Source organism: Bradyrhizobium sp. Kon56, assembly GCF_055807635.1.
The window spans coordinates 54173-110027 of sequence record NZ_JBVVOU010000003.1 but is presented as its reverse complement, the minus strand read 5'-3'; the positions used below and the strand labels follow the sequence as shown (position 1 = coordinate 110027).

At 64.0% G+C, this 55855-nt stretch carries 52 protein-coding genes (1 of these 52 only partly in view); 25 read left to right on the top strand and 27 right to left on the bottom strand.

All coding sequences use genetic code 11. The features are described 5' to 3' along the window. Positions 1–7: 7 nt before the first annotated feature. The 4 genes from AC0L3B_RS06155 to AC0L3B_RS06140 all read left to right on the top strand — a co-directional run bounded on the left by AC0L3B_RS06155 (position 8) and on the right by AC0L3B_RS06140 (position 3159). A complete protein-coding gene (locus tag AC0L3B_RS06155; RefSeq protein WP_473380164.1) occupies positions 8–739 on the top strand; it encodes an amino acid ABC transporter permease in 732 nt (243 codons plus the stop codon). A gap of 4 nt (positions 740–743) precedes the next feature. After that, on the top strand, positions 744–1436 hold the full coding sequence (locus tag AC0L3B_RS06150; protein WP_018453382.1) for an amino acid ABC transporter permease: 693 nt from the start codon (positions 744–746) through the stop codon (positions 1434–1436). Positions 1437–1444: 8 nt separating this feature from the next. After that, on the top strand, positions 1445–2176 hold the full coding sequence (locus AC0L3B_RS06145; RefSeq protein WP_018453383.1) for an amino acid ABC transporter ATP-binding protein: 732 nt from the start codon (positions 1445–1447) through the stop codon (positions 2174–2176). A gap of 122 nt (positions 2177–2298) precedes the next feature. After that, entirely contained in the window at positions 2299–3159 is an 861-nt protein-coding gene (locus AC0L3B_RS06140) for a D-amino-acid transaminase (RefSeq protein ID WP_018453384.1), read from the top strand. Between the two features lie 157 nt (positions 3160–3316). On the opposite strand, the gene AC0L3B_RS06135 is transcribed toward AC0L3B_RS06140, so the two are convergent. The 3 genes from AC0L3B_RS06135 to AC0L3B_RS06125 all read right to left on the bottom strand — a co-directional run bounded on the left by AC0L3B_RS06135 (position 3317) and on the right by AC0L3B_RS06125 (position 6720). Next, the gene (locus AC0L3B_RS06135; protein ID WP_473380163.1) at positions 3317–3778 is read right to left on the bottom strand and encodes a carboxymuconolactone decarboxylase family protein; all 462 of its coding nucleotides are present in this window, start codon (positions 3776–3778) and stop codon (positions 3317–3319) included. A 29-nt stretch (positions 3779–3807) separates the two neighbouring features. Further along, positions 3808–5421, bottom strand: coding sequence for an MDR family MFS transporter (locus AC0L3B_RS06130; RefSeq protein WP_204512426.1), 1614 nt, complete (start codon positions 5419–5421; stop codon positions 3808–3810). Between the two features lie 117 nt (positions 5422–5538). Further along, positions 5539–6720, bottom strand: coding sequence for an HlyD family secretion protein (locus AC0L3B_RS06125; protein ID WP_247299327.1), 1182 nt, complete (start codon positions 6718–6720; stop codon positions 5539–5541). Positions 6721–6994: 274 nt separating this feature from the next. On the opposite strand from AC0L3B_RS06125, the gene AC0L3B_RS06120 reads away from it, so the two are divergent. Then, positions 6995–7906, top strand: a complete 912-nt coding sequence (locus tag AC0L3B_RS06120) for a LysR family transcriptional regulator (protein ID WP_473380162.1) — start codon at positions 6995–6997, stop codon at positions 7904–7906. Here the strand turns inward: AC0L3B_RS06120 and iaaH are convergent. Then, entirely contained in the window at positions 7901–9325 is a 1425-nt protein-coding gene (gene iaaH, locus AC0L3B_RS06115; protein ID WP_204512423.1) for an indoleacetamide hydrolase, read from the bottom strand. The two genes, AC0L3B_RS06120 and iaaH, sit on opposite strands and share 6 nt — an antisense overlap. Positions 9326–9400: 75 nt before the next feature. Further along, positions 9401–12850, bottom strand: coding sequence for an indolepyruvate ferredoxin oxidoreductase family protein (locus AC0L3B_RS06110; RefSeq protein ID WP_473380161.1), 3450 nt, complete (start codon positions 12848–12850; stop codon positions 9401–9403). 153 nt (positions 12851–13003) lie between these two features. On the opposite strand from AC0L3B_RS06110, the gene AC0L3B_RS06105 reads away from it, so the two are divergent. Further along, positions 13004–13459 carry an Lrp/AsnC family transcriptional regulator gene (locus tag AC0L3B_RS06105; RefSeq protein ID WP_018453391.1) on the top strand — a complete coding sequence of 152 codons (456 nt, stop codon included), beginning with the start codon at positions 13004–13006 and terminating at the stop codon, positions 13457–13459. A 105-nt stretch (positions 13460–13564) separates the two neighbouring features. Here the strand turns inward: AC0L3B_RS06105 and AC0L3B_RS06100 are convergent, their stop codons facing one another. The 4 genes from AC0L3B_RS06100 to AC0L3B_RS06085 form a co-directional block, all read right to left on the bottom strand. Continuing rightward, positions 13565–14350 (bottom strand): fumarylacetoacetate hydrolase family protein, encoded by a 786-nt coding sequence (locus AC0L3B_RS06100; protein WP_473380160.1) that lies wholly within the window; start codon positions 14348–14350, stop codon positions 13565–13567. 15 nt (positions 14351–14365) lie between these two features. Continuing rightward, the gene (locus AC0L3B_RS06095; protein WP_473380159.1) at positions 14366–15733 is read right to left on the bottom strand and encodes an LLM class flavin-dependent oxidoreductase; all 1368 of its coding nucleotides are present in this window, start codon (positions 15731–15733) and stop codon (positions 14366–14368) included. 36 nt (positions 15734–15769) lie between these two features. Further along, positions 15770–16822 carry an Ldh family oxidoreductase gene (locus tag AC0L3B_RS06090; protein ID WP_473380158.1) on the bottom strand — a complete coding sequence of 351 codons (1053 nt, stop codon included), beginning with the start codon at positions 16820–16822 and terminating at the stop codon, positions 15770–15772. Between the two features lie 72 nt (positions 16823–16894). Then, entirely contained in the window at positions 16895–17071 is a 177-nt protein-coding gene (locus tag AC0L3B_RS06085; RefSeq protein WP_158091731.1) for a hypothetical protein, read from the bottom strand. A 46-nt stretch (positions 17072–17117) separates the two neighbouring features. Here AC0L3B_RS06085 and AC0L3B_RS06080 point away from each other — a divergent pair, with 46 nt between their 5' ends. Further along, positions 17118–21233: a bifunctional diguanylate cyclase/phosphodiesterase gene (locus tag AC0L3B_RS06080; protein WP_473380157.1), complete on the top strand. Its 4116-nt coding sequence runs from the start codon at positions 17118–17120 to the stop codon at positions 21231–21233. On the opposite strand, the gene AC0L3B_RS06075 is transcribed toward AC0L3B_RS06080, so the two are convergent. The 4 genes from AC0L3B_RS06075 to AC0L3B_RS06060 form a co-directional block, all read right to left on the bottom strand. Then, on the bottom strand, positions 21207–21548 hold the full coding sequence (locus AC0L3B_RS06075; RefSeq protein ID WP_085350135.1) for a hypothetical protein: 342 nt from the start codon (positions 21546–21548) through the stop codon (positions 21207–21209). The two genes, AC0L3B_RS06080 and AC0L3B_RS06075, sit on opposite strands and share 27 nt — an antisense overlap. Before the next feature lie 283 nt (positions 21549–21831). Further along, positions 21832–22641 (bottom strand): WecB/TagA/CpsF family glycosyltransferase, encoded by an 810-nt coding sequence (locus tag AC0L3B_RS06070; RefSeq protein ID WP_085361247.1) that lies wholly within the window; start codon positions 22639–22641, stop codon positions 21832–21834. Next, entirely contained in the window at positions 22634–25009 is a 2376-nt protein-coding gene (locus tag AC0L3B_RS06065; protein ID WP_473380156.1) for an exopolysaccharide transport family protein, read from the bottom strand. The genes AC0L3B_RS06070 and AC0L3B_RS06065 overlap by 8 nt, the downstream gene beginning before the upstream one ends. A gap of 291 nt (positions 25010–25300) precedes the next feature. Continuing rightward, positions 25301–26101, bottom strand: coding sequence for a class I SAM-dependent methyltransferase (locus AC0L3B_RS06060; RefSeq protein ID WP_473380155.1), 801 nt, complete (start codon positions 26099–26101; stop codon positions 25301–25303). A 396-nt stretch (positions 26102–26497) separates the two neighbouring features. Between AC0L3B_RS06060 and AC0L3B_RS06055 the strand changes: the two genes are divergently transcribed. Further along, entirely contained in the window at positions 26498–27526 is a 1029-nt protein-coding gene (locus tag AC0L3B_RS06055) for a glycosyltransferase family 2 protein (protein ID WP_473380154.1), read from the top strand. A 15-nt stretch (positions 27527–27541) separates the two neighbouring features. Here AC0L3B_RS06055 and AC0L3B_RS06050 read toward each other — a convergent pair whose 3' ends face one another. Then, the gene (locus AC0L3B_RS06050; protein ID WP_085361251.1) at positions 27542–28528 is read right to left on the bottom strand and encodes a glycosyltransferase; all 987 of its coding nucleotides are present in this window, start codon (positions 28526–28528) and stop codon (positions 27542–27544) included. A 246-nt stretch (positions 28529–28774) separates the two neighbouring features. Between AC0L3B_RS06050 and AC0L3B_RS06045 the strand changes: the two genes are divergently transcribed. From AC0L3B_RS06045 to AC0L3B_RS06030, 4 genes are all read left to right on the top strand, one after another. After that, complete coding sequence (locus AC0L3B_RS06045; RefSeq protein ID WP_018453402.1) at positions 28775–29842, top strand: glycosyltransferase; 1068 nt, start codon at positions 28775–28777, stop codon at positions 29840–29842. Between the two features lie 41 nt (positions 29843–29883). Continuing rightward, positions 29884–31284, top strand: a complete 1401-nt coding sequence (locus AC0L3B_RS06040) for an O-antigen ligase family protein (protein WP_018453403.1) — start codon at positions 29884–29886, stop codon at positions 31282–31284. A gap of 65 nt (positions 31285–31349) precedes the next feature. Beyond that, entirely contained in the window at positions 31350–32495 is a 1146-nt protein-coding gene (locus tag AC0L3B_RS06035) for a GNAT family N-acetyltransferase (RefSeq protein ID WP_247299339.1), read from the top strand. A 75-nt stretch (positions 32496–32570) separates the two neighbouring features. Continuing rightward, the gene (locus AC0L3B_RS06030; RefSeq protein WP_085350128.1) at positions 32571–33455 is read left to right on the top strand and encodes a protein-L-isoaspartate O-methyltransferase family protein; all 885 of its coding nucleotides are present in this window, start codon (positions 32571–32573) and stop codon (positions 33453–33455) included. Positions 33456–33716: 261 nt separating this feature from the next. Here the strand turns inward: AC0L3B_RS06030 and wrbA are convergent, their stop codons facing one another. The 3 genes from wrbA to AC0L3B_RS06015 all read right to left on the bottom strand — a co-directional run bounded on the left by wrbA (position 33717) and on the right by AC0L3B_RS06015 (position 35939). Further along, positions 33717–34316: an NAD(P)H:quinone oxidoreductase gene (gene wrbA / locus AC0L3B_RS06025; protein WP_027520460.1), complete on the bottom strand. Its 600-nt coding sequence runs from the start codon at positions 34314–34316 to the stop codon at positions 33717–33719. Positions 34317–34451: 135 nt separating this feature from the next. Continuing rightward, positions 34452–35150 (bottom strand): pirin family protein, encoded by a 699-nt coding sequence (locus tag AC0L3B_RS06020; protein ID WP_018453407.1) that lies wholly within the window; start codon positions 35148–35150, stop codon positions 34452–34454. A gap of 36 nt (positions 35151–35186) precedes the next feature. Then, the gene (locus AC0L3B_RS06015) at positions 35187–35939 is read right to left on the bottom strand and encodes an SDR family NAD(P)-dependent oxidoreductase (RefSeq protein ID WP_018453408.1); all 753 of its coding nucleotides are present in this window, start codon (positions 35937–35939) and stop codon (positions 35187–35189) included. Positions 35940–36056: 117 nt separating this feature from the next. Between AC0L3B_RS06015 and AC0L3B_RS06010 the strand changes: the two genes are divergently transcribed. Next, the gene (locus AC0L3B_RS06010) at positions 36057–36992 is read left to right on the top strand and encodes a LysR family transcriptional regulator (RefSeq protein ID WP_446480843.1); all 936 of its coding nucleotides are present in this window, start codon (positions 36057–36059) and stop codon (positions 36990–36992) included. A gap of 115 nt (positions 36993–37107) precedes the next feature. Here the strand turns inward: AC0L3B_RS06010 and AC0L3B_RS06005 are convergent, their stop codons facing one another. Beyond that, the gene (locus AC0L3B_RS06005) at positions 37108–37365 is read right to left on the bottom strand and encodes a hypothetical protein (protein WP_377829058.1); all 258 of its coding nucleotides are present in this window, start codon (positions 37363–37365) and stop codon (positions 37108–37110) included. Between the two features lie 154 nt (positions 37366–37519). On the opposite strand from AC0L3B_RS06005, the gene AC0L3B_RS06000 reads away from it, so the two are divergent. After that, positions 37520–38503 carry a tripartite tricarboxylate transporter substrate binding protein gene (locus AC0L3B_RS06000; protein WP_085350125.1) on the top strand — a complete coding sequence of 328 codons (984 nt, stop codon included), beginning with the start codon at positions 37520–37522 and terminating at the stop codon, positions 38501–38503. 95 nt (positions 38504–38598) lie between these two features. Continuing rightward, entirely contained in the window at positions 38599–38955 is a 357-nt protein-coding gene (locus tag AC0L3B_RS05995) for a hypothetical protein (RefSeq protein ID WP_473380153.1), read from the top strand. A gap of 68 nt (positions 38956–39023) precedes the next feature. Here AC0L3B_RS05995 and AC0L3B_RS05990 read toward each other — a convergent pair whose 3' ends face one another. From AC0L3B_RS05990 to AC0L3B_RS05975, 4 genes are all read right to left on the bottom strand, one after another. Continuing rightward, entirely contained in the window at positions 39024–39863 is an 840-nt protein-coding gene (locus AC0L3B_RS05990; RefSeq protein ID WP_204512412.1) for an adenylate/guanylate cyclase domain-containing protein, read from the bottom strand. A gap of 55 nt (positions 39864–39918) precedes the next feature. Then, positions 39919–40386, bottom strand: coding sequence for a YbaK/EbsC family protein (locus AC0L3B_RS05985; protein WP_473380152.1), 468 nt, complete (start codon positions 40384–40386; stop codon positions 39919–39921). Between the two features lie 21 nt (positions 40387–40407). Then, positions 40408–41157, bottom strand: a complete 750-nt coding sequence (locus AC0L3B_RS05980) for a haloacid dehalogenase type II (RefSeq protein ID WP_473380151.1) — start codon at positions 41155–41157, stop codon at positions 40408–40410. A 94-nt stretch (positions 41158–41251) separates the two neighbouring features. Continuing rightward, positions 41252–42262 carry a zinc-dependent alcohol dehydrogenase family protein gene (locus AC0L3B_RS05975; protein ID WP_085361261.1) on the bottom strand — a complete coding sequence of 337 codons (1011 nt, stop codon included), beginning with the start codon at positions 42260–42262 and terminating at the stop codon, positions 41252–41254. An 84-nt stretch (positions 42263–42346) separates the two neighbouring features. Here AC0L3B_RS05975 and AC0L3B_RS05970 point away from each other — a divergent pair, with 84 nt between their 5' ends. Next, entirely contained in the window at positions 42347–42694 is a 348-nt protein-coding gene (locus AC0L3B_RS05970; protein WP_204512408.1) for a MerR family transcriptional regulator, read from the top strand. A gap of 112 nt (positions 42695–42806) precedes the next feature. Here AC0L3B_RS05970 and AC0L3B_RS05965 read toward each other — a convergent pair whose 3' ends face one another. Further along, a complete protein-coding gene (locus tag AC0L3B_RS05965; RefSeq protein WP_204512407.1) occupies positions 42807–43691 on the bottom strand; it encodes an amidohydrolase family protein in 885 nt (294 codons plus the stop codon). Between the two features lie 322 nt (positions 43692–44013). Here AC0L3B_RS05965 and ykgO point away from each other — a divergent pair, with 322 nt between their 5' ends. The 3 genes from ykgO to AC0L3B_RS05950 all read left to right on the top strand — a co-directional run bounded on the left by ykgO (position 44014) and on the right by AC0L3B_RS05950 (position 45280). Then, a complete protein-coding gene (gene ykgO, locus AC0L3B_RS05960; RefSeq protein WP_006611362.1) occupies positions 44014–44139 on the top strand; it encodes a type B 50S ribosomal protein L36 in 126 nt (41 codons plus the stop codon). A gap of 117 nt (positions 44140–44256) precedes the next feature. Continuing rightward, positions 44257–44895 carry a tetratricopeptide repeat protein gene (locus AC0L3B_RS05955; protein ID WP_026232527.1) on the top strand — a complete coding sequence of 213 codons (639 nt, stop codon included), beginning with the start codon at positions 44257–44259 and terminating at the stop codon, positions 44893–44895. 124 nt (positions 44896–45019) lie between these two features. Next, a complete protein-coding gene (locus tag AC0L3B_RS05950; RefSeq protein ID WP_007596971.1) occupies positions 45020–45280 on the top strand; it encodes a hypothetical protein in 261 nt (86 codons plus the stop codon). A 12-nt stretch (positions 45281–45292) separates the two neighbouring features. On the opposite strand, the gene AC0L3B_RS05945 is transcribed toward AC0L3B_RS05950, so the two are convergent. After that, on the bottom strand, positions 45293–45475 hold the full coding sequence (locus AC0L3B_RS05945; protein ID WP_007596968.1) for a hypothetical protein: 183 nt from the start codon (positions 45473–45475) through the stop codon (positions 45293–45295). Positions 45476–45800: 325 nt separating this feature from the next. Between AC0L3B_RS05945 and AC0L3B_RS05940 the strand changes: the two genes are divergently transcribed. Beyond that, positions 45801–46757 (top strand): alpha/beta fold hydrolase, encoded by a 957-nt coding sequence (locus AC0L3B_RS05940; protein ID WP_018453421.1) that lies wholly within the window; start codon positions 45801–45803, stop codon positions 46755–46757. Positions 46758–46865: 108 nt separating this feature from the next. On the opposite strand, the gene cycA is transcribed toward AC0L3B_RS05940, so the two are convergent. Then, positions 46866–47261 (bottom strand): cytochrome c-550 CycA, encoded by a 396-nt coding sequence (cycA, locus tag AC0L3B_RS05935; RefSeq protein ID WP_018453422.1) that lies wholly within the window; start codon positions 47259–47261, stop codon positions 46866–46868. A 273-nt stretch (positions 47262–47534) separates the two neighbouring features. Between cycA and AC0L3B_RS05930 the strand changes: the two genes are divergently transcribed. Next, a complete protein-coding gene (locus AC0L3B_RS05930) occupies positions 47535–49028 on the top strand; it encodes an FAD-linked oxidase C-terminal domain-containing protein (RefSeq protein ID WP_018453423.1) in 1494 nt (497 codons plus the stop codon). 53 nt (positions 49029–49081) lie between these two features. Here the strand turns inward: AC0L3B_RS05930 and AC0L3B_RS05925 are convergent, their stop codons facing one another. Beyond that, positions 49082–49417, bottom strand: coding sequence for a putative quinol monooxygenase (locus tag AC0L3B_RS05925; RefSeq protein ID WP_026232528.1), 336 nt, complete (start codon positions 49415–49417; stop codon positions 49082–49084). Positions 49418–49631: 214 nt separating this feature from the next. Between AC0L3B_RS05925 and AC0L3B_RS05920 the strand changes: the two genes are divergently transcribed. The 4 genes from AC0L3B_RS05920 (at position 49632) to AC0L3B_RS05905 (ending at position 54050) form a co-directional block, all read left to right on the top strand. Then, positions 49632–50870: an FAD-binding protein gene (locus AC0L3B_RS05920; protein ID WP_018453425.1), complete on the top strand. Its 1239-nt coding sequence runs from the start codon at positions 49632–49634 to the stop codon at positions 50868–50870. After that, positions 50867–52189: a glycolate oxidase subunit GlcF gene (gene glcF / locus AC0L3B_RS05915; protein ID WP_018453426.1), complete on the top strand. Its 1323-nt coding sequence runs from the start codon at positions 50867–50869 to the stop codon at positions 52187–52189. The genes AC0L3B_RS05920 and glcF overlap by 4 nt, the downstream gene beginning before the upstream one ends. 99 nt (positions 52190–52288) lie before the next feature. Continuing rightward, positions 52289–52630 (top strand): histone, encoded by a 342-nt coding sequence (locus AC0L3B_RS05910; protein WP_473380247.1) that lies wholly within the window; start codon positions 52289–52291, stop codon positions 52628–52630. A 415-nt stretch (positions 52631–53045) separates the two neighbouring features. Beyond that, positions 53046–54050, top strand: a complete 1005-nt coding sequence (locus AC0L3B_RS05905) for a TorF family putative porin (RefSeq protein WP_026232529.1) — start codon at positions 53046–53048, stop codon at positions 54048–54050. A gap of 243 nt (positions 54051–54293) precedes the next feature. Here the strand turns inward: AC0L3B_RS05905 and AC0L3B_RS05900 are convergent, their stop codons facing one another. Continuing rightward, a protein-coding gene (locus AC0L3B_RS05900; protein ID WP_018453429.1) for an ABC transporter ATP-binding protein/permease crosses the window boundary here: on the bottom strand, positions 54294–55855 show its 3' portion. It continues 202 nt past the right edge of the window; 1562 of the gene's 1764 nt are visible here — the last part of the coding sequence; the start codon falls outside the window, past its right edge; it ends in the stop codon at positions 54294–54296.

Sequence of the window (55855 nt, the reverse complement as noted above, 5' to 3'; positions counted from 1 at the left end):
GGGACACGTGAACTACAACTGGAACTGGGGAATCTTTTTCCAGCCGAACCCGATGGGGACCGGCACCTATCTCGACATGCTGTTGTCGGGCCTGGTGCTGACCCTCAAGACGGGTGCGCTCGCCTGGATCATCGCGCTGATCACCGGATCGATCGTCGGCGTGATGCGCACAATGCCGTCGAAGGGAGCGTACTGGTTCGGCTTTGCCTATGTTGAATTCTTCCGCAACATGCCGCTGCTGGTGCAGCTCTTCCTGTGGTTTTTCGTGCTGCCGGAAGTGTTGCCAAGGTCCGCGGGATTGTGGCTGAAACAACTGCCGAACGCGCCGTTCTGGACGGCCGCGATTGGCATCGGGTTCTTCATGTCGGCGCGCGTCGCCGTGCAGTTGCAGGCCGGCATCGGATCGCTGCCGCGCGGGCAGAAGATGGCGGCGACCGCACTCGGCCTGACGACCCTGCAGGCTTATCGCTACATCCTGCTGCCGATGGCTTTTCGCATCATCCTGCCGCCGCTGACGTCCGAGTTCCTCAACACCATCAAGAACACGGCTGTGGCCATCACCATTGGTTTGCTCGAACTGACCGGCCAGGCGCGCTCGATGCAGGAATTCTCGTTCCAGGTGTTCGAGGCCTTCACCGCTGCGACCATCCTCTATCTCCTCGTCAACGCCGTCGTCGTGACCGCGATGCGCTTCCTCGAGCGCTGGGTCGCGATCCCCGGCTACATCACGGGGAAGTAGCGCCATGTTCAGCAATTTTGATTTCGGGGTCATCATCCGCACGCTGCCCTATCTATTCTATGAGGGCATGACGTTCACGCTGATGCTGACCGGGCTTGCTGCACTCGGCGGCCTCGTCTTCGGCACGGCGATCGCGCTGATGCGGCTGTCCGGCTACAAGGTGCTGGGCCGCATCGCGGGCGTCTATGTCGACTTCATGCGCTCGCTGCCGCTGGTGCTGGTGATCTTCTGGTTCTACTTCCTGGTGCCCTATATCGGGCAATGGGTAACTGGCGCGTCGCGTCCGATCAGTGTCGGCGCGTTCGCGTCCTCACTCATCACCTTCATCATGTTCGAGGCCGCGTACTTCTCCGAGATCATGCGTGCCGGCATCCAGTCGATCTCGCGCGGCCAGCCGGCCGCAGCCAACGCGCTCGGCCTGACCTACGCCCAGACCATGCGCTACGTCGTTCTGCCGCAGGCCTTCCGCAACATGCTGCCGGTCCTGATCACGCAGACCATCGTGCTGTTCCAGGACACCTCACTGGTCTATGTGCTGTCGATCACCGATTTCCTCGGTGCGGCTAGCAAGGTCGCGCAGCGCGACGGCCGTCTGGTCGAAATGTATCTATTCGCAGCGATCGTCTACTTCACCATCTCCTGTATTGCGTCCTTCGGCGTTCGCCGCCTGCAGGCGCGCATCGCCATCATTCGATAGAGTTTGCCATGATCGAGATCAGCCACGTCGACAAATGGTACAGCCCGGCCTTCCAGGTGCTGACCGACTGCACCACCAGCGTCGCCAAGGGCGAGGTGGTCGTGGTCTGCGGTCCCTCGGGATCAGGCAAGTCGACGCTGATCAAATGCGTCAACGCGCTGGAGCCATTCCAGAAAGGCGACATCAGCGTCGATGGCACTAAGGTCAACGACCCCAGGACCAATCTGCCCAAGCTGCGCGCGCGTGTCGGCATGGTTTTTCAGCACTTCGAGCTGTTTCCGCATCTGAAGATCATTGATAATCTCTGCCTCGCGCAGCAGAAGGTGCTCGACCGGTCGCGCGACAAGGCGGTGGCGAAAGGCATGCAGCTGCTGGAGCGGGTCGGCCTGAAGGAACAGGCGCAAAAATTTCCCGCGAACCTGTCCGGCGGCCAGCAGCAGCGCGTGGCGATCGCCCGCGCGCTCGCGATGGATCCCATCGTCATGCTGTTCGACGAGCCGACCTCGGCGCTCGACCCCGAAATGGTGAGCGAGGTGCTCGACGTCATGGTAGACCTCGCCCATGAGGGCATGACCATGATGGTCGTGACGCACGAGATGGGCTTTGCCCGCAAGGTCGCCAACCGCGTGATCTTCATGGACCGCGGCGAGATCGTCGAGGACGCCCCGAAGGACGATTTCTTCGGCAAGCCCCGCAGCGACCGCGCGCAGAAGTTCTTGTCGAAGATTCTGTCGCATTGATCCCACTGTCATTCCGCGACGTGCCTCCTGGCGCCGGTCGGGAATGACGGGTTGAGGGTTTCGTGGCACCGACAAATCCCTTATACCAGCGGGTAATCCCTATTCCCGCCAGGAGACCTGCCTTGGATCCGATCGCCTATGTCAACGGCTCATTCGTCCCGCTTTCGGACGCCAAAATTTCGGTCCTCGATCGCGGCTTCCTGTTCGCCGACGGCATCTATGAGGTCTCGGCCGTGCTCGACGGCAAGTTGGTCGACAATGCCTCGCATCTGGCGCGGCTGGAGCGCTCGGTCGGCGAGATCAAGCTGAGGCTCCCGGAGACGGTCGAGCGCATCACCGAGATCCAGCAGGAGCTGATTGCACGCAACAAGGTCGAGAACGGCCTCGTCTATCTCCAGGTCACCCGCGGCGCCGACAAGGGCCGCGACTTCGCCTTCCCCAAGGGCGACGTCAAGTCGAGCCTGGTGATGTTCACGTCGGAGAAGGACATCATCAACGCCGCCTCGGCCAAGACCGGCATCAATGTGATCACCGTGCCCGACATCCGCTGGGAGCGGCGTGACATCAAGAGCGTAGCATTGCTGGCGCAAGTGCTGGCAAAGCAGGCCGCGGCCGAGGCCGGTGCGGGCGAAGCCTGGATGCTGGAAGACGGTTACGTCACCGAAGGCGGTTCGTCTTCAGCGTTCATCCTGACCCAGGACGACGTCATCGTGACCCGCAAGAACTCCAACGCGATCCTGCCGGGCTGCACCCGCAAGGCGGTGGTGGCGCTGGCGGAAGAGCGTCAGCTCCGCGTCGAAGAGCGTTCCTTCACGGTCGCCGAGGCGCTCGCCGCCAAGGAAGCCTTCGCCACCTCGGCGTCGCTGTTCGTCCAGCCGGTGGTTGCGATCGACGGCAAGAAGGTCGGCGACGGCAAGCCCGGCCCGATCGCCATGCGGCTGCGCGAGATCTACGTGGAGTTCGCGAAGGCGACGGCGGTTTAAGCTACCCACCGCCGTCATCGCCCGGCTTGACTGGGCGATCCAGTACTCCGTGACGGGAGTGCTGGACTCGAGAAGCCGCGGCGTACTGGATGCCCCGGTTAAGCCGGGGCATGACAGGCGAATGTATTGAGGCAGTTTGGCCTCATGCGTCAGCACCTCACGCCACCGACGCCTTCACCTTTACCGGGTGAACCGCACGGAACGCGATCGCTAGCCTGTTCCAGGCACTGATGGCGCCGATCAGCATGGTCAGGTTCACCGTCTCCGCATCGGAGAATTGCGCGCGGACCTGCTCGTAGACGTCATCAGGCGCGTGCGTCTCGGCGATCAGCGTCACTGATTCCGTCCAGGCCAGCGCGGCGCGCTCGCGGTCGGTGTAGAGCGGCGATTCGCGCCAAGCGTTGAGCAGATAGATGCGCTGCTCGGTCTCGCCGCGCTTGCGGGCGTCCTCGGTGTGCATGTTGATGCAGAAGGCGCAGCCGTTGATCTGCGACGCGCGGATCTTGACGAGCTCGATCAGCGATTTCTCGAGGCCCGTCGACTGGATCTGCTCTTCCAGTGCCATCAGCGCCTTCATCGTGTCGGGTGCGGCCTGGTAGAAATTCATGCGGGGTTTCATGGTCGTTCTCCTTGCTTGCTGGGGTGATGTCAGTGGGCGCCGCCGGCCGAGGCGGGGCCGGCCTTCTTCAGGAAGAGGGTGGCGATCAGCGCGACGATCAGTGCCACGCCGAGCAGATAGAAGGTGTCGCTGAAGGCGAGGATATAGGCCTGCTTCTGCACGATATGGCCGATCGCAACATAGGCGCGATGCAACGCGTCCGCCCGATCGAGAATGCCGTGATTGACGAAGTATTGGGTGAGCTGTTCCAGCCGCGTCCGCGTCGCCTGCTCGAACAGCGAGACTGACTGCATCAGCACGTTGGAGTGATACTGCTCGCGCTTGGTCAGCAGGGTCTGCAACAGCGCGATGCCGACGGCGCCGCCGAGGTTGCGCATCATGTTGAACAGGCCGGAGGCCGAGCCCGCGTTCTCCGGTTCGATGCCTGAGGTCGCCACCGCAGACAGCGGCGCCATTACCAGCGCCTGGCCGATCGCACGAACCACATTGGGCCAGAGCAATTGATCGGCGGCATAGTTGCCGGTCATGTAGATGTTCATGAAGTTGGAGGCCGCGAACAGGACGAAGCCGACGCCGATGATGAGCCGCGCATCGAGCTTCTGCATCAACCGCGGGACCAGCGGGATCAGCACCAGCTGCGGCAGGCCGGTCCAAGCCAGCACCATGCCGATCTGCTCGGCATTGTAGCCCTGGATGCGGGCCAGATATTGCGGCAGGATGAACACCGAGCCGTAGAGCGCGATTCCCAGCAGGAAATTCGCGAGCATGCCGAAGCCGAAATTGCGGCGGACCAGCAGACGCAGGTTCAGGAGCGGCTTCTTCACGGTGAGCTCGATGATCAGGAAGGCGCTCAGCGCCACGGCCGCGATGACGGACAGCTTGACGATGAAGGGCGAGCCGAACCAGTCGTCTTTGTTGCCTTCCTCGAGCACGGTCTGCAGCGCCGACAATCCGATCGCCATGGTGATGATGCCGGCCCAGTCGCCGTCGCGCAGCAACGACAGCTTCATGGGCTTTGCATCGAGCGCGTACCAGAGCATGCCGACCATGATCGTGCCGGGGACAACGTTGACATAGAAGATGTACTGCCAGCCAAAATTCTCGGTGAGATAGCCGCCGATGGTCGGGCCGATCGCGGGCGCGAACGTCGCCGACAGCGCGAACAGCGCAAGGCCCACGGGTTGCTTGGCGCGCGGCAGCAATGTGATGATGAGTGTGAACGCCATCGGAATCAGCACGCCGCCGGTAAACCCTTGCACCGCCCGCAGCACGATCATCTGCGGCAGGTCTTGCGCCAACGCACAGGCGGCTGACAGGACCAGGAACAGGACCGCATTGGTGAGGAGATAGATGCGGATCGAGAACACCTGCGCCAGCCAGCCGGACAGCGGGATCACCACGATCTCCGCGATCAGATAGGAGGTCGAGATCCAGCCGCCGTCATCAATGCCGGCGCCGATCGCGCCCTGGATATCGGCGAGTGAGGCATTGACGATCTGGATGTTCAGCACCGCCATGAAGGCGCCGAGCGTCGCGCCGATCACGGCGATCCAGGTCTTGGTCGAGACGGCGGGCGTTGCGGGGGCCGCGACGGGAGCGGGGATATCGGCCGTGGTATTAACGGTCGGTTGGAGCGTGCTCATGGAAGCCTCGTCTCGGTTACGGAGACAGGATGGATCAGGCAGTTCGTTTCGATAATCGACCAAGTTTGGGAAGGATCATCCGGTAGGACTTGATAGTCCCGCCGGACCTTTCCGGCTTCAACCGCCGTTCGGACGGGCCGCGTTGTCGGCGAGATGCTTCGCCGTCTCACGCTCGGCCAGCACGGTCTGCTTGGTGTCGACGGTCGGCACCGCGGACATGCCGGGGCGCAGCAGGCCGGTCAGGCTGTGGTCGTCGAGCACGATCTTCACCGGCACCCGTTGCACGATCTTGGTGAAATTGCCGGTGGCGTTGTCGGGCGGCAGCAATGCGAATTCAAGGCCGCTCGCCGGCGACAGGCTGTCGACATGGCCGCGCAGGGTCTGGTTGCGGAAACTGTCGACGTGCAGCTCGACCGGCTGGCCGGCGCGGACATGTGTGAGCTGCGTCTCCTTGAAATTCGCCACGACATAGACCGCATCGAGCGGCACCACCGCCATCAATTGCGTGCCGGCCTGCACGAACTGTCCCACGCGCAGTGAGCGGGCGCCGACCGTTCCGTCGACCGGCGCGGTAATCTCGGTGTAGGAGAGATTGAGCGTCGCCTGCTCCGCGACCGCACGCGCATGTTCGAGCTGGGCAGTAGCCTGCGCGCGCTGGGTCGTGAGCACGTCGACCTTGCGTTGCGCGGCCACGAGGCCCGACCTGGCATGTTGCAGTTGCGCGTTGCTGGCGCGCAACGCGGCGTCAGTCTGTTGCGCGCGCTGAATCGTGCCGGAGCCCGACTTCATCAGGTCGTCGTAGCGGGCGCGCTCCTCCTGCGCAAATTTCAGATTCGCGTCCGCAGCAGCGACATCGGCTGTGCTCTGCTCGATGATCGGCTGCTGGAGTTCGAGCTGGGCGTCGAGGTTCCGCACTGCCGCTTCCGCCGCAGCGACATCGGCGCGGGCCTGATTGAGCGCCGCCTTGAAGTCGCGGTCGTCGATCTTCGCCAGCAGCTGGCCCGCTTTGACCTTTTCGTTGTCGCTGACCAGCACCTTGGCGATGTAGCCCGAGACCTTTGGCGCGATGATCGTGGAGTCGGCCTTCACATAGGCGTCGTCGGTTGTCTCGAGATAACGGCCGTTGACCCAGTAGTCGTGTCCGTAATGGACAACCGCAGCCGTGCCCGCAAGGAACGCGAGCGCCAGCGCCGCCCGCCGGACCGTATTCCGGGCGGGACCACGCACCGGCGCCGTCGGGGTAGCTTGCGGTATTTCAGTCGCTTGCTGAAAGTTTTTGGTGCGGGGCATCTCGGACATGGCAGTCTCCTTCGGCTGACCCAGACTATCGGTCTTCCTCGTCCGATCGATAATCAGCGAAATGCCGAAAGGATTATCCGCTGACAGTGGATAGTCCCGGGATCTCGCCTTGGCCCGTATGATCTATCGAGCCGGAGGTACGACTGCCCCAGAGCGATTGCCGCGCCTGTCGAGGGATTGCGGCTAACGCATCCGCGCTGCCGCAGGAGCGGTTTGATGGATAATCGGACGGAATTCCTTGCGATTATCTCTCAAGAGCGGATAATCAGTCGGCATGGACCGATTGACCAGTCTCGAAGTCTTCAGCCGGGTGGTCGAGACCGGCGGCTTCTCTGCAGCAGCTCGCAAGCTCAACATGTCGACCACCGTGGTGAGCAATCACGTCCAGGCGCTGGAAGACCGGCTCGGCGTGAGGCTGCTTCAGCGCACCACGCGCAAGGTCAGCCTCACCGACATCGGCAAGGCCTATTACGACCGCTGCATCCAGATACTCGCCGAAATCAAACAGGCCGACGATATCGCGAGCGAATTGCAGTCGGTGCCCCGCGGCACGCTACGGATCCACGTCGCCACGCACATGGTGCCGTTCGTTGCGCCCGTGGTGGCGAAGCTCCTGTCGACCTATCCGGAGCTCAAGATCGATCTGCGGATGGGCGAGGCCGAAATCGACCTCATCGAAGAAGGCTATGACGTTGCTCTGCGCATGACCGCGCCGCCGGATTCGAGCCTGATCGTTCGCAGCCTCGCAACCTGGCGGCACGTGCTGTGCTGCTCGCACGACTACCTCGAAAGGCACGGTCGCGTGCAGAAGCTCGATGAGCTCACCGCGCACAATTGCGCCCGTCACTTGAATTATCCGTTCGGCGAAGATTGGCGCTTCTTCGATCGCAAGGGCACGCCGGCATCGGTGCGCATCTCCGGCAGCTTTATCACCAACAGCGGTGAGGCCTTGCGAAAGGTGGCGCTGGAAGGCGCTGCCGTCTGCCTGATGGCCGGTTTTCTCGTCCAGGGCGATCTCGAAGCCGGTCATCTCGTTCGCCTTCTGCCCGAATATCGTCCCGTCGAGATGTCGATGAACGCGGTCTATCCGCACCGGCATCATCTGTCGGCGAAGGTCAGGACCTTTATCGACATGCTCGTGCATCACAGCGCAGAGCAGCAGAAGCTGATCAATCCCTATTCATGAGCGGGGTGGCGCCGGCAGCCGTCCGAACACTTTTTCAAGCGCCATGCCGAGCGCAAGCAGGCGGCGGTCGCTGCCTGCAGGGCCATCCAGCTCGAGTCCGATCGGAAGTTTGCTGACCGCGCCGAGCGCAATCGGGATCTGGATGCCGGGAATGCCGGCATTGCTGCCGGGATCGGTGTTCTGGATGAACAACCCGAAATTCTCGAGGCTGCTGGAATCCGGATTGGAGGCAATGGCGACGCGCGGGGTGGTCGGGAAGGCGATGGCATCGAGCCGGTTGTCGGCGAAAGTCCTGCTGTAAAGCACCTGGAGCGCGGGGCGTGCACTATTGATCGCGGCGTCATAGATCGGCTTGGCGTCAACCAGCGCGCCATCGGGGGCAGGCAGTTTGCGCGGGATCACCAGGCCATCATAGGTGCCCTTGACGTCGGCGCTGGAGATGTCCCTTGCCAGCGCCTCGATGCTGAGGCCCGTGCCGGTGTGGTCGAGATAGGCGACCAGATCGTCATAGGCTTCGTACAGCGCGACCGGAAAGCTGACCTGGCCATTGAACTCGGCCAGTTGCGGCATTTCGATCTCGACCATCGTGACACCCTGCGCTTTCATCTTCGCCACTGCTGCCTGGAAAGCGGCGTCGGTGTCAGCGTCGAGATTTGTCAGCATCGACCTCACGATGCCGATTCGCATCTGCTTCAGATCGGCCGCCTGAACGGCTTTGCCACCTGCTATGACGCGGTCGAGGAGTTCGACATCCGCCGCGGTCGCCGCCATCGGGCCCGCGGTGTCGCGGGTGTGCGAGATCGGCGCGATGCCAGCTTGCGGATAGCGTCCGACCGTCGGACGCAGCGAGGCACATCCATTCAGTGCGGCGGGGACCCTGACCGATCCGCCAGTGTCGGTGCCGAGCCCGCCCGCGACGATCCGCGCGCCGATCGCGACGCCCGTTCCTGAGGAGGAGCCGCCCGCGATCAGGGTGCGGTCATAGGCGTTGCGCACGCCGAACTCCGCGCCGGTCTTGAATGCGGTGTTGTAGCCGGAGATGCCGAAGGCGAGCTCGTGCATGCTGGTCTTGCCGATGATGACCGCGCCCGCCGCGCGCAATTTTGCGACCACCGGCGCGTCGGCCCTCGGAACGTAATGCTTCAGCGCCGGCGTTCCTGCGCTGCAGGGGAGCCCCGTGACCTCGATATTGTCCTTGATCACGATGGGAACACCGCCGAGCGGCTTGTCCTTGTTGTCGTTCGCGTCGAATGCGGCCGCAGCCTTCAGAGCGCCGGCCTCGTCCAGGGTGACGAAGGCATTCAGATCGGCATTGGCCTTGGCGCGGGCGAGAGCTTCCGTCGTGAGCGCGGTGCTCGTGACTTTTCCGGCGCGGAGGTCGGCCACAGCCTGGGTCAGGGTCAACTGGTCGAAATCCATGAGGCGTCACCCGGTTGCAGGTGCGCCATCAGGGCGCCCCTCGGCTCCAGAGGCTGAAGCCTCGTCGGCGCTCCGTCAACCGTAGGCGCGCATCCTTGCAGGTGATGGCGCATCGAGCTCGGCGAACAGCCGTTCAACCTCGGCCTTCACCTTCCCGATCGCGGCGTCCTTAACCGGCCCGTAGCCCCGGATATCCATCGGCGCTTTTGCAATGGCGACCAGGCTTGGCAGATGCGCCGCGTCGAGTCCGCCGAGCAGCCGTTTGATGACGCCATCGTACCAGGTGATGAGTTCCCGCTCGGCGCGCCGCTCCGCCGTGTAGCCGAACGGATCGAACGGCGTCCCGCGCAATCCCTTCACCCGCGCCAGCATGGCGAGCGGCATTTGGATCCACTGTCCGAAGGCGTGCTTGCGCGGACGTCCGCGGGCATCGCGCTTCGACGGCAGGAACGGCGGGGCAAGGTGATATTGGATGCTGAATTCGCCTTCGAATTCGCCTTTCAACTCGTCGAGGAAGCCGGTCTGCATGTGCAGGCGCGCCACCTCGTACTCATCCTTGTAGGCCATCAGCTTGAACAGGGCGTGCGCGACCGCCTCGGTCAATGCCTCGCTAATCAGGCTGGCTTCGGCATGGCGAACACTTGCAACGCGCTCTCGATAGCGCGCTGCGTAGGCATCGTTCTGATAAGCCGTGAGGAAGTCGGCGCGGCGGTCGATCAGCTGGTCGAGCGTCTCGGCCTTCGGCGCTTCGTCCACCTTCGGCAAGAAGTCGGGATCGGCGGCTGCAATCCGGCCCCAGGCGAAAGCCTGCTTGTTGCTTTCGACCCCGACGCCGTTGAGCTCGATCGCGCGCAACAGCGCCGACAGCGAGACCGGCAGCAGCCCGCGCTGCCAGGCAAAGCCCAGCATGACGATATTGGCATAGACGGCATCGCCGAGCAGGCGCTCGGCCAGCGCATTGGCGTTGATGGTGTCGAGATTGCCGTCGCCGATCACCTGGCCGATCGCACGCAGGCGGGCGGGTGAGGCGAGATCGGCGTCACGGAAGCGGACGACGTCGCCGGTCGGCATCTCCGCGGTGTTGACCGCGGCGCGCATACCTTTTCGATAGGTGCCGGACGCCTTCGGCGAGGAGCTGACGACGAGGTCGCAGCCGATCAGCGCATCGGCCGCGCCCTGGTCGATACGGACCTGGTGCAATGCGTCGGGAGATGCGGCCAACCGGATGTAGCTCAGCACCGGCCCGAATTTCTGCGCAAAGCCGGTAAAATCCAGCACCGAGACACCGTTTCCTTCGAGGTGGGCCGCCATGCCGATCAGCGCGCCGACCGTGATCACGCCGGTGCCGCCGACGCCGGTGACGAGCAGATCATAGGGACGGTCGAGCGTTGCGGGCGCGGGCAGGGGAAGCGTGGCCGCGTGGCCGACCGCGTCGATCCGGCTCGCGCCCTTCTTCCGGCGCCCCGCGCCCTCGACGGTGACGAAGCTCGGGCAGAACCCGTTGAGGCAGGAAAAGTCCTTGTTGCAGGATGAGAGGTTGATCCGGCGCTTCCGGCCGAACGGCGTCTCCTTGGGCTCGACGCTGAGGCAGTTGGATTCGACCGAGCAGTCGCCGCAGCCTTCGCAGACGAGATCGTTGATATAGGCGAAGCGTTTGGGATCGATCATCTGTCCACGCTTGCGGCGACGCCGTTTCTCTGTCGCGCAGGTCTGCTGATAGATCAGCACCGAGACGCCGGGAATATCGCGCAGCTCGCGCTGCACGCTGTCCATCTTCTCGCGCGGATGGAGGGACACGCCGACCGGAAGATCGCCTGGCGGAAATTGCGCCGGATCGTCCGACACCAGCGCGATGCGCGCAACGCCCTCGGCGCGGACGCTGTGCGCGATAGCGTGGACGCTGATTGGGCCGTCGACGGGTTGGCCGCCGGTCATCGCCACGGCATCGTTGAACAGGATCTTGTAGGTGATGTTGGCCTTGGCGGCGATCGCCTGCCGGATCGCCATCGAACCCGAATGATAATAGGTGCCTTCGCCCAGATTCTGGAACACGTGCTTGTTGCCGGTGAAGCGTGACGAGGCGGCCCAATTCACGCCTTCGCCTCCCATCTGGATCAGGGACGATGTCTCGCGGTCCATCCAGCTGGCCATGAAATGACAGCCGATGCCGGCCAGCGCCTTCGAACCCTCGGGCACTTTCGTCGATGTATTGTGCGGGCAGCCCGAGCAGAAATAGGGCGTACGCGTCGCACCGCTGACGTTGATCGTGCGCGAGGCCTCAGGCATCAAGCCGGCTGCGCGTGCGGCGAGATTGAGGCCTGGGAACATCGGATCGAGACGGCGTGCGAGCACCCCAGCGAGCGCACGCGGTGACAATTCGCCGATCCAGGAGATCAGCCGCGCCCCTTGCTCGTCATGCTTACCGACCATGCGCTCGGGTTTTTCGCCCGGATAATCGTAAAAATATTCCTTGAACTGGCTTTCGATGATGCCGCGCTTCTCCTCGACGACAAGGATCTCGCGCTTGCCCCTCACGAACGCCATCGCGTCATGCAGCGCCAGCGGCCAGACCATGCCGACCTTGTAGATGTCGATGCCGATGCTGCGGCAGTCCGCTTCGTCGAGACCCATCAGCCGCAGCGCTTCCATCAGATCGAGATGGGCCTTGCCCGTGGTGACGATGCCGTAGGTGGCGTCCGGGATGTCGTAGATGTGACGATCGATCGGATTAGCCTTTGCGAAGGCGTAGACCGCGTGCTTCTTCGCCTCCAGCCGCTCCTCGATCTGCGGGCCGGGCAGATCGGGCCAGCGATAGTGCAGGCCGCCGGGTGGCGGCGTGAAGTCTGGCGGGTGGAAGGCCCGCGGTGGGCGCAGCGCGACGGACGCGCCGGATTCCACGATCTCAGAGATCGCCTTGAAGCCGACCCACATGCCGGTGAAGCGGCTCAGCGCGTAGCCATATTCACCGAATTCGAGATATTCGCTGACGCTTGCGGGGTGGAGCGTCGGCATGAACCAGCTCATGAAGGCGACGTCGGACTGGTGCGGCATCGAGGACGAGACGCAGCCATGGTCGTCGCCGGCGACCACCAGAACGCCGCCATGCGGTGAGGAGCCGTAGGCGTTGCCGTGTTTCAGCGCATCGCCGGAGCGATCGACGCCGGGGCCCTTGCCGTACCAGAGACCGAACACGCCATCGACCTCGCGGTCGGCTTGCGTCTCGACCTGTTGTGAGCCGAGCACGGCGGTCGCGGCAAGATCTTCGTTCACTGCGGGGAGGAATTCGATGCGGTCCCGCTTCAGTCGCTCGTGGATGCGCCACAGCTCGAGGTCGATCCCGCCGAGTGGCGAGCCGCGATAGCCTGAGATGAAGCCCGCCGTGTTCAGCCCCGCGGCACGGTCGCGCCGCACCTGGTCGAGCGCGATGCGGACGATGGCCTGCGTGCCGGTGAGGAAGACGCGGCCCCGTTCGCGATCGTAGCGGTCGGAAAGCTCGTAAGGATCGAGAGACGAAATGGCGTCCATGCGGACCTCCCCACGGCATCCTTGCCGGATGGGAGAAGAGTAAGCCTGGGCAACTGGTAGGTCTTACCTTTCTTTCCGAATAGCGTACCTATTATGGTAGAGTTATCCAAAACAATCTACGGGAAGGTAGATTAATCCATTTTGGTGGTTTCCATGATCGAAGACCAGGACGCGCGGATTCTCGCCTATCTTCAGAAGGACGGCCGCGCCACCAACCAGCAGCTCGCCGACGCAGTCGGCATGTCGACTTCGGCATGCTGGCGCCGGGTGCGCGCGCTGGAGGAGAGCGGTGCCATCCGGGGCTATGCGGCCCTGGTCGCGCGCGAGCAGGCCGGCTTTGCGATGTCCGCGATCCTCCACGTCTCGCTGGAACGGCACGACGCAAAATTCGTCGACGAGTTCGTCGCGCGGGTGACCACGCGGCGTGAGGTGCTGGAGTGCTTTGCGACCACGGGCGATGCCGATTACCATTTGCGTGTCGTCGTGCAGGATATGGCGGCGTACAACAGATTCCTCGACGACTTCATGTTCCGCATTCCCGGCATCCGCTATGTCAGAAGCAACGTGGTGCTGAAGGAGATCAAGACGGGCGTCGCGCTGCCGTTTTGAGCTTGTGCTGAGGAGGCCGCGTAGCGGCCGTCTCGAAGCGCGACGCCACAACCGGGCGCCTTCATCCTTCGAGACGCTTGCTTCGCAAGCTCCTCAGGATGAGGATCACCGCTCCTCCCGCACGAACCTGTTCCGCAGCGTGCCGATGCCGGTGATGTCGATCTCCACGACGTCGCCGTGCTTGATATCAGGCGAGGCACCATCCGTGCCCATCCAGATCACATCGCCCGGCCATAGCGTAAAATACTTGGTCAGCTCGACTAGGAACGGCACCACGCCAAAGATCATGTCGTTGGTGTGGAAGCGGTTGGTCTCCTTGCCGTTGACCCGGACGATCGTTTCCATCTTGTCGAGGTCGGCCTCGGTCTCGATCCACGGGCCCATCGGCTTGAACGTGTCGGCGTTCTTCGAGCGCCACAAGCTGCGGTCGGCCTTCTGCCAGCTTCGTTCGCTGACGTCGTTGCCGATGGTGTAGCCGAACACGCAATCCATCGCATTCTGCTTGGTGAGATGCTTGACCTTCTTGCCGATGACCACGACGATCTCGCCTTCGTAGTGGATCTTGTCCGTCGCAAAGGACGGGATCACCACATCCTCGTCGTGTGCGATCAGCGCATTCTGGGCGCGATAGCCGATCTCGGGTCTGTCCGGCACCGCTGGCACTTCGCCGCGCTTGTCGGCGGCCTCCTTCAGGTGCTTCAGATAGTTCAAGCCGACGCAGTAGAAAGTGCGCGGAATCAACGGCAGCTCGATTTTAACGTCGCCAAGCGGATGGGTCTGCGAGGTGCGTTGCCATTCGCCGAAGGGATCGCCATCGATGGCGGTGACCTGGTCACCCTCGACGATTCCCCAAGACGTCTTGTCCCCGGCGGTGAATTTCAGCCAGCGCATGCCGTGTCTCCGTTGTTATTCCGCGGCATCGCGCGGCTGCACTTTCCAGTCGCCGGCTGCCGGGCGCTTGAGCCCGAGATTTTCCCGCAGCGTCTTGCCGCGATACTCCTTCTGGAACAATCCGCGCCGCTGCAATTCCGGGACGATATGTTGCACGAAATCGGCATAGGAGCCGGGCACATAGGTCGCGGCGATGACAAAACCGTCGCAGCCGCGCTCGACGAACATTTCTTCGAGCTTGTCCGCGATCTCCTTGGGACCGCCGACCATCGCATCCTGGACCTGACCGCGGCCAGAGAAGGTGACGAAGTCGCGCGCGCTCGGATTGCTTTTGCCGGAGTTCTTGAGCACGCCGTCGCGGATGCCCAGAATGCCCTGCATGCTCTTCAACTCCTCAGTCGTCAGCGGCTCGTCGAGATCCTTGGAGGCGAAGTCGTAGTTGAGCGCTTCGGCCAGCAGCGACAGCGCATCGATCTGCAGCGGCAGCTTGTTGATCAACGCCATCTTGTCTTCGGCCTCGGCTTTGGTCGCGGCGCAGACTGGTGTCGTCAGGTTGCAGAGGAACATCGCCTCCGGATCCCGACCGGCTTTCGCGGCCTCGTTACGCACCGCCGCATAGCCTTCCTTGGCGGCGGCGAGGTTGCGCGCGGCGGTGAAGATCACCTCACCCCATCGTCCTGCAAAGCGCTGGCCGCGGCCGGACGCGCCGGCCTGGATGATCACGGGATGGCCCTGGTCGGAGCGGGGCACCGTGAAGGGACCGCGGGACTTGTAGAATGGGCCCTTGTGATCGAGCCGCTTCACCTTGGCCGGATCGGCAAAGCGGCCGCTCTTTTTGTCCATGATGAGTGCGCTGTCTTCCCAGGTATCCCAATGGCCGAGCACGACCTCCATGAATTCGTCGGCGCGGTCGTAGCGGGAATCATGTTCGGGATGGGAGTCGCGCCCCATGTTGTGTGCTTCGCCGTCGTTGAGCGAGGTGACGACGTTCCACCCGGCGCGTCCGCCGGACATCAGGTCGAGCGTTGCGAAGCGACGGGCGATATCGAAAGGTTCGAAATAAGTCGTCGAGCCGGTCGCCCCCAACCCGAGCTTCTCCGTAGCCATGCCCATCGTGGTCAGCACGATCAGCGGATCCATCTTCACGCAGCGGATGCCATATTCGACGGTGTGGGCGTGATCGTTGCCGTAGCGGTCCGGCATCGCCAGCCGGTCGTCGAAGAAGGCCATGTGGAACTTGCCGGCTTCGAGGATTTTGGCGATCTCCTGATAGTAGTCTGCCGACATCGAATCGTCGCGCGAGTCCGGATGGCGCCACGAACTCGGCAAATTCGTGCAGTTCTGGGCCTGAAGGAAGCCGACCAGTACCATCTGCCGCGTCATGCTGCTGTTCTCCGAATTGCGTCAGGCCGAAATCCGTCAGGCCAGGTCGAGGACCGTGTCGAGCCTGTACTCGCGCGCCAGCGCGCGCAGTTTTTCCCAGGTCGCATCCTCGATCTCGATGCCGTCGCGCAGGCGCTGCTGCTCACGCAAGCCCTCGATCTCACCGGGATAGAACACGCCCTTGCTGCCCTCGGAGGGCGGGGTCGATTTGAGATAGTGTGCGAACTCGGCGACCTCGCGCTTGAAATCCTGCAGCGGGCGAAACGCGGCGACGTTGAACACGGCCATGAAGCAGCCGTCATTGTGCCGGCCCGTGGGCTCGACGCCGAAACCGAGGCCGGTGAGCAGGCCGCACAGGACCTCGACCATTGCGGCGAGGCCGCTGCCCTTGTAGCTCTCGGTGCCGCCGAGCGGCAGCAGCGCGCCGCCCTTGCGATACTGGGTTGGATCGGTAGTGTGCCGTCCCTCGGCATCGATGATCCACCCCGGCGGGATTTCCTCGCCGCGGGCGACCGCGAGCTGGATCTTGCCGGCCGCGACCGCAGAGGTCGCCATGTCCAGGTAGAACGGCGCATCGAGGTCGGACGGCACCGCGATCGAGATCGGATTGGTGCCGAGCCGTGCCTCCTTGCCGCCGAATGGCGCCACATGCTTCGGCGAACGGCCGGAATCCGCCGTTGCGATCCCGATCATGCCTTCGCGCATTGCCATCAGCGGATAGGCGGCGAGGCGGCCGACATGGCTTTGCCGGAACACGGTGCAGGCGGCGACATTCGCCGTCTTCGCTTTCTCGATCGTCAGCGCCATCGCCTTGGCGTTGACGTGGAAGCCAAAACCCCACTGGCCGTCGATCACGGTCGTCGTCGGCGATTCCTGCACGATGGTCCATCTGGCGCCGGGCACGATGTGGCCGGCCTTGATCCGGTCAACATAGGTGGGAATGGCGATCACGCCGTGGGAATCGTGGCCGGCGAGATTGGCGTTGACGCAGCCGTTTGCGACCGCGTCGGCCTCTTCCTCGGAAGCCCCGGCAACCCGAAGCAGCGCTGCGCTGATGCGCGTGAGGCGGTCGGCATGGACGATCGGCATGGCGCTCCCCCGGCATGGTGCCCTTAACAGGCTGCTTGTTGGGAGCCATGGTCTCAAAGCGCGGCTACGATATCAATCTCCTGTAAACCAATACAGGGCTGCAAATTCGCAGCGAGCAGGGCCGTCGGGCGAAGATTCGTCCCGCGCGGTGGCATTTTCGACAGATTGGCGCAGGTCGTTCGCAGCTCGTTCACTTTGATCGACGGTTTGCAGCGCGCAATAACGACCACTTAGGCGATCGCCGGTCATAACGTCATCCGGGAAAAAAAGGCAGAAATGCCCGGGAGCTGAGATCGTGCCGACGACACTCGCGCGCACCTTTGCGGCGTTGAGCGCCATCAACGAAGCGATCCTCTACGCGAAATCGCCGGATGAGCTGTACCAGAAGGTCTGCGACGCCGGGTTTGCGAGTGGAGACTTCATGGCCGTGGCCGTGTTCCTTGTGGAGCCGGATGGCCATAAGCTTCGCTTTGCCGCTGGTCGCGGCGATGACGTGGCGCGGCTGAGCGCGATCGAGATCACCACGCAGGCTGGCACGCCGGAAGGCTTGGGCGTGGGCGGCGAGGCGTTCCGCAGCCAGAAGCTCTGCATCAGCAACGATTTCCTGAACGATCCGCGTTCGCTGGCATGGCGCAACGGCGCGGTGGCGGCGGGTGTCGGCGCGGCCGCGGCGCTACCCCTGGTCTGCATGGGACGCAGTATTGGGGTGTTGTATGTTACGCGGTCCGGCGCCGGCTCGCTCGACGAGGCGATGGTCTCGTTGTTCGAGCGGATGTCGGCCAATATCTCTCACGCGCTGGAGAGCTTCGCGACCGAGGGAGCCCGCCTGGATGGCGAGCGGGCAGTGCGGCGGCTCAACCGCATGTTCGGCGCGCTCAGTGCGACGAACGAAGCAATTCTGCAAGCCAGCACTGAGCTGGACTTGTACCAGCGGGTCTGCGACGCCGCTGTTTATAGCGGCAAATCGCATGCCACTTTCGTTCTGCTGCACGAGCCGGATTCCGAATGGCTGACGCCGGTGGCAGCGACCGGACAGAATCTGGATCTGATCAGACAGTCGCGCTACTCGATTGATCCGGAGAGTCCCTACGGCAAGGGCATCTCCGGCGAGGTGTTCCGGACCCAGCAAGCGATCGTCGAGGACGACCTCGTCAATCGCACCAAGGGGACCACCTGGGAGCAGGCCAACGTCAATGCCGGCGCCGTCGCCTGCGTGGCTGCTCCCTTGATCAAGCGTGGCACCAGCATCGGCGTGCTGTTTTTCTTCGTGAGCAAAGCCTGGGCGAAAGACGAAGGCATCGTCGCATTGTTGCTGCGCATGACCGAAAACGTGTGCTTTGCGCTCGAGAACTTCGACCGCGACAAGGAGAAGGCCCAGATCGCCTTGGAGGAGGATCGGCTGGCGCGTATGTACGCAGCGCTAAGCGCGACGAACGAAGCCATTCTGCGGGCAAGGTCGCGCAGCGAACTGTTGGATCTGGTTTGCGAAGCCACGGTGCACGGCGCCAAGTTCGCCTCGACCTCCATTGCATTGCTTGACCGCGATGCGGGACTGCTTCGTGTTGTTGCGTCCTTCGGACCGAACGCCGAGGAAGTGCGTTCCTTCAGGCTGTCGGTCAGCGACAAGGAGCCGGAAGGACGAGGGCTGACCGGCACCGCGTTCCGGACGCGGCGGCCCTGTATCAGCAACGACGTCCTGGCAGACGCCCGCCTCAAGCCTTGGCACGCCAGCGCGCGTCGCAATGGCATTAGGTCCTCAACCGCGATGCCGCTATTCAACGGCGACAGCGTCGAAGGCGTATTCCTGTTCAATTCGCCCGAGTGCGGCACTTTCACGGACGAATTCGTCGAGCTATTGCGCAAGCTCCAGGCCAATGTCGCCTTCGCGTTGGAGAACTTCGACCGTGCCGACGAGAAGGCGAAGGCCGACAGGCAGCGTGACAGGTTGAGCGGCATGTTCGAGGCGCTGAGCGCGACGAACGAGGCCATCATGCGCGCCAAGACGCGCGAGGAGCTGTTCGAAGGGGCGTGCCAGGCAGCCGTGCTCGGCGGCGTATTCGCCTCGGCGACAATCGGCATTATGGACGACCAGCGTGAACTCGTTCGCGTGGTTGCCGTGAAGGGGCGCCTCCAGGAGCGGATGGTGGGACGCACCTGCTTTGTTTCCGCCGACCATCCTGAGGGTCGCGGAATCATAGGGATGTCGCTGCGGACCCGCGGGCCCAGCGTCATCAACGACTATCTCCACGACCTCCGAGCGGCGCATTGGCACTCTAAGGCGATCGAAGATGGAACGCGAGCGGCTGCCAGCTTCCCGCTGCTGCGCGCCGGCCAGGAGCCGATCGGCATTCTGCTTTTCCTCGCGCCGGAAGAGAATACGTTCACACCCGATATGGTCGAGTTGCTCGGGCGCCTCGCCGAGAACGTGTCATTTGCACTCGATAATTTCGATCGCGCCGAGGAAAAGGCCCGCAACGAGGCGCGGACGGAACGTTTGGCTCGCATGTTCGCGGCGCTGAGCGCGACCAACGAGGCGATCATGCGGGCGAAGTCGCGCGCCGAACTGTTCGACCTCGTCTGTCTCGCCGCATCGAACGGCGCCAAGTTCACCTCGACCACCATTGCGCTGGCGAGGGTCGATAGCGATCAGCTGGAGATCGTGTCGAGCGCCGGACCGTCGTCTGACACCACGCGCAATGTCCGCCTATCAATCGACCCCGAGCGCCCCGAGGGGCGCGGAATGAGCGGCACGGCGTTCCGCACTCGCCAGCCCTGCATCAGCAACGACTATCTCAATGACGATCGCGTTCGCGCCTTTCATTCCATTGTCCGCAACGACGGCGCGCGGTCGGGCGCGGCTTTTCCCCTCGTCGCACACGATCGGGCCGTCGGCGTCATGATCTACATGTCGACCGAGCCCGGCACCTTCACGGCCGAGTTCGTCGAGCTGTTGCAGCGCCTCGCCGACAACGTCTCCTTCGCGATGGAGAATTTCGACCGGGCCGACGAGAAAAACCAGGCCGACGAGCGAATCGAATACCTCGCTTCGCACGACAGCCTGACCGACCTGCCGAACCGCGAGACCTTCAACGGGTTGCTGCATGAGGCGATCGACGAGGCGCAGCGCCACGATCAGCGCTTTGCGGTGCTGTTCATCGACCTCGATCGTTTCAAGGTCATCAATGATTCGCTGGGCCACGAGGCCGGCGATCTGCTCCTGCTCGAAGTGGCCAACCGGCTGCGTGGTGCGCTGCGCGCAACCGACGTCGTGGCGCGGCTCGGCGGCGACGAGTTCGTGGTGATCCTCGATCAATGCGGCGAGATCGATGACGTCCAGCGCATCGCGACCGGGCTGTTGACGGCGCTTGCGGAGCCCATGGAGCTAGCGGGGCACGAGTGCCACACCACGGCCTCGATCGGTATCGCGATGTATCCGACCAACGGCTCCGACGTGCAGACGCTGACCAAGAACGCCGACATGGCGATGTATCTCGCCAAGGAAGACGGCAAGAACGGCTATCGCTTCTTCTCCAAGGAAGTGAAGACGCAGTCGATCGAGCGGCTGTCGTTGGAGAGTGCGCTGCGCCGGGCGCTGGAGCGGAATCAGTTCACTTTGAACTACCAGCCCAAGGTGGACATGGAGACCGGCCAGATCACGGGCGTGGAAGCCCTGCTGCGCTGGACGCACCCCGATCTGGGCAGCATCTCGCCGGCGCAGTTCATTCCGCTCGCGGAGGAGACCGGATTGATCGTGCCGATCGGCCGCTGGGTGGTAAAGGAGGCCTGCGCGCAGGCCATGGCCTGGCAGCGCCGCGGCCTGTTGCCGGTGTCGATGGCGGTCAACCTGTCACCGCGGCAGTTTGTCGACGAGCATCTGTTGCAGGACGTCGACGAGGCGCTGGCCGCCAGCGGCATGTCGCCCGTGCTGCTCCAGTTGGAGGTCACTGAGAGCATGATGATGCGCAACGTCGGGCGTGCGCTCAAGGTGCTCGACGCGATCCAGAGCCGCGGCATCCGCCTTGCCATCGACGACTTCGGCACCGGCTATTCGTCGATGTCGCTGATGAAGCATTTTCCGATCGACACCATCAAGATCGACCGCTCCTTCGTGCGCGATTTGCCACAGGATCTGGAAGACCAGGCGATCGCGCAGGCGATCATCAGCATGGGCAAGGCGCTCGGCATGACCGTGGTGGCGGAAGGCGTCGAGAATGCCGAACAGGAGGCATTCCTGCGCGCCCATGGCTGCGACGAGATGCAGGGCTTCCTGATCTCCAAGCCGCTGCCGGCGCGGCAGATGGCCGAGCTGCTGCAGCCCATGGAGCTGCCCTACGCGCCGCCGCTCCAGCCGGAGCCGGACCATGCCGCCACCGCGGCCGCGGCGCTACGGTTGAAAAGCGCTGTCGTCTGACGGCTGCGGGTGCAGCTCGCGGGCGTCGTCTTCCTTGATTTCCGCCTTGCGCGGAAAATCATCCGGCCAGGTCGGCGAGGTTTGCTTGGCGAACAGGGCGAGCAGGGCGTGCGCGCCTTCGGCAAAGCTCGAGTCGTGGCTCAGACCGAGTTCAGAACACCACGCGTGTGGCATCGGCTCGTGCGCGTCGAGCACCGCCATTGCCGGACCCCACCACCAGGCCGGCGCTGGCGATCGTTCGCCCTCCGGTATGGCCTGCCAGAGGACGAGCTCGTCCATCATGCGCTCGAATTGCAGGTTTGCGGCCTGATGCATTCGTTCCGTGCTCCCTTGGGTCGCGCCTGAAAGCAGGCCGATGCGCGGACTCGATCGTGGCCTTCGCTGTGAAAAGCTGGCTCGCGCTATTGGCTGAGCCGATTGTGCCGCTTGTGTCGGCGGCCATACAAAACACGCGGCGGCCGGGAAAGTTGCCGACACCGACTGTGACAGTCTCTTTAGCCGCTTATGAGCCCGGCCCGCAAGGCGCAATACCGGCGCCGCTGGCGTTGAAATAGCGCAGGCGGGGCTGGCAACCGGCGGCGATCATGTCGTCGTCTACTCAGCGATTATTAAAGGGCCGATTGCGGCTGAACAGCAGATAGATTGCGCGTGGGTTGGTGGTTAAATAGCGCCAGAACAGGCGGCGGGGCTCGAGCAAGGTGCGCCAGGCCCATTCCAGCCCGATCTTCTGCATCCATCGCGGCGCGCGGGCGCGGCTTCCCGACAAGAAGTTGAACAGGCCGCCGGATGTCTTGATGACGCCGACATTGGTGAGATGCGGGGTGAATTCCTCGACGAACGCCTGCTCGTTTGGCACGCCCAGCGCAACCCAGAGATAATCCGGCGCAAGCGCGTTGATCTCGTCGACCTTCGCGCGCAGCGCGTCGCCACGGAGATAACCGTGGCTGTAGCCAACGATCTTGAGGTTTGGATACATCTTTCGGACGTTCTCGACCGCAAGGGCGTTCTCGTCCTCGCTGGCGCCGAACATGTAGAAGGTGCGGCCGACCGCTTCAGCCTTGCGCGCGACGACGTGAAACAGGTCCGTCGTGGCGACCCGCTCGGGCAACGGAAACCAGGATTGTAGCCTGGACGCCGCCACCAGCGGCTGGCCATCGGCGTTGATCAGGTCAGCGCTGCGGAACAGGCGCTCGGTCTCGGGTTCGGTCGAGCACCGCGCCAGCACCTCGCCATTGGCCGAGGTCAGGTGCAGCGGACGGCCGATGCGATGGCGCGGATCGGTCGCCTCGATCATGAAATTTGCGGTCGCTTCCAGATCGAGTGCGGCCATGCGAAGGCCGCCGATGGTGATCCGCGGCACGTCGGCGGTTGCGGCCCGGCCATCGAGATTGATGCGGCGCTCAAGCATATTGTCTGCCTCGTTGGCGAGCTTGGGCCATAGGGGTGAGTTCGTCGAGCACGACGCCGACGAGCTTGCGCTCCGCGCGGCCGAGTGTGCTCAAGATCTCCTCCAGGCCGTCGTTGATGTCGAGGCTGGTCGGCAGCACCGCCACCAGCGCGTCGGCATCATCGAGCAGCTTACGGCTGCCGGCCGTGAGTGGCGCCGCGGGGCCGTCAAGGATCACAAGGTCATAGCCGCCGGCGGAGCGCGCCTGCTCGATGGCCTTGCGGATGGCGTCAGTGGCCTTGCCGGCGTCGCGTTCGGCGGCCGGCAATATCGAGATGCCGTTGAGTGTCTTGATCTCGCGCGCGGCCTTGCTGCCGATCGAAAGCCATCCGACCTTGCTGGGCTCGCTCTTGACGGGACGGCTGACCTTGTTCGAGAGCGGGTGCGCCTGATGGTCGGCATCGATCATCAGGACCCGGGCGCCGTCGCGCGCGGCCGCGAGCGCGAAATTCAGCGCGGTCACGCTGCGCCCGGTGGTCTCACCGGCACCGACGAGCGCGATGACCGGCATTGTCTTTCCGCCGGCGCGCCGGGCCGCCGTAGCGCGCATGTCGCGCCAGGCGTTGAGCAGCGTCGTCAGTGGAAAGCAGGGGCGCAGCGTTGGCCAGCCGAGCCGGGTGAGGTCGATGCCGCCGCCGGTGGCGAGAATGGCACCGAGCGTGTGGATGACGTCGGCCTCCTGGAGGCGCGCGATCAGCGGCTTTTCGATCAGGGGCTTCTCGACCATCGAAGGTTGCAGCGGCGGGGCGGCGAGTTCCGGCAGTGCCTCCGCGACTTCCGGGGCTCGCGAGACCGGCTGGGACCGGGCAGTCTCCGGCGCCCGCGAAGGCTCTGGAGCTCGCGGAGCTTGCGGCAACGGAGTGCGATTGGGACGGGCCGGCGCCGGTGCCGGCGCGAACGCACCGGCCAACAGCAGCTCTGCCGCGACGAACCAGCTCGATGCAGCGATTGCGCCGAAGATGAAGCCGATCATGGCGAACAGGCTCATCGCCGGCGGGAACGAGCGCCGCTGCGGCACCGTCGCTTCGCCGATGATTCGCGCCGCCGAGGTGTTCAGCGTCTCCTGCTCCTCGGTCTCGCGCGAGCGCTTGAGGAAGGATTGATAGACGTCACGGCTGGCATCGGCTTCGCGCTCGAGTTCGCGCAGGCGCACGGCGGCCTGGCTGAGCTGGACGCTCTGCCGCTTCTGTGCCTCCAGCGCCCGGCTGAGCGAGGCTTCAAAGTCGCGGGCGCGCGTCAAATCGTTCTTGGCGGACTGGGCGAAGCGGTCGATCTCTTCGTTGATGGTGCGCTTGAGATCCTCGACCTGCTTTTCGGTCTGGCGCAGCGCTGGATGACGCGGGCCGAGTTCGCCGGCCTGCTCCGCATATTTCTTGCGCGCGTCGGCATATTGCGCGCGCAGGTTGGCGATGGTTGGCGATTGCAGCGCCTCGGAGTTCGCGCCTGCATCTGCCGTCGTGCGCCGGCTCGCCTCGATCTGGTCGAGGCGCGCCTGCGCGTCCATCGTCGCGGCGCGGGCGGCGGAAAGCCGCTGGTTGCTGGCGGAAAGCTGCTGGTCGCTGATCAGCGCGTCCTGGGTGCCGACGAAATTGTTCTGGGCCTTGTAGGTCGCGAGCACGGTCTCGGCGTTGCGCAGCCGCTCGCGCAGTTCCTTCAGGCGGCCGGAGAGATCGTTGGTGGCGCGCCGCGCGGCTGACGCCTGCGAGTTGCGGGACTCCGCGAGGTAGGCGCTGGTCAGCGTGTTGGCGAGCATTGCCGCTTTCGCCGGATCGGTCGACCAGACTTCGATATCGACGATGAAGCTCTTCTCGGTCTTGCGGATCGTGATGTGCCGGTTCAGCGCCTCGAGGGCGGCGAGCTGCACTTCCTTTTTCTCCGCGGCGGAGGGCGCGTGGGGCTGAAGGCCGATCAGGCCGAGCAGCGACGACATCACGCCTTTGCCGTCGGCGCCGCCGCCGAATTCGGGATCCTTGTCCAGATCAGCCTGCTGGATCACCTGGAGCAGCACGCTGTTGGAGGTGATCAGGCGCGCCTGGCTCTCGACCACCATCGACATGCCGGAGACGTCCTGCGCGCGGGGCGTTAGCTCGCGGTCGACGAGCTGAAGCTCGCGCGGGTCGACATAGAGCTGGGCGGTGGCGGTGTAGCGGGGCGTCAGGCTCTTGCCCACGGTGACGGCAAGCGTCGCACCGAGCAGCGCGGCAACGGCAATCGCGATCTTCCGCCGCCAGAGCAGATTGACCAGCTCCAGCACGTTGAAGCCGGCCTGAGGCCGGTGCTGCGGGGCCTCCGGTCTGGCCCGATCTATCGGCTGGTTATAGTCAAGCATGATCCCCAGCTTTCATTCCAAGTGCCGCGAGCTGAGGGGGTACTCTTCGCTCTACGCCACGCACCTCAGATATAGGTGCCCACTCAACGCAACAGGGAAAATTAACCATACTCATTGAGGGACTATTCACCGAAATGGCAAACAAAGCGTTTAAGCGCGTGCCTCTCTTCGACGCGTCGTCGTGACGCGTGCGATGGCGCGGTCCTTCAGAGATTAACGGTTCGTTACCCCGTGCGGCGTGGCCGCGAGGCTTCGCTGGTCTTGCGATCGGCCGCGCGCGCACCATGGCCGTCAGCTTTTCCGCAGGATGACGTGATAATCGCCGCGGCGGACGTCGGTCCCGCGCGGGAGCACGGCGTTGAGAACGGCGGCGCCGGCGTCGACCAGGGCTGCGAACAGCGGCTTGCGCCGGCGCATCTCGGGATAGCGCGGGCTCTCGACCTCACGGCGGTAGATCATCTCGAGGCCACTGGCGGCGGCGAACGCTTCGAGCCTCGGCAGCGACACCAGGGGATGGAAGAAGGTCGGGAACGGCGGCTCGCCCGGCAGGCCGGCATCCTTGATGCCTCGAATGTGCCGGTAGAACCAGACGTGGAACCAGTGCGGCGAGTATTTGGTGACGACCCCGGACAATGAGCGCGGATTGGGCGCGCCGATCAGAATCATCCCGCCGCGCTTGAGCGCATCGCGGAAATTCAAGAGTGCGGCGTCGACCTTGGGAAGATGTTCGATCACGTTGTAGCAGATCACCAGATCGAAGGTCTCGCGCCCGAAGCGGTAGGTCTGGACGTCGCCGAGGATCGCTTCGTCCGCGTAGCTGTTGTTGCGAACCTGGTCCTCGTCGATGTCGACGACGGTGACCTTGCTGCGGTTCAGCAATTCCGGTGGCAGGACGCTGCACGAGCCGCCTCCGGCTTCGTAGGTGGCGAGCTGGCCCCGTGGCAGTTCGCGGCGCAGTACGTCGTGAACGGCGAGCAGGCTGTCGCGGGCTTCACCGGGGACGAGATCGTGCAGCGCCTGAGTGTGTGCAATGGCCGCGGGAATTTGGACCGCCGTGGCTGTCGCGAAATCGATCGTGGCTGGCTTGTTCATTTTTTTCGGACCGCGCTTGTTCGACTTAAATTTACAGGAAAAATCTCGTGTGCCCGTAGAGCAAATCCGATGCCGCGACGCTTCACCCGCCGCGGTGCTTACGATCGGGTTAATGAGCATGTGCGTTAACTACGGCATCCTCCGCGCCAGCCGCCGTCGGTACGGTGGACCGCGAATTGCAGTATCACGCGTGCAAGGTTTCGCGGCAGAAACACCCGAAAGCGGTTAAGTGCATCGGTGGCGGAAAATCGGCGGCGTGGCGCACGGTCCCGAGGCTCAAACCGGCCGTTCATTTTGGGACGGATCCGTCCCGCGGCGATGTACCGTCGCGGGACGACGCCGATCCCCGGGATCGAAGCAGGGCTTTTTCAATCTATCTCGGACATCTAGAACGTCATGACATTGATCCCGACAGACCTGTCCGCCACGCGTATCTCGGATGCCGTGCGCGATCCCAACCGGGAGATCGCGGCCAGCTCCCGGATCATCGACCTGTCGGTTGGTATCGTCGTCTGCATCCCCTGCTTCCGCCGCCCGCAGCATCTGCGGTTGACACTGGACTCGCTCGCCAGCCAGCGCACCCCGCGCTCTTTCGCCGTCGTCATGGTCGAGAACGATGCGGTCCGGCGCGAAAGCGCGCCGGTGGCCGCGGAGTATCTCGCCGATGGCAGACTTCAGGGTGTCTGCCTGGTCGAGAAACGGCAAGGCAACGTCCAGGCGATCAACGCCGCCTTCGAGACGGCGCTGGCGCTGTTTCCCGCCGCGACCCGGTTCCTGATGATCGACGACGACGAGATTGCCTCGCCCGATTGGCTCGAGCTGATGGTCCGCACCGCGGAGGCGACCGGCGCCGATGTGGTCGGCGGGCCGGTGCTGCCGGTCTTCGAGGACCACCGCATGCCCTGGCTTTCGCGCCACCCCGTTTTCTGTCCCGCCTATGATTACAGCGGCGCTGTGCCCTTGATCTACGGCTGCGGCAATTGCCTGATCACGCGTGCGGCGTTCGAGAGCTTTGCCCGTCCCGCCTTCGACCCGCGCTTCAACTTCCTCGGGGGCGGCGACTGCGATTTCTTCGTGCGCTGCCGCGACGCCGGCATGACCTTCCACTGGACGGCGGAAGCAGTCATCACCGAGACCGTGCCGCAAAGCCGCACCAGTTTCGGCTGGATCGTGAAGCGAGGCCTGCGCATCGGCGCGATCAATTATCGTGTGCAGTCCAAGGCCGCGCAGGGCGCTGCGGCGCGAGTGTGGGTGTTTGCGCAGATGCTCGGGAGGTTGCCGCTGTCGCTGTTGCGCGCGGCCGCTCTGCTGAAATCGTCGAAAGCCGTCGTCGCGATGCATCCCGTGATGGTCGCGCTCGGCTCGGCGCTCGCCGCGTTCGGCATCGAGCCGAAGCCCTATGAGGCCTCGAAGATCGTGTCCTGACGCCGAGGCGGCGGGCTAAATACCGAAGCAGGCGAGGGCGACCCTGACCGCGGAACGCGGCAGCGATTTGAGCGAGCGGCGCCCGACTATCCCGAGATAGGCGAAGGCCTGGCGATATCTACCGAAGCGGACCGCTTGCATTGCCGAATACGTGACGAGATGAACCTCGGCGGCCTGGCGCAGCCCGGCCGCCATGCCCGCGGGCAATCGCGCCATAATCAGCCCGTCGTCGAACACCCGCGCGATCGCCGGAAAGAAATCCTGTGGCGTCCGCACCGCCGCGTTCATGGTGTTGGCCGTGTGAAGGCGGTAGTCGAGCAGAAGGTTCGGCGCAAATTCGAATTCGCCGATCGCGGCAAGGCGGCACCAGCAGTGCCAGTCCTCGCAATATCTGAGCGAGACGTCGAACCCGCCGATGGCGCGGAAGGCCTCTGCACGTGCGAGCGCAATGCCGCCATTGACGATGAAGTTGCCGGCGGCGAGCCGCGCCAGCACGTCGCCGGACGGTTTGCGGCGGCCCTTGAGCAGATCCCGACGGCCGATCTGCCGTCCCTCGCTGTCGATCGTATTGTAGTCGCCGTAGACCAGAACCGCTCGCGGCGCGCCACGCGCAGCCGCCAGCAGCGCCGCGACCGCGCCGGGCCGCAGGCGATCGTCGGCATCGAGGAAGAGCAGCCATTGGCCGCTCGCATGCTGCGCGCCGAGATTGCGCGCTGCCGATACGCCGGCGGCGCCGTTGGTCATCAGGCGCAGTCGAGGGTCACGAATGGCGCGGACGATGGCGGGGGTGTCGTCGGTCGAGCCGTCGTCCACGACGATCACTTCGGTGACCTCGGTTTGTGCCAGTGCGCTGGCGAGGGTTTCGCCGACATAAGCCGCAACATTCTTGGCCGGAATGACGACGGACACCGACGTGGTTGAGCCGACCTGCAGCGGGACGCGCGCCGCTGGAACGACGCGCGATGTGGCAGGCAATTCGAGAATGTCTTCCGCGGTGATCAAGATACGGCTCGCCTTTAACGGTCTGTTAACCAGGGCGCATCTGCGCTTGGCAATGCGATCGATCGCAACCCTGGCCGCCCTCGATGATACTCGCATCGGGAAAAAAGCGTCGCCACGAAGGCTGCCGCAGCGTTGGTTTCGTCAATTAGCGTTAAGCCGCCGGCATTAAGCCTGTGGCAAATTAGGAAGGGTGCGACAGCCGGTCCCATGCGAGAATGCGCATCAGGCCGCCGCGGATGGACACCAGTGCCCGCAAAGACATTCGACTACGATCCCGACGATATGGTCCTCAACCTGTTCTACGAGGACAAGGACGATCGCTGGTTTCCCGGCGACCGGCATCTGCGGCGCATGGCGCGTCGCATGCTGCTTGGCGAGCCGCGCATGAGCGGGCAGCTGCGCGTGTTCCTCAATCTCTGTGCGGGGCTCGATCGGCTCGGTATCCGCTATCGCGTCAACGACTATGGCTACATCGCGCGGCATCCGGGCGAACTCGCCTGCATCATCGGCCGCACCTTCTTGCTCGACAAGTTCGCCTGGAAAAATCCGATCCTGCTCGGCGTCGCCGCCCACAATCATCCGCTCGACGATCCCGACCTGTTCAAGCGCCTGCCGGTGAAGAAGGTCGTGGTGCCCGGCCCGTGGTACGCCGACATGTATCGGCCGCATTGGCCCGACACGGAGGCCTGGCCGATCGGCATCGACACGGATCTCTGGGCACCGCCGGCGACGTCGCAGAAGAGCGTCGACGTCCTGATCTACGACAAGGTGCACTGGGACCGCGATCGCTACGCGGCGGAGCTGATCGAACCCGTCCGCGCCCGGCTCACGAGGGAAGGCCGCTCGTTCGCCGAGCTGCGTTACGGCAGCTACAAGGAAGAAGACTATCGGGCCGCGCTCGCGCAATCGCGTGCGATGATCTTCCTCTGCCAGAACGAGAGCCAGGGCATCGCCTATCAGCAGGCATTGTCTTGCGGCGTGCCGGTGCTGGCCTGGGATCCAGGCGGGCCGTGGCGAGACCCCGACTACTATCCGCATCGGGTCCAATTCGCGCCGGTGTCGTCGGTGCCGTACTGGGACGATCGTTGCGGCGCCAAGTTCGTCGACATCGCCGGGTTTGAGGCGGGCTGGGATGATTTCTGGGCCGGGTGCGCCGCCGATACGTTCGATCCCCGCGGTTTCGTGCTGGACAACCTGACGCTGGAACAGCGCGCGCTTCAATATTACGAGATCGCGCGGAGCATCGTGCGGCAGCAGGCGGTGCCGCAGCGCCCCGCTGGACTGGTTGACGGATGCTTAACAGGGATCGGCTAAGACTTCGAGCTTCCCCCGGGCTTCACCACCAGCCTTGAGCCATGGATCGCAGCGCCATTGACATGACCGACGTCGAGGCCCGATCGTTCGGCGGCGTCCTGCGCGATGGGCTTGCAGGGGTCGACGCCGTGCGGGCGGCGCGCTGCCTCGTCGCAGTCGCAGCGCTGCTCCTCGTGCTGGTGACGCTCGATCCGTTTCCCGACCTGCGCAGCGAGGATGTCACCACCGTCGTCGGCGGACGAATGGCGCTCACTTATGTCGCCTGGGGCCTGCTGGCCGCGCTCGCAGTCCTGTTGGTCGCCGCAACGGATGCGCCCGCGCTTAAGACGCTGGTGACGCCGCTGCATCTCTGCCTGGTCGGCTGGCTGTTGATCAGCATCGTCTTCTCCGAGAATCGCGGAGTCTCGATGCAGCGCTTCATGCTCGCAGCCAGCGTGATGTCGCTCGCGGTGCTGTTGCCGTTGCTGCCGCCGACGCAGCGCAGCTTCAACCTGTGCCTCGGCGGCGCCGCCCTCGTACTGCTTGCGCTCTGCTATCTCGGCGTCTTCGTGGCGCCGCAATACTCGATCCACACCGCACTCGACGTCACCGAGCCGCAGTTGGCCGGCGACTGGCGCGGCAGCTTTGGTCACAAGAACATCGCTTCGCCGGTGATGACCATCCTGATTTATGTCGGCATTTACCTGTCTGCCATTGGTTCGTTCTTGATGGGGCCGGCCATCGCCGCGCTGGCTGGAATCTTCCTGATCTTCACCGGCGGCAAGACGTCGTCGGTACTGTGCCTTGCGATTTATGCGCTCGCCTCGCTGGTCTGCGTGACGCCGGGCCTGTGGCTGAAGCGGATCATCTGCTTCGTGCCGCTGATCGCGATGAACCTGCTGACGGTCGGCAGCGTCATGAGCCCGGCGCTCGGAGCGATGACGCGGCTGCTTCCGCTCGATCCCACCTTCACCGGCCGTTCCGCCATCTGGGAGTTCGCGCTCGCAGCTGTCGCGGAGAAGCCGATCATCGGTCACGGCTACGCCGCGTTCTGGGACGACGTGACCGCGCGGCAGACCGCCCAGGGCGCCGAATGGGCGACGAGCGCGGCGCACAGCCACAACAGCTATCTCGACCTCGCGGTCACCATCGGCCTGCCGGGGCTGTTGCTGGTGATCCTCGTCTTCGTGCTCGCGCCGCTCGGCAATTTCCAGACGGCCCGAACTCACAACCGCAGCGGTGCGTTGGCAAAGCTGTTCCTGACCGTATGGCTGTTCGGTCTGTATTACGGGGCCACCGAGACCTTCTTGCTCGAACGGCAAAATCCGATCTGGTTCATGTTCACTGTTGCCGTGGCCGGCCTGCACTTCCTGGCCAGGTTCCAATGCGTCGCGGAAATGGAACCGGACGACTTGTCGCAGCCGGTGCCGCCGCAATGGCATCGGCTTAACGATAAGCTGTGAGCTCACTTGTGGCCGCGACAAAACATAATCTATCTGGAAACGCCCAGTAATCGTATGTCCCGCGGATGACGATCCTCAGCGTCGAGCAACCAGATGGTCTTGTGTCCAGCGCGTCGGCAATCGCGGTCGATTTCGTGCGTGATTGGCCGCGGGCCGCATCGCGCCTGAACGCAGGCCATCGCACTGCATTCCAGCATGGCTACTGGCTCGGCGCCTGGTACGAGGCGTTCCACGATCTCTCGCCGCTGATTGCATTGATCTCCGATGCCACGACCGGCAGGGACATCGCAATCGTGCCGATGATCAGCCACCTCAGGCGCGGCATCCGCATCGTCGAATTCGCCGATCTCGGCGTTTCCGACAACAACGCGCCGATCCTGGCGCTCGATGCCGCGTTGGACGCGGCGGCGGCGGATGCGATCGGCACGGCGCTGATCGACGCATTGCGCGCATTGCCGGACCGCTTCGATTTGCTGCGCCTGAAGAAGATGCCGGCCCAGATCGGCGGCAACCCGAACCCGCTGGTGTCGCTCGGCCGGATCGGGTCCTGCTCGCTCAACGGCAACCTCGTGCTGACCGGCGACGACTATGAAGATTACCAGGCCTCGATCAAGCGCATGCAGATGCCACGCTGCTGGCGCGTCTTCAACCGTCACGCCGGCGCGCGATTCGAGATCGCCACCGATGTCGCGCGTGCGCGCGAGCTGCTGGACGTGATGGATGCCCAGCAGCAGGCGCGCATGCGAAAGCTCGGCTCGCGCTTCGTCCTCAACGACGAAACCCATGCGCAGTTCTATCGCGAGGTCGCGCGTCGGGGCGTCGCGAACGGTTATGCCGTCATCTCGGCGCTGGTTTGCGACGAGGCCATTGTCGCCACCGCGCTCGGCGTCAGGTTCGGTGAGACCTATTTCCTGCTGCGCATCAGCCACACCGGCGATTCCTGGTCGAACTGCTCGCCGGGGCTGCTCGTGACCGAGCGCACTATGGCGGCGCTGCATGCGGAAGGCGTGCGCCGTTTCGACCTCAGCATCGGCAACCAGGACTACAAGCGCCGCTTCGGCGCCGAGCCGGTGCCGCTGACGGATGTCAGCGTCGCGCTGTCCTGGCGCGGCATGCCCTTCGCGTGGCGCGACCACGCCGCGCAGGGCCTGCGTCGTCACCCCAGGCTTGCCGCCTTTGCGGCGCAGGCGATGGGCAAGAGGACGCGCTGACGCGCCGCCCTGGATTGTAGGGTCACTCGATTATCGCAATCGTTGTGTTATCGTCGCCTGTTTCCCGGAGGCGACATGGAAGATCGTTCGGCAAAATATCGCGCATTCTATGCACAGTTGATCAGCGCCGCGGCGAGGGCCGCGGACCCCCGTATCGAAGAAGCGTTTCGCACCGTCAGGCGCGAGACGTTCGCCGGACCCGGGCCGTGGTCGATCTCGGTTGGCGGCCACCCCTATGTTGTCACACCCGATGATGATCCCGCTTTCCTCTATCAGAACACGCTGCTCGCGCTCGACAGCGCGCGGGGTCTCAATATCGGGATGCCCGGCGCGCACGCCTATTGGCTCAGCGGTTGCGCGGTGAAGGAAGGCGAGACTGTGATCCAGATCGGCGCGGGGAGCGGCTATTACACCGCAATCCTCGCGCATCTCGTCGGCCCCGGCGGCCGCGTCCATGCCTACGAGATCGACGAACGTCTGGCAGGCCTCGCGCGCGAGAATCTGAAGGACATCGCCCATACGGACGTGCGGGATCGATCGGGCATCGCGTCCGATCTTCCCAAAGCCGACGTGATCTATGTCTGCGCGGGTGCGGCGCAGCCGGCCACCGAATGGCTCGATGCCTTGCTGCCCGGTGGGCGGCTGGTGTTTCCACTCGCGCCCGAAGGCATGATCGGCGGCATGTTGATGATCACGCGCCCCGACGAGGGGGCGGTCTGGCCCGCCAAATTCCTCGGGCGTGCCCAATTCATCGGCTGCGCGGGATTGCAGAACGCGGATGCCGCCCGGCGACTGGCCGAGGCGTTCGCAAGGGGGTGGGAGGGCGTGCAGTCGTTGCGGAGAGAGGGCGCTCCCGACGAGACCTGCTGGTTCGCCGGTGAGGGCTGGTGGCTGTCGACAGCGCCGGCGCCTGTCGCGACTGCGCCCATTAAGCCCAACGCGGACATCACGCAGGCCTAGTGGCTAGAGCATCATGACTTCGCGCAGCCGGCACAGTGAAAGCGGCCGCTGAGGCCTTGAACAGGCTCCGGCAATACCAGCGCCGCGCCAGCGCCTGAGCGGGCCTGCGGATCATCTGCGCGATCAACAAGAGTTCGAAAGTCATTCGTATCGCTTTTGGTGAAATATCCTGGCCACAGAGATGGGGCGGCATCTCCAGAAGAGAATGCCGCCCAGATCGCACCTGCCATGCAGTGGTTCGGACGTAAAGCTTAACCGCGCTCAGCCGTGCAGCTTCCTGGCTGTCTCCGCGATCTGGCGGCCCTGATAGCGTGCGCCGGCGAGCTCGTTGGCGCTGGGCTGCCGGCTGCCGTCGCCGCCGGTGATCGTGGTGGCGCCGTAAGGTGCGCCGCCGGTGACCTCGTCGAGCTTCATCTGGCCGGCAAAGCCGTAGTTCAGGCCGACCACGACCATGCCGAAATGCAACAGGTTGGTGATGATCGAGAACAGCGTCGTCTCCTGGCCGCCATGCTGGGTCGCGGTCGCCGTGAAGGCGCCGCCGACCTTGCCGTGCAGCGCGCCCTTGGCCCAGAGACCGCCGGCCTGGTCGAGGAAGTTCGCCATCTGCGAGGCCATGCGGCCGAAGCGGGTTCCGGTGCCGACAATGATCGCGTCGTAGTTTGCGAGATCCTCGATCGTCGCGACGGGGGCGGCCTGGTCGAGCTTGTAATAGGACGCCTTGGCGACCTCGGCCGGCACCAGCTCGGGTACGCGCTTGATGTCGACGGTGGCACCGGCTTCGCGCGCGCCTTCGGCAACGGCATTGGCCATCGCTTCGATGTGGCCATAGGCGGAATAATACAGGACGAGAACTTTGGTCATGATGTCTCCGATGGGATTGAGTGAGTGCTTTTTTTGGGTCGTCATGCCCGGGCTCGTCCCGGGCATCCACGTTCTTGTTCGCTCGTCGCGGGGCGTGGATGGCCGGGACAAGCCCGGCCATGACAGAGAGAGCCGTTACGCCGCGTCGACGAGCACGATCTCGGAATCTTCCAGTGCCGTGATCTTCAGCCTGTCCTCGTCGCGGATCGCGGCGCCGTCGCGGGCGTTGACGCGCACGCCGTTAATTTGGACTGACCCCGCCGCGGGCACCAGATAAAGGTGCCGCGACTTGTGCGGCACGTACTCGGCGCTCTCACCGGCCTTCAGCGTGGTGGCGAGCACCCGCGCATCGGCGCGGATCGGCAGCGCGTCCGTGTCATGCTCGAAGCCGCTCGCGATGGTGACGAGCTTGCCCGAGCGGTCTCCTTTCGGAAACGGCTTCGAGCCCCAGGTCGGCTGCCCGCCGCGCGCGGTCGGCTCGATCCAGATCTGGAAGATGCGTGTCTTGGTCGACTCGAGATTGTACTCGGAGTGGCGGATGCCGCTGCCGGCGCTCATCACCTGCACGTCGCCCGCTTCGGTGCGGCCTTCGTTGCCGAGGCTGTCCTGATGGGTGATCGCGCCCTCGCGCACATAGGTGATGATTTCCATGTTGGCGTGGGGATGGGCGGGAAAGCCGGTGTTCGGCGCGATCTCGTCGTCGTTCCACACCCGCAAGGCGCCGTGACCCATGTTGTCGGGGTCATAGTGGCTTGCGAAGGAGAAATGATGCTTGGCGTTGAGCCAACCGTGATCGGCGCCGCCGAGCTTTGCGAAGGGTCTGAGTTCGATCATCTGCGTAATTCCTTGTTTTGGCGGATGGCGCCTTGATCAGGCGCCAAAACCGCCGTCGACGTTGAGCACCGTGCCGGTGACGAAGGAGGCTTCCGGACTTGCGAGGAACACGACGCCAGCCGCGACTTCCTCGGGGCGGCCGAAGCGCTGCAACGCGTGCTGCTTGCGCTGGGTCTCGGCGAACTCGCCGCCGTCCTTCGGGTTCATGTCAGTGTCGATCGAGCCGGGCTGCACCACATTCACGGTGATGCCGCGTGGGCCGAGGTCGCGCGCTGCGCCCTTGGTGTAGCCGACCACGGCGGCCTTGGTGGCGACGTAGTCCGCAAGACCCGGGAACGAGGCGCGATCGGCGAGCATCGAGCCGACGGTGACGATGCGGCCGCCTTCGCCCATCAATTGCGAAGCGGCGCGGATCGCAGCGATCACGCCATGCACGTTGATGGCATCCTGGCGGGCGAGCGCTTCGGTGTCGGCATTGGCGTCATCGATCGCACCGCCGCTCGCGACGCCGGCATTGTTGACGAGGATGTCGAGATGGCCGAACTCCTTCGCGACGTCGTTGACGAGCTGCGTCACGTCCTTGGCCGAGGCCTGGTCCGCCTTGAAGGCGCGGGCATTGACGCCTCGGGCCTTCAACTCGGTGACGACGGCTTCCGCCTTTTCGGGAGAGGCAACGTAGCTGATCGCGACATCCGCGCCTTCATCGGCGAGGGCGCGAGCAGAGGCCGCGCCGATACCGCGCGAGCCACCAGTGACGAGGGCAACCTTGCCTGAGAGCTTCTTGGTCATTGGATTTCTCCATTCCTGAATTTCTGATGACCCTTGGATAAGCCTCTGTTTGTGGTATAGAAATAGAAACTGTCGAAACACATTGTTTCCTTAAACATCCCAATTGGATCCGCTTTCATGGCCAAACTCCCCGATTTCGAGGCGCTCGCGATTTTCGCAAAAGTCGTGGAATTACGGTCGTTTGCGGGGGCCGCTGGTGAGCTCGCGATGTCCAAAGCGACGGTGTCCAAGGCGGTCACGCGCCTCGAAGAGCGGCTCGGCGCCCGGCTGTTCAACCGCACCTCACGCCGGCTCGCGCTGACCGATGCCGGGCATAAGCTCGCCGAGCGTGCGACGCGCCTGCTGTCCGACGGCGAGGCGGCGGAGAACGAGGCGCTGGCGCAATCGGTCGCACCGCGCGGCCTCGTGCGGCTCGCCGTGCCCATGACATTCGGGATCAAGGCGGTGGCGCCGCTGCTGCCGGAGTTCTTCGAGGCGTATCCGGAGGTCTCGGTCGATCTGCACTTGAGCGATGCGACCATCGATTTGATTGGCGAGGGCTTTGACATGGCGGTGCGGATCGCGCGGCTGCCGGATTCCTCGCTGATCGCCCGCCGGCTCTTCACCATGCCGCGTTTCACGGTGGCCGCGCCGTCATATCTCGAGCAACACGGGCGGCCGACGCATCCGATGCATCTGGCCGAGCACAAATGCTTCAGCTACGCCTATCTCTCCACGCCCAACGTCTGGCACTACACCAACTCGGCCGGCGAGCAGGCCAGCGTACGTCCGGGCGGACAGCTCCGCGTCAACAACGGCGAAGCGGTGATGCCGGCGCTGATCGCCGGCCTCGGCATCGCCGACCTTCCGGAATTCATCGTCGGTGACGCCATCTCCTCCGGCGAGGTCGAAGTGATCCTGAAGGACTGGAAGCAGGTCGAAGGCGCCGTGCATCTGGTGACGCCACCTGGCGGCCCGCGCCCCGCGCGCGTCGAGGCGCTCGGTGATTTTCTCGCGGCGAAGCTGCCGGGGACGTGCAAGCGGCGAGTGCGCGGAAAGGCAAAGCAGTCTTAGAGCGAGCGGCTTCATCGACCTCCGTCATTGCGAGGAGTGAAGCGACGAAGCAATCCAGAATGTCTCCGCGGAGGTATTCTGGATTGCTTCGCTGCGCTCGCAATGACGGGTTGGACTAAGACACCTTCTCACCATTACGCACCACAATTCGCAAGCTCGGCTTCAACGTCTCCTCCAGTTGCGACTTCAAATCATGAACACGCGGATCGCGCGAACGCTTCGCGCAGACCGCGTATTGGTGCACGGATTGCGCCAAGGCGCGTCGCGCTTCCGGCGTTCGCGTCATGTCCGGCTTTGAAAGCCGCAAGACGATGGCGGCGAGATTCACCAGCATCTCGTCCAGCGCCACGTCAATGGTCTGAAGTCTATTCATCGCTCCACTCCCTGGGAGGCAACGGTGAGCCCAGGGGGGCGTTCCTGACCGGGCGGAACATGGATAATGCTTCGTTAATCCCGCCGCGCGGCTTGTTCTTGCGGACGGTCACGCTAGGCTGGCAGCGAAATAAGAAAACAGGGGGAAATCTGCCATGGATCGACGCGATGTCCTGCGCGCGGCTGCCGCATTGCCGTTGTTGCCTGTGTTGTCGAGCGCGGCTTTCGCGCAAGCCTATCCCTCTCGCAACGTCACCATGATCGTGCCGTTTCCGGCCGGCGGCCAGGCGGATCTTGCGGCGCGCCCCGTCGCACAGGCGCTGGAGCGAATCCTCGGCAAGGCGGTCATCGTCGACAACCGCGCCGGCGGTGGCGGTGGATCCGTCGGCAATGCCGCGGCGGCGCGCGCCGAGCCCGACGGCTACACGCTGCTGATGACGCTGTCCTCGCTCGCGGTGCTGCCCGAGGCCGACCGGCTGTTCGACCGTCCGGTCGCCTACGAGCTCTCGCAGTTCATGCCGATCGCGCGGGTGCTGGCCGATCCCACGCTGCTCGCGGTGCCCGCCTCGGCGCCATGGAAGACCGCGCAGGATTTCGTCGAGGATGCCAGGAAGCGTCCCGGCCATATCACCTACGGCTCATCGGGGCCTTACGGCACGCTGCACGTGGCGATGGAGATGTTTGCGAGCAGCGCCGACATCAAGCTGCTGCATGTGCCGTTTCGCGGCGCCGGACCGGCGCTCACCGCGCTGCTCAGCGGCACCGTGCAGGCGATCGCCGCCGCACCGGGAACGCTGAAGCCGCAAGTGGAGGACGGCAAGCTGCGCGTGCTCGGCAATTGCGGCGCCAAGCGCGTCGCAAGCTTCCCCGATGTGCCGACCTTCCAGGAGCTCGGTTACAAGGACGTCGAGATGTACATCTGGGCCGGACTCTTTGCACAGAGTGCTCTTCCCGCGCCGATCGCGACTCGCCTGCGCGAGGCGGTGGCGCAGGTGATGACGAGCCCCGACGTGCTCAAGGCCTTCGAAACGTCGGGCAGTCTCGTTGCCTATCAGGACGCGCCGGCGTTTGCCGAGTTCGTGGCGGTCGACAGCGCGCGGCTGATTGCTGCGGTGAAGAAGATCGGCAAGGTCGAATAGGTTCCTGGCCCGTTTTCACAATTTTTTGTTGGTCCAGAACCTCTCCGCGTCTCATTGATTGAACAGAATTCGAGAGACTCGCGAAGGAATCGGACATGCGAACAGAGCGGATCGCGCTGGGTGTGGCGCTTGCAATCGGCGGCATCGTCGCGCAAGGCGCTGCATCCGCTGAAGAGTATCGCGGAACCATGGAGCAGCAGATGGCCTGCACGCCGGATGTGTGGCGGCTGTGCAGCGATCAGATCCCTGATGTGAACCGCATTACGGCCTGCTTGCGGCAGAATACGTCCCAGCTCTCCAGCGGCTGTCGCGCGGTGTTCCAGTCCAACAACCAGATGCCGCCGCAGCAGCAGGTTCCGGGCAATCGCGCCGCGCCGGCGCCGCGATACAACAATGTGCCGCCACCACCTCCGCAGGCGCAGCCGCGGCCTTATGACGATAGCGACGATTAGTGCTGCCCAAGCATGATCGGGGCGCGCGCGCGCAGCAGTGGGCGCGAAGCGCGGTTGTGCCGCCTCGTTCAGCGCTCGCCCTTGCCGTCCGACTCAGGTCGATCCCGGAGCGCCGTCCGCATGATGGCGCCGAAGAGCAAAGCTGCCACCGGCCAATGGAACCAGATCTTGTGCATGCCGGTGAAAATATTGATGAGAATCAGAAAGGCCGACACCGTGAGGGCCGCCGCAACCGGGCGGGGCAGCTTCGCCAGTCCGTCTGAAACGAAGCCCATCCAATTGGATGACTCGGATCTGTCGCGGTGCGCGGCGTCAGTTTGCGAGCCCGCACTTGCGGTCTGAGATGTCAGGCGTTCGCCAGGCGGAAAGCTCCGTGCTTGAGCGGTTTGGCCGCTCATGGTCACACGATAGCTGGTCACGGGAGCAATGTTTTTCATTGGACGCTGGCCGAGGCAGTCGAAGCCAACAGATAATTTGTTGTGCACCTGATCATAGGCGGAGCTGGAGATCACGATACCACCGGGTTCGGCAAGTTCTTGCAGACGCGCCGCGATATTGACCCCGTCTCCATAGAGGTCGGAACCATCCACCATCACATCGCCGAGATTGATGCCGATGCGAAACCGCATCGGGGGAGGTGGGCCCGAATCCTGGTTGGAAATTTCCTGCTGAATCTCGACCGCACACTGCACGGCTTCCACGACGCTGGCGAATTCGGCGATGACGGCATCGCCCCAGGTATTCACGATCCGGCCGTCATGGCGCTCCACCAATCGCGCGATGGCCGTGCGATAGCGGCGGAGTGTCTCCAGCGTTCCCGCCTCGTCTGCTTCCATGAGACGAGAATAGCCGTGCACATCAGCGCATAGCACGGTGGTCAGCCGCCGTTTGACCTTATCATCGGGCATGGTCCGTACATTAGCCTCCCTGACCGGCAAATGCATCAGGCATCCCCCAGCTGCCTTACGGCCTGACTTCGCAGACATCGACCCATTCAGCCCGGGTCAGCTCCGCCATCCGCTCCGGCGTGATGCGCACGGCGCTGTGGGTCGAGCCGGCGGCCGGCACCACCACGTCGAACGCTTTCAGCGAGACGTCGCAATAGACCGGCAGCGGCGCCTTTAATCCGAACGGGCAGACGCCGCCGACCTCGTGGCCGGTGATCTCGGCGATCTCTTCCAGTCCCAGCATTTTCGGCTTGCCGCCGAACGCCGCCTTCACCTTCTTGTTGTCCATGCGCGAAGTGCCGGCCGCGACGATCAGGATCACGCGCTCGCCGATCCGCAACGACAGCGTCTTGGCAATCCGTCCGGGCTCGACGCCATAAGCCTCGGCGGCCAGCGGCACTGTCGCGGAGCTGATCGGGGATTCGATAACTGATATGTCGGGGGCTTTCTCGGCGAAGAAGGCGCGAACGGATTCCAGGGTCATTCAGGTCGGCTCATTCCAGACTTACGGTTGGGCGGCGATGCCTAAGCAACTTGGCAGCTCCGAGAGCGCCCGGATGCGATGATCCGGCGCAAAGCCGAGCTCGTCCATCTGGGTGCGGATCGCCTTGAACATCGTCAGCGGTGCCACGAGTTCGTTCTCGACGCAAGCCAGCGCCATCGCTTCCGGCGTCACCCGTTCGATCCAGGCAACGTTCAGTCCGAATGCTTTCGCGCCCGCGACATCCCAGGGATTGGAGGAGACGAACAGCACCTCGTCAGGCGCGGTGCCGAGCACTTCGCCGATCAGCTCATAGGCCTCCGGGCTCGGCTTGAAGATCTTCTTCGCGTCGACGCTGATCGTGGCGTCGAGCAGGGCGTCGAGGCCGGAGTTGCGCACGAGCGCATTCAGCATGTCCGGACTGCCGTTGGAGAGGATGGCGAGCTTTCGCGGTTTCAGAGCCGTGAGCGCCGCCGTCGCATCCGGATAGAGATCGAGACGAAGGTACTTCTCGACGACGCGCTCGAATGCCTCATTCTCGTAAGCGAGCCCGAGCACGCGCAGCGTATAGGCAAGCGAGTCGCGCGTGATGGCTGCAAAGTCCTGGTAGCGCCGCATCAGCGAGCGCAACCAGGTGTATTCGAGCTGCTTGATTCGCCAGATCTGCGTGATGATCTCACCGTAGCCCGGAAACGCATCCTCGGTGGTCTCGGCGACCGACTGGATATCGTAAAGCGTTCCGTAGGCATCGAAGACAACGGCTTTGAGACTCAATTGACCTGTCCTCCGGGATCGTTGCGGTCCCACGGACTATACAAGGCGCCGCGGTATCGATCCAACACGGAAACGCGAACTGAGCCCCTCGCTTCTAAAGCCTGATCACGATCTTGCCGAAGTGTGAGCCGGTCCGCAGGTGCGCATACGCTTCGGGAACGTCGTCGAAGTCGTAGACCCGATCCACGATCGGGTGGATCGCGTGTTCGGTCAGGAAGCGATTCATCGCGGCAAAGTGTTCGACCGATCCGACGGTGACACCGATGATGTCGGCATTCTCCCACTGAAGGCGCGCGAGGTCCGGCTTGGGACCGAACCCCGTCAAGACACCGATCTGGACGATCTTGCCACCCGAAGCGACCGATCGCAGCGATCGGTCGTAGGTGCCGGGACCGCCGAGTTCGAGGATGTGACTGGCACCTCTGCCATCCGTTGCGTTCATCAGCGCGACATCCCAGTCGGGCGTGTCGCGGTAGTTGATAAGAATCGAGCCGCCCAGCGCCTTGGCGCGGGCGAGTTTTTCGTCGGAGGAGGATATCACGATCGCACGCGCCCCCAGCGCCACTGCGAATTGAAGCCCGAACAGCGCGACGCCGCCTGTTCCCTGGACCAGCAGCGTGTCGCCTTTGCGCATCCCGCCGCGTGCGATGAGGCCATGGAAAGCCGTGACGCCGGCACAGGGCAGGGTCGCTGCCTCCACCGCGGACAGATGGGCCGGCACTGAGACCAGCGCGGTCGCCGGCAGCACGACATACTCAGCCAGCATTCCATCCATCGTGTTGCCACCGAGGGATGACGGAATATAGCTGGACTTGAACGGCCCCGAGATCCAATTGCGGAAGAACGACGCAGCGACGCGGTCTCCGAGTCGCCATTGCGCGACGCCGGCGCCGATGGCGTCAACGACACCCGCACCGTCGGAGAGTGGCACGCGGCCGTTGATCTCGCCTTGGCCTGCACGGTCGAGGATCAGGAGGTCGCGGTAATTCAGACTTGCCGCTTCGACCCGAATGCGGACCTCGCCATCGGAGGGTTCGGGTTTGCCGACGTCGACGCACGCAAGGCGGCCAGCACCAGCATGGCCATTCAAATGGTAGGCTTTCATCGTTGCTCCCTTCACAAGTGGCATTCACTTGGACGAGCAAAGTCTTTAGGGTCTGACAGTGCTGTCAGGGTCAAGAGGCTTCAGATGAAGATCGGCGAACTCTCCCGGCGGACGGGGGTCAGCGTCCGAATGCTGCGCTACTACGAAGGCGAAGGACTGCTCGCGCCGCTGCGGACGAACTCCGGCTATCGCGACTACGGCCAGGCCGAAGAGGAAACCGTACGGCGCATCAAGATGCTCGGCGGCGCCGGGATGACGCTCGAAACCATCAAGCGGTTGCTCCCTTGCGTGCGGAACAACGATCCGGCTTTCACGCCGTGCAACGAGCTGCGAAAAATACTCACGCAGCAGGTCGGTCTGATCGACGAACGTATCGAGACGCTCAGCCAGAGCCGGACAATCCTGGCCGGCTTCCTCGCAAGCGTGAACTGATCGCATAACATAGCCATCAGATTCACCGCGCCAAAGTCTTCGGCCCTCAGGGCCGGAGCGTGAGGGCTTCGATAGCAGCGTCGAAACCCTCGATGCGCTGATGAGTATGCGCCTAGATCCCCAGCAGCTTTCGCGCGTTGGCCTTGAGCACCTTCGGCCGAACCTCGTCGCGGATCTCGATCTTGGCGAAATCCGACAGCCAGCGGTCGGGCGTGATCACCGGCCAGTCCGAACCGAACAGCATCTTGTCCTGCAGGATCGAGTTGATGTAGCGCACCAGGATCGGCGGGAAATATTTCGGCGACCAGCCCGAGAGGTCGATGTAGACGTTGGGCTTGTGGGTCGCGACCGACAGCGCCTCTTCCTGCCAGGGGAAGGAGGGATGGGCGAGAATGATCTTGAGGTCGGGGAAATCGGCCGCGACGTCGTCCATGTACATCGGGTTGGAATATTTCAGCCGCATGCCCATGCCACCGGGCATGCCCGAGCCGACGCCGGTCTGGCCGGTGTGGAACAGCGCGATCGCGCCGCCATTGTTGATCTCTTCATAGAGCGGATAGGCCATGCGGTCGTTGGCGTAGAAGCCCTGCATGGTTGGGTGGAATTTGAAGCCGCGCACCCCGTATTCCTCGATCAGCTTGCGCGCCTCGCGCACACCGAGCTTGCCCTTGTGCGGGTCGATCGAGACGAAGGGGATGAGAACGTCGAGATGGTCGGAGGCGATCTCCAGCATCTCCTCATTCTTGTAGCGGCGGAAGCCGGTCTCGCGCTCGGCGTCGACGGGGAAGATCACCGCGGCGATGTTCTTGGACCGATAGTAGGCGGCGGTCTCCGGCACGGTCGGCGGATGCTTGTGCGGCGACTTGAAATAGTCCGCCATCTGCGCCTGGAAGTCGTCATAGCCGTCGTCGGGATGGGTGCCGCAGGGCTCCTCGGCGTGGGTGTGGATGTCGATGGCAACGACGTCGTCGATGTTCGGCAGCTTCAGCTTCGGCATGGGTTTCCTCCCGACGGGTTGTCGAATTGATTATATGATATAACGAATTTGGCAAGGCATTGTGGGGACAAGGCCTTGTGGGATCGGCGTCGTCCGAGATGATTGAGCCCGATCCGGCCGCTTCTACTTTGCATGGGGTTGTTTTCCTGAATTTGCTGGGTGCGATCGGGCCAGTTAACATTGACATCCGGTCCTCCCATGCCTTAAGAACCGCCCCGTCCCGGGCGGTCGGTCCGCCAGCGGGAAAATCTCATTTTGCCTCATTCGCGCGTGCCGAAACGGTAGTGCCGAACACGGCCTTTCGAACGTTCAGGATTCTGCCATGAAGGTCCGTAACTCGCTGAAATCGCTGCGCGGTCGCCATCGCGCCAACCGCCTGGTCCGCCGCAAGGGCCGGGTCTATGTGATCAACAAGGTGCAGCGCCGCTTCAAGGCTCGCCAGGGCTGATTTGGGCGGCTGATTTCGCCCTGCCTGACGCTCGCGCGCCCGCAAGACCACGGTCTCACACGAGTTTGACGCCGCCCCTGCTTTGCAAGGGCGGCTTTGCGCGTTTAGACTTCGACCATGGCAGTGAGATTCCTCTTCGCGCGCACCCTGTGTCTGGCTCTTGTGCTGGGAGCCGCCGGCCTCGCTCCGGCGCTGGCGCAGGCTGATCCGCCGGCTCCGCCCGGCAAGCAGAAGAAACTTCCGGAAGCGCCGGCCAAGCTGCCCAAGGTCGACCGCACCAAGAATCTCGATTTCCTGTTCGGCGCGCTGAAAGCTGCGCCCGACGAAGCCAGCGCCAAGCATGTCGAGGCGCGGATCTGGGCGATCTGGATCCAGACCCCGAGCGACACCGCGGCGCTTTTGATGGCGCGGGCCAAGACCGCCGTCGACGCAAAGAAGATCGAGGTTGCGATCAAGCTGCTGGATTCGGTCGTCAAGCTCAGGCCCGACTACATCGAGGCCTGGAATCGTCGCGCGACGCTCTACTACATGCAGAACGATTATGGCCGTTCGCTCGCCGACATTCGCGAGGTGTTGATCCGCGAGCCTCGTCATTTCGGCGCGCTCGCAGGCCTCGGCATGATCATGCAGGAGGTCGGCGACGAAAAGCGCGCGCTCGAAGCCTACCGCAAGGCGCTCGCCGTCAATCCGCACCTCGAGAAGATCCCCGACCAGGTCAAGGCGCTGACCGAGAAGGTCGAAGGCCGCGATATTTAGCGGACAAGTCGATCATTGCTCGAGCGAATGCGGCGCAGGGGGATTAACCACGATGACACGCGCCGCGTTACAAGGGGTGTGGCTGGCACCGCCGCAGACCTACCTTCATGGCGGGAGCACAGCCATGAAGCGTTTGATCTTTGCAGGTACGTTGCTGTTGGCGTCGGGCACGGCGAGCCTCGCCGACGGACTGTTCTGGGTGGTCGGCAATCGCGCCACCGGAAAATGCAACATCGTGACCAGCAATCCCGTGATCATCGGCGACGTCTGGTTCGGTGACGGTCCTTACAAATCGAAGGCCGACGCCAAGCTTGCCCGCTCGACCATCCGCGCCTGTCCCGCACCCACGCCTGACGAGGAAAAGGACGAGGACAGCACGAACTAGGTCGACAGCAATCTAGTGCAAAACGCTGCCCTCGCGCTCGGCGAGTCCGCGATCGACCGCTGCGGCGTAGGCCTTTGCAAGCTCCGTCTCAAGGTGCTCGTTGATCAGCAGCAGCGCGCGCACGGCACCGCGCAGGTCACCGTGGCAGCTTGCCACGATCTCGTCGATCGCAGTATCTTTGGATCTCAGGCTCATCGAAATTCTCCGGTTCAAATCAGGATAAATCCTGCCGGTCTTCCCGCATCCCTGAGGGTTGCGAGCACGATCGGCGCCCACCTGCGTCTAAATGGCGGAACCGACCATGGCGATTATAAGGAAGCCGCGATGACGAGTGCATGAAGCTGTTTCGAAGCCTGCGTGCTCCGGGGAGCGGTATTGATTTCATTGCGTTTTTCTCGCTTGAATTATGCACATATCCACAGCCCCGGCATTTCAAGTGGAGCGCGGGGGCTCCCCGGGCGAAACTGCCGGCCGCAAGCCACGTAACTGCCCTGTGCCTTGGGTCGCCCGGATTCCGTCCATGATCGTGATGTCAGTCGTGACCGCGCTGGTTGTGCTGGCGCTGGTCACGCAGGCCGGCGTCCTCGCCGTGCAACGCGCCTTTCCACCGCAGGGCCGGATGATCGAGGTCGAGGGTGCCGTGCTTCACCTCGTCGATATCGGCCCGCGCGATTCGGGCCTGCCGATCGTGATGCTGCACGGCGCGAGCTCCAACCTCGAGGCAATGCGGCGGCCGCTCGGCGATCTCCTCGCCAGGAACCATCGCGTCATCCTGATCGACCGTCCCGGCCACGGCTGGAGCACGCGGGCGCGGCGGCAGGATTCGACGCCGGAGGTCCAGGCGCGAATGATCGATGAGGCGCTCGGCAAGCTCGGGATCGATCGCGCGGTGTTCGTGGTGCATTCCTGGAGCGGCGCGCTCGGCGCGCGGCTGGCGCTCGATCATCCCGGCCGCGTCGCGGGCCTTGTGATGCTCGCGCCCGTCACCCATCCTTGGCGCGGCGGCGTCGGCCGCTACAACGAGATCATCGCAACGCCCGTAATCGGCCCGCTGCTCGCCTACACCATAACCCTCCCGCTGGGCTATTTCCTGAGCGAGTCCGGCGCGCGCAACGTCTTCCTGCCGCAAACGATGCCGGACGGTTTCGTGCAGGACTCCGCGACGCCGTTGCTGCTGCGCCCGCGCGAGTTCATCGCCAATGCCTATGATCTGGTGTCGCTGAAGCAGGCGGTGGCTGCGCAAGCTCCGCGCTACGGCGAGATAACGGCGCCGGTCACGATCATCGCCGGCGAACCCGACAAGACGGTAAAGACCGCCATTCACGCCCGCCCGTTCGCCGCCACCGTGCAGAATGCCAAGCTGATCGTGCTGCCTGATCTCGGCCACATGGTGCAGAACGCGGTGCCCGATCTCGTGAAGACAGAGATCGAGACGATGATCGGGAAAATCGTCCCGGCGCAGGCGACCGCCGATTAGAGCGTTTTCGAGCGAAGTGGATGCCGGTTCGCGTGAAGAAAACGCGTCAAAACGAGAAGCTGGAGCTTCGGTTCAGAACCGAAGCTCCAGCGGCCGCCGTTCCGGCGCTTACTGCTTGATCTTTCCGTCTTTGTCGAACTGCGACACGTAGGCCCAGAGATTGTTGATCTCGGTCTCGTTCTTGATGCCGGCGAACGCCATCTTGGTGCCGGGGATCTTGGCCTTGGGGTCCTTGATGTATTCCTTGAACACGGCCTCGTTCCAGGTGATGCCGGAATTCTTGTTGGCGTCGGAGTAATTGTAGTCCGGCGCGGTGCCGGACTTGCGGCCGTCGAGGCCGTTGAGCTCGGGGCCGACCTTGTTCTTGGCGCCTTCGCCGATCGCGTGACAGGCCAGGCATTTGTTGAACGACGACTTGCCGGCCGCGACGTCCTGCGCCATCGCGGCGGGTGCGGTGGCAATCGCGGTGAGGATGGTCAATGCGCCAAAAATCAGTTTTGTCATCGGGTGCTCTTCGTCTCTTCCCTGGGGGCTGGTCAGTTGCATGCCTGATCGGCAACGGTCGGACCTGCCGGTTTTGGCAGGCCTGCTCGGATTGGACAAGCCGCCAAACCATGGCAGGTTTCACGATTTCCTACTTGTCCCAGAGCGAACTCGCGCAGGATCGTCGATCCGACTTTCGGACGGCCTACCCAAACCACCGCGGACGTGGTTGATTTACCGCGACAAATCGATCATGCGGCCTTGGCCGGAAGGATATGCCATGAAGGAAATGTTATGGCCATCATGATGCCCGCGAGCGACCAGGCCGTGCTCGCGCGCCGCGCCGAGATCGTGGCTGCATTGCGCGCAATCGTGCCGGGCGAAGGCGTGATCGACAGCGCCGCCGAGATGCGGGCCTATGAATCCGATGGGTTGACGGCCTATCGGCAGCCGCCGATGGTCGTTGTGCTGCCCGACACGACCGAGCAGGTTTCGCTGGTCCTGAAATATTGTGCAGGGCAGGGCATCAAGGTGGTGCCCCGCGGCTCCGGCACCTCGCTGTCCGGCGGCGCGCTGCCGCTGGAAGACGGCGTGCTTCTGGGCCTCGGCAAGTTCAAGCGCATCCGCGAGATCGATTTCGACAACCGCGCCGTCGTCACCGAACCCGGCGTCACCAACCTCGCGATCAGCCAGGCCGTCGCCCATGCTGGGTTCTACTACGCGCCGGATCCGTCATCGCAGATCGCCTGCTCGATCGGCGGCAATGTCGCGGAGAATTCCGGCGGCGTGCACTGCCTGAAATACGGCATGACCACCAACAACGTGCTCGGCTGCGAGATCGTGCTGATGAGCGGCGAGATCCTGCGCATCGGCGGCAAGTCGGCGGAAAACTCCGGCTACGATTTGATGGGCGTCATCACCGGCTCGGAAGGCCTGCTCGGTGTCATCACCGAGATCACGGTGCGCATCCTGCAAAAGCCGGAGACGGCGCGCGCGCTGATGGTCGGCTTCGCGCAAGTCGAGGCGGCCGGCGAATGCGTGGCGCGCATCATCGGCGCCGGCATCATTCCCGGCGGCATGGAGATGATGGACAAGCCCGCGATCCACGCCGCGGAGGCCTTCGTCCATGCCGGCTATCCGCTCGATGTCGAGGCCCTCCTCATCATCGAGCTCGACGGTCCCAAGATCGAGGTCGACGAGCTGATCACGCGGGTCGAGACGATTGCGAACGCTTGCGGCTCGACCACCTGCCAGATCTCGACCTCGGAAGCCGAGCGCAATCTGTTCTGGGCCGGCCGGAAAGCCGCCTTCCCCGCCGTCGGCCGCATCTCCCCGGACTATCTCTGCATGGACGGCACCATCCCCCGCGGTGCGCTGCCGAAGGCGCTGGCGCGCATCCGCGAGCTCTCGGAAAAGTACCAGCTCGGTTGCGCCAACGTGTTCCATGCCGGCGACGGCAATCTGCATCCGCTGATCCTCTATGACGCCAACAAGCCCGGCGAGATCGAGCGCGCCGAAGCCTTCGGCGCCGACATCCTGCGCGCCTGCGTCGAGTTCGGCGGCGTGCTCACCGGCGAGCACGGCGTCGGCATCGAGAAGCGCGATCTGATGCCGGAAATGTTCAGCGAGATCGACCTCAACCAGCAGCAGCGTCTGAAATGCGCCTTCGACGCGCAGGGCCTGCTCAATCCCGGAAAGGTGTTTCCGACCCTGCACCGCTGCGCCGAGCTCGGCCGCATGCACGTCCATGCCGGGAATCTGGCATTCCCGGACATCCCCCGGTTCTAGGCGCTTGCGCCGATGGAAGGGCTTGCGATGCACGCCTCTTTCCTCGGCAATGCCTACAGCAGTCCGTATTGCGCCCGCTCGCGCTTTGCCAGCAGCGGCAGGGCTTCGCCAGCGATCCAGGTCTTGAAATGCGCGCTCTCCTGGTGCGCCTTGAATGCCGCCTCGTCGCGGAACAGTTCGTAGAACAGGAACTGGGCCGGATTGTCCTTTGCGCGCGAGATCAAGAACAGCTTGACGCCGTCCTCGCGCTGGGCCTCCGGCAGGAAGCGGTCGAGGATCGCGGCGATCTTGTCGGCCTCGCCCGGCTTCGCTTCCCATTGCGCGACGACGAGCAGGCCGCCGCCGTCGACGGCGTCGCTGAGCGATTTCTGCGTGGCATAGTGGTTCATGATGTCGTCTCCGTCGGTTGGTCTCTCGGTGCAGATTTGTAGCGATCGGCTGTCGGCTTTGGTTCGCCGGTGATCGAAGTGTCGATGTCGTGAATGCTTCGATGAGGATCGAATCTTGGCCGTGGCTCCGAGGTCGAGCCGCATCGCGCGGCAATGGCCGCTGTCGTCACGCTGCATTTGATTTTGGCGGCGAATTTCGCTACCGCCTTTGCCCGTGGATACGCTCAAGGTACGAGACGCCAAAGACGTCGAAGAGGTGGTGCGCGCGGCGATTGCCAATGAGCAGCCGCTCGAGATCATCGGCCATGGCTCCAAGCGCGGCATCGGCCACGCGATGGCGACCAACGCCGTGCTCGACGTCTCCGCGCTGAATGCCATCACCGGCTACGAGCCCAACGAACTCATTGTCACGCTCCAGGCCGGGGCGCCGCTGGCCGACGTGCTGTCGCTGATCGATGCCAAGAACCAGCAATTCGCCTTCGAGCCGATGAACACCGCGCCGCTGCTCGGCACGCCCGCGCTCGGCACCATCGGCGGCATGATCGCGGCTGGCCTGGCCGGTCCGCGCCGGATCAAGGCGGGCGGCGCGCGCGACCATCTGCTCGGGGCGCATGCCGTCTCCGGTTTCGGCGACAGCTTCAAGACCGGCGGCAAGGTGGTGAAGAACGTCACCGGCTACGACCTCTGCAAGCTTCTCGCCGGTTCCTGGGGCACGCTGTCGGTCATGACCGAGGTCACGCTGAAAGTGATGCCCAAGCCGGAGGCCGAGCGGACGCTGTTGCTGCGCGGGCTCGACGATGCCGCCGCCAACAAGGCAATGACGGCGGCGCTCGGCTCGCCTTTCGATGTCTCCGGGGCCGCGCATCTGCCGACATCGGCGTTCCGGACCGAGATCGAAGGTCTCGGCGATATCGCAGGCCAGGGCGAGGCGCTGACCGTGCTGCGGCTCGAGGGCATTGCCGCCTCGGCCGCCCACCGTGCCGGCTCGCTGCGCGAATTGCTGGCGCCGTTCGGAACCGCAATTCTCGTCGAGGACACGGCGTCAGCGGCGCTGTGGACCACGATCCGCGACGTCCTGCCGTTCGCGGCCAGTGGCGCGCTGGGGGCCTGGCCGGTCTGGCGGATCGTCTGCCCGCCGGCGTCGGGCGCGGCGCTCGGGACCCTGCTGGCGCGCGAGACCGGTGGCGACGTGATCTACGATTGGGGTGGTGGACTGATCTGGGCGGCGGTGCCACCGAAGCCGGACGCGCATGCTCGGGCCGTGCGCGAACGTACGAATGCCGCCGGCGGGCACGCCACGCTGATCCGGGCGGCCGAGGACATCAGGCGCGCGATCGATGTATTCCACCCGCAAGCCCCTGGCCTTGCCGCGTTGAGCGAGCGGGTCCGCGCCAGTTTCGATCCGAAGACCATCCTCAACCGGGGGCGGCTGACGCGAGGCACTGCCGCATGAAGACCGAATTCTCACTCGCGCAGCTCGCCGATCCCGACATCGCGGAAGCCGACAAGATCCTGCGCGCCTGCGTCCATTGCGGCTTCTGCACCGCAACCTGTCCGACCTATGTGCTGCTTGGCGACGAGCTCGATAGCCCGCGCGGCCGCATCTATCTGATCAAGGAGATGCTGGAGAAGGACCAGACGCCGACGGCCGAAGTGGTCAAACATGTCGACCGCTGCCTGTCGTGCCTGGCCTGCATGACGACCTGCCCCTCGGGCGTGAATTACATGCATCTGGTCGATCAGGCCCGGGTCAGGATCGAGCAGCGTTACGAGCGGCCGCTCGCCGAGCGGCTGCTGCGCCGAGTGCTGGCCTTCGTCCTGCCGCACCCGCAGCGTTTCCGCGCCAGCATGTGGCTGGCGCGGCTGGCCCGCCCGCTGGCCGCGTTCCTGCCGACGCCGCGGCCGTCGGCGACGCCCGGCCTGGTTCTGCGCCTCAAGGCGATGCTGGCGCTGGCGCCGGACCGGCTGCCGCCGCCCGGGCCCGCCGCCGGCAGTGTGTTCGCGGCACTCGGCAAGAAGCGCGGCCGGGTCGCGCTGCTCCAGGGCTGCGCCCAGCAGGTGCTGGCGCCGCGAATCAACCAGGCCGCCATCAGTCTCCTCACGCGCCACGGCATCGAGGTCGTCCTTGTCAGGGACGAGCAGTGCTGCGGCGCCCTGACCCATCACCTCGGCGACGATCAGGACGCATTGGCACGGGCTCGCGCCAATGTCGCGGCGTGGCGCGCGGAAGCGGCCGGCGAGGGGCTCGACGCCATCCTGGTGACGGCGTCAGGCTGCGGCACCGTGATCAAGGACTACGGCTATCTTCTGCGCGAAGACGCTGCGTTTGCCGCCGATGCGGCGAAGGTCTCTGCGCTCGCCAAGGACATCACTGAATACGTCGCCGGCCTTGGACTCGCGGCCACGACGCGACAGGACAACATCGTCGTCGCTTATCACTCTGCGTGTTCGTTGCAGCACGGGCAGAAAATCACGGGCCTTCCGAAAGAATTGCTTTCCAATAACGGATTCGTGGTGAAAGATGTGCCGGAGAGCCATTTGTGTTGCGGTTCGGCGGGGACTTACAACATTCTCCAGCCCGAGCTTGCGGGCCGGTTGCGCGATCGCAAGGTCGCCAACATCGCGAGCGTCAAGCCGGACATGATTGCCGCAGGCAATATCGGCTGCATGGTGCAGATTGCCAGTGGCACGTCAGTTCCGGTCGTACACACGATTGAGCTTCTCGATTGGGCTACGGGCGGGTCGCAGCCGGCATTGAACGCGCAAGACTGAGCTTTCGAAGACTAAGCTTTCGAAGGCTGAGCTTTCGTCCGGAGATAACGGCTGAAGACACCCGATCGACCATTGTTCGGCGGCAACAGGAGGATCACGATGGCGAAAGCGAAGAAGAAAAAAAGCAAGAAGGCCAAAAAGGCCAAGAAGGCAGTAGCGGCGAAGAAGACCTCAAAGAAGGCAGCCAAGAAGTCCGCGAAGAAGTCTGCCAAGAAGGCTCCAAAGAAATCTGCGAAGAAGGCCGCGCCAAAGAAGGCCGCTAAGAAGGCTGCGCCTAAGAAGGCCGCCAAGAAGGCTGCGAAGAAAGCGGCGCCGAAGAAGGCGAAGGCAGCTCCGAAGCCGTCAACGCCGGCAGCTCCGGCTCCCGAGCCTGCCGCCGAGACAAGCTGGGCGATGCCTTCGTCTTCTGCGGACACGACACCGGCCGAAGGACAAGGTTAGGCCCAAGGTCAGGCCAAAGGCTGGATCCAATCCGACGACCATGATCGGCAACAGGAAGGCCGCAGCCGGCGATGCTGCGGCCTTTTTGCATCGGCGCGTCGGCGCGCGGGGATGATCTCGTCGGGAAGCAGCCTGATTCGTGGCACGGGCAGCACGGTACCGCCGGACCCGTACTAACGCGGGCCTCCCAGTGCACTTTGGAATGCAAATAATGTGATCGAGAAGACACACGGGCTGACAACCTTTCGTGGAATCGTCAGAACGCCCAAAAAGTCGGCAGATGCCCGCGTTTTTTGCTTCACGGTTTGCCTCACCCCATCCAGATTGCCGCAGTTACGAAATTTGCAATCAGGTCGAGCGTTCCGGGGGCTTCCGGGATCCGGCTGGGGTCTTAGAACTGGTGATGGGGATCGAAATGAAAAAAGTGGCTTTGTTGGCAACGGCGCTGGCAATGGTGACGGGCTCGGCTTTCGCGGCAGACATGCGAGTGAAGGCACTGAAGGCCCCGCCGGTGGTCGCGTTTGATCCCTGGGATATCGCCTTCGGCGGCGCCATCATGAGCGACTACATCTTCCGCGGCGTCACGCAGTCGAACCACAAGCCGTCGGTCGCGGCCTATTTCGAGCCGCGCTACAACGTCAACAAGGACCTCCAGCTCTACGTCGGCGTGTCCGCCGAGAGCATCTCCTTCGCCAATCGCGCTGCTGCTGAAGTCGACATCTACGGCGGTATCCGCCCGACCTTCGGCGCCTTCGCCTTCGATATCGGTGTCTGGGGCTACCTGTATCCGGGCGGCAGCTGCGCCGACAACGTGCTCACCGGCGGCATTCCGGGCGGCAACGTCTGCGGCGTCAGCACGACCACTATCTTCCTCGCCGACGGCAACGTCATGAAGAAGGACGTCAGCTTCGTCGAAGTCTACGGCAAGGTGAACTACACCATCAACGACAGCTTCACGGTCGGCGCGACCGAGTACTACTCGCCGAACTTCCTGAACTCGGGTGCCTGGGGCAACTACGCTTCGTTGACCGCCAAGTACACGGCGCCCAGCACGGCCTTCGGTGCTTCCGGCATGGGCATGTACGTCTCGGGTGAGTTCGGCCGGCAGTGGTTTGGTACTTCGGACGCCTTCTACGGCACCGGCGTCGGCACCGTTTTCGCCAACGGTATCCCCTACAAGGACTACAACACCTGGAACATCGGCATCGGCTTCACCTACAAAGTGTTCACGCTGGACCTGCGTTACTCCGACACCGACCTGAACAAGGGTGATTGCAACGCCTTCACCAGCGCCTTCAACGCCACCGGCACCACCAACGTCACCGCGATCAATCCGGGCGGTGCTGGCTCCAACTGGTGCGGCGCGGCCGGCATTGCCAAGCTGTCGTTCGACCTGACGGCCATGAGCAACCTGAAGTAAGCTTCTTCCCGAAGCGACTTGATGAGGGCGGCAGGGCAACCTGCCGCCCTTTTGCTTTGGGGCTTTGGGGCGTAGGCCAGGGGCCCGCATGGTTCGAGACGCAAGCCTCCGGCGGGCTCCTCACCATGAGGGGTCACAGATCTCACCGCGAGGACATACCTCATCCTGAAGGCCGAAAAAGGCGGGCGTCTCGAAGCACGGCCGCAACCAAGGGCCATAGCCTCAGAGCTTCGTCGGGCCGTCTCAGCGTGCCGCGCTCGGCTCCTTCTCGACCGGCACACCACCGTCACCGAGGACGTGGATCGCGCCGTGCTTCACCATCGTCACCTTGCGGGTATGGAAGGCTTCCAGCGTCGAGCGGTGGCCGATCGAGACGAGGGTGGCCTGTGGCAGCTTCTCCGCCAGCAGCCGGTACAGGCGGGCCTCGGACGGCTCGTCCAGCGAGGCCGTGGCCTCGTCCAGGAACAGATAGTCCGGCGCGTGCAGCAGCGCGCGGGCGAGCCCGAGGCGCTGCTGCTCGCCCAGCGACAGCATCCGGTTCCAATGACCGTCCTCCTCAAGCCGCTCGGCGAGGTCGGGCAGGCCGACCGCGATCAGCGCGTCCCTGACGCGTGCAGTTTCAAATGCGCCCGGCGCGGCCGGATAGACCACCGCGTCGCGCAACACGCCGACCGGGAAATAGGGGCGCTGGGGCAGCATCATCAGCTTCGCTTTTTCCGGGACGAAGATGGTGCCGGTGCCGAACGGCCAGATGCCGGCGATGGCGCGGAACAGCGTCGACTTGCCGGAGCCCGACGGTCCGGTCACCAGCACGCGCTCCGGCGTCTGAACGGAGAAGGCGTCGGTGGCGACCAGCGGCGTGCCGCTCGGCAGGTTCACGCAGAGCTGTTCGAGGGTGATATTGCGATTGCCGCCGGCGGCCTTGAGGGCGATCGCAGGCTCGTGCGGCGGCAGGTGCGCGGCCGCATCGACCGACATCTCGAAGCCGTCGAGGCGGGCGACGATCGAGCGCCATTCCGCCAGCGATCGGTACGCCGTGACGAAGAACGACAATGCGCCCTGTACGCTCGAGAAGGCGGAGGCGGTCTGCATCATGTCGCCAAGCTGGATCTTCTTGGCGAAGAAGGCCGGCGCCACCAGCACGTAGGGAAAGATCACGGCGGCCTGCTGATAGCTCGCGGTGAACGCGGTGAGGCGCTTGGTGCGGCTCATGATGGCATACCAATTGCCGATCACGAAGCCGAAGCGGTCCAGCAGCCGGCCGCGCTCGGCGCCTTCGCCCTTGAGCAGCGCGATCTGCTCGGAATTCTCGCGGACGCGGACGAGGTTGAAGCGGAAGTCGGCCTCGAAGCGCTGCTGCTCGAAATTGAGATTGACCAGCGGGGCACCGATCCAGTGCGTCAGCGCGGTGCCGAAGATCGCGTAGACCAGCGCGCCCCAGCACAGATATCCGGGGATCATGAGGTCGGCGCCGAACAGGTGCAACGGCGCAGCGTTGGAAAGCCCCCAGAGGATGATCACGAAGGAGAACAGCGTCACGATCGACGAGAGCAGGCCGAGCCCGATGGTCAGGGTCTGCTCGACGAAGTTCTTGACGTCCTCGGTGATGCGCTGGTCCGGGTTGTCGGCCGCATCGCCCTTGAGCTGCATGCGGTAGTGGGTGGCGCCTTGCAGCCATTCGCCCAAATAGTGCCGGGTCAGCCATTGCCGCCAGCGGATCTGGAGCCACTGGTTCAGGTACAGCTTGTAGACCGCCAGCGCGATGAAGGCGGAGGCGAGGCCGATGAAGATCCAGATCTCCCTGA

Bases quoted from the DNA above. Each gene is read 5' to 3' on its own strand.
- iaaH (WP_204512423.1), bottom strand. From the start codon at position 9,325: ATGGATTTCGACCAGTTGACCCTGACCCAGGCTGTGGCCGACCTCCGC.
- AC0L3B_RS05930 (WP_018453423.1), top strand. From the start codon at position 47,535: ATGGCCATCATGATGCCCGCGAGCGACCAGGCCGTGCTCGCGCGCCGC.
- AC0L3B_RS06035 (WP_247299339.1), top strand. From the start codon at position 31,350: ATGACGATCCTCAGCGTCGAGCAACCAGATGGTCTTGTGTCCAGCGCG.
- AC0L3B_RS06145 (WP_018453383.1), top strand. From the start codon at position 1,445: ATGATCGAGATCAGCCACGTCGACAAATGGTACAGCCCGGCCTTCCAG.
- AC0L3B_RS05995 (WP_473380153.1), top strand. From the start codon at position 38,599: ATGCGAACAGAGCGGATCGCGCTGGGTGTGGCGCTTGCAATCGGCGGC.
- AC0L3B_RS06110 (WP_473380161.1), bottom strand. From the start codon at position 12,850: ATGGACGCCATTTCGTCTCTCGATCCTTACGAGCTTTCCGACCGCTAC.
- AC0L3B_RS05965 (WP_204512407.1), bottom strand. From the start codon at position 43,691: ATGCCGAAGCTGAAGCTGCCGAACATCGACGACGTCGTTGCCATCGAC.
- AC0L3B_RS06000 (WP_085350125.1), top strand. From the start codon at position 37,520: ATGGATCGACGCGATGTCCTGCGCGCGGCTGCCGCATTGCCGTTGTTG.
- AC0L3B_RS05950 (WP_007596971.1), top strand. From the start codon at position 45,020: ATGAAGCGTTTGATCTTTGCAGGTACGTTGCTGTTGGCGTCGGGCACG.
- ykgO (WP_006611362.1), top strand. From the start codon at position 44,014: ATGAAGGTCCGTAACTCGCTGAAATCGCTGCGCGGTCGCCATCGCGCC.
- AC0L3B_RS06065 (WP_473380156.1), bottom strand. From the start codon at position 25,009: ATGCTTGACTATAACCAGCCGATAGATCGGGCCAGACCGGAGGCCCCG.
- AC0L3B_RS06105 (WP_018453391.1), top strand. From the start codon at position 13,004: ATGATCGAAGACCAGGACGCGCGGATTCTCGCCTATCTTCAGAAGGAC.
- AC0L3B_RS06070 (WP_085361247.1), bottom strand. From the start codon at position 22,641: ATGCTTGAGCGCCGCATCAATCTCGATGGCCGGGCCGCAACCGCCGAC.
- AC0L3B_RS05985 (WP_473380152.1), bottom strand. From the start codon at position 40,386: ATGACCCTGGAATCCGTTCGCGCCTTCTTCGCCGAGAAAGCCCCCGAC.
- AC0L3B_RS05990 (WP_204512412.1), bottom strand. From the start codon at position 39,863: ATGCCCGATGATAAGGTCAAACGGCGGCTGACCACCGTGCTATGCGCT.
- cycA (WP_018453422.1), bottom strand. From the start codon at position 47,261: ATGACAAAACTGATTTTTGGCGCATTGACCATCCTCACCGCGATTGCC.
- AC0L3B_RS05940 (WP_018453421.1), top strand. From the start codon at position 45,801: ATGATCGTGATGTCAGTCGTGACCGCGCTGGTTGTGCTGGCGCTGGTC.
- AC0L3B_RS06130 (WP_204512426.1), bottom strand. From the start codon at position 5,421: ATGAGCACGCTCCAACCGACCGTTAATACCACGGCCGATATCCCCGCT.
- AC0L3B_RS05945 (WP_007596968.1), bottom strand. From the start codon at position 45,475: ATGAGCCTGAGATCCAAAGATACTGCGATCGACGAGATCGTGGCAAGC.
- glcF (WP_018453426.1), top strand. From the start codon at position 50,867: ATGAAGACCGAATTCTCACTCGCGCAGCTCGCCGATCCCGACATCGCG.
- AC0L3B_RS06005 (WP_377829058.1), bottom strand. From the start codon at position 37,365: ATGAATAGACTTCAGACCATTGACGTGGCGCTGGACGAGATGCTGGTG.
- AC0L3B_RS06020 (WP_018453407.1), bottom strand. From the start codon at position 35,150: ATGATCGAACTCAGACCCTTCGCAAAGCTCGGCGGCGCCGATCACGGT.
- AC0L3B_RS06010 (WP_446480843.1), top strand. From the start codon at position 36,057: ATGGCCAAACTCCCCGATTTCGAGGCGCTCGCGATTTTCGCAAAAGTC.
- AC0L3B_RS06075 (WP_085350135.1), bottom strand. From the start codon at position 21,548: ATGCATCAGGCCGCAAACCTGCAATTCGAGCGCATGATGGACGAGCTC.
- wrbA (WP_027520460.1), bottom strand. From the start codon at position 34,316: ATGACCAAAGTTCTCGTCCTGTATTATTCCGCCTATGGCCACATCGAA.
- AC0L3B_RS05975 (WP_085361261.1), bottom strand. From the start codon at position 42,262: ATGAAAGCCTACCATTTGAATGGCCATGCTGGTGCTGGCCGCCTTGCG.
- AC0L3B_RS06095 (WP_473380159.1), bottom strand. From the start codon at position 15,733: ATGACGCGGCAGATGGTACTGGTCGGCTTCCTTCAGGCCCAGAACTGC.
- AC0L3B_RS05955 (WP_026232527.1), top strand. From the start codon at position 44,257: ATGGCAGTGAGATTCCTCTTCGCGCGCACCCTGTGTCTGGCTCTTGTG.
- AC0L3B_RS06120 (WP_473380162.1), top strand. From the start codon at position 6,995: ATGGACCGATTGACCAGTCTCGAAGTCTTCAGCCGGGTGGTCGAGACC.
- AC0L3B_RS06100 (WP_473380160.1), bottom strand. From the start codon at position 14,350: ATGCGCTGGCTGAAATTCACCGCCGGGGACAAGACGTCTTGGGGAATC.
- AC0L3B_RS05925 (WP_026232528.1), bottom strand. From the start codon at position 49,417: ATGAACCACTATGCCACGCAGAAATCGCTCAGCGACGCCGTCGACGGC.
- AC0L3B_RS06125 (WP_247299327.1), bottom strand. From the start codon at position 6,720: ATGTCCGAGATGCCCCGCACCAAAAACTTTCAGCAAGCGACTGAAATA.
- AC0L3B_RS06085 (WP_158091731.1), bottom strand. From the start codon at position 17,071: ATGACCGGCGATCGCCTAAGTGGTCGTTATTGCGCGCTGCAAACCGTC.
- AC0L3B_RS05905 (WP_026232529.1), top strand. From the start codon at position 53,046: ATGAAAAAAGTGGCTTTGTTGGCAACGGCGCTGGCAATGGTGACGGGC.
- AC0L3B_RS06060 (WP_473380155.1), bottom strand. From the start codon at position 26,101: ATGAACAAGCCAGCCACGATCGATTTCGCGACAGCCACGGCGGTCCAA.
- AC0L3B_RS06150 (WP_018453382.1), top strand. From the start codon at position 744: ATGTTCAGCAATTTTGATTTCGGGGTCATCATCCGCACGCTGCCCTAT.
- AC0L3B_RS06030 (WP_085350128.1), top strand. From the start codon at position 32,571: ATGGAAGATCGTTCGGCAAAATATCGCGCATTCTATGCACAGTTGATC.
- AC0L3B_RS06040 (WP_018453403.1), top strand. From the start codon at position 29,884: ATGGATCGCAGCGCCATTGACATGACCGACGTCGAGGCCCGATCGTTC.
- AC0L3B_RS06015 (WP_018453408.1), bottom strand. From the start codon at position 35,939: ATGACCAAGAAGCTCTCAGGCAAGGTTGCCCTCGTCACTGGTGGCTCG.
- AC0L3B_RS06055 (WP_473380154.1), top strand. From the start codon at position 26,498: ATGACATTGATCCCGACAGACCTGTCCGCCACGCGTATCTCGGATGCC.
- AC0L3B_RS06090 (WP_473380158.1), bottom strand. From the start codon at position 16,822: ATGCCGATCGTCCATGCCGACCGCCTCACGCGCATCAGCGCAGCGCTG.
- AC0L3B_RS06135 (WP_473380163.1), bottom strand. From the start codon at position 3,778: ATGAAACCCCGCATGAATTTCTACCAGGCCGCACCCGACACGATGAAG.
- AC0L3B_RS05910 (WP_473380247.1), top strand. From the start codon at position 52,289: ATGGCGAAAGCGAAGAAGAAAAAAAGCAAGAAGGCCAAAAAGGCCAAG.
- AC0L3B_RS05970 (WP_204512408.1), top strand. From the start codon at position 42,347: ATGAAGATCGGCGAACTCTCCCGGCGGACGGGGGTCAGCGTCCGAATG.